The sequence below is a fragment of the Pantoea sp. E2023-21 genome, assembly GCF_051302795.1.
Lineage (GTDB): Bacteria > Pseudomonadota > Gammaproteobacteria > Enterobacterales > Enterobacteriaceae > Pantoea > Pantoea ludwigii_A.
Genome location: NZ_CP195345.1, coordinates 57,672 through 115,342 on the forward strand (window position 1 = coordinate 57,672; position 57,671 = coordinate 115,342).

General features: G+C 56.5%; 47 protein-coding genes and 1 riboswitch (2 of these 48 cut by a window edge). Of the genes, 37 read left to right on the plus strand and 10 right to left on the minus strand.

The genetic code is table 11. The features are described from left to right. Both ACRQ84_RS19305 and ACRQ84_RS19310 read right to left on the minus strand, forming a co-directional pair. Window positions 1-753: the 5' portion of a M81 family metallopeptidase gene (locus ACRQ84_RS19305; RefSeq protein ID WP_483818262.1), read on the minus strand. The gene continues 690 nt to the left of window position 1, outside the view; 753 of the gene's 1,443 nt are visible here — the first part of the coding sequence; its start codon is at window positions 751-753; the stop codon falls past the left edge of the window. Between the two features lie 11 nt (window positions 754-764). Beyond that, window positions 765-1,898, minus strand: coding sequence for an ROK family protein (locus ACRQ84_RS19310; protein WP_483818263.1), 1,134 nt, complete (start codon window positions 1,896-1,898; stop codon window positions 765-767). Window positions 1,899-2,202: 304 nt separating this feature from the next. Between ACRQ84_RS19310 and ACRQ84_RS19315 the strand changes: the two genes are divergently transcribed. The 5 genes from ACRQ84_RS19315 (at window position 2,203) to ACRQ84_RS19335 (ending at window position 7,908) form a co-directional block, all read left to right on the plus strand. Then, window positions 2,203-3,738, plus strand: a complete 1,536-nt coding sequence (locus ACRQ84_RS19315) for an ABC transporter substrate-binding protein (RefSeq protein ID WP_483818264.1) — start codon at window positions 2,203-2,205, stop codon at window positions 3,736-3,738. A gap of 18 nt (window positions 3,739-3,756) precedes the next feature. After that, window positions 3,757-4,677, plus strand: a complete 921-nt coding sequence (locus ACRQ84_RS19320) for an ABC transporter permease (protein ID WP_483818265.1) — start codon at window positions 3,757-3,759, stop codon at window positions 4,675-4,677. Next, window positions 4,677-5,543, plus strand: a complete 867-nt coding sequence (locus ACRQ84_RS19325) for an ABC transporter permease (RefSeq protein ID WP_483818266.1) — start codon at window positions 4,677-4,679, stop codon at window positions 5,541-5,543. Before ACRQ84_RS19320 ends, ACRQ84_RS19325 begins: the two co-directional genes overlap by 1 nt. After that, complete coding sequence (locus ACRQ84_RS19330) at window positions 5,540-6,478, plus strand: ROK family protein (protein ID WP_483818267.1); 939 nt, start codon at window positions 5,540-5,542, stop codon at window positions 6,476-6,478. Before ACRQ84_RS19325 ends, ACRQ84_RS19330 begins: the two co-directional genes overlap by 4 nt. Window positions 6,479-6,675: 197 nt before the next feature. Next, entirely contained in the window at window positions 6,676-7,908 is a 1,233-nt protein-coding gene (locus ACRQ84_RS19335; RefSeq protein WP_483818268.1) for an MFS transporter, read from the plus strand. A 109-nt stretch (window positions 7,909-8,017) separates the two neighbouring features. On the opposite strand, the gene ACRQ84_RS19340 is transcribed toward ACRQ84_RS19335, so the two are convergent. Further along, window positions 8,018-8,893, minus strand: coding sequence for a LysR family transcriptional regulator (locus tag ACRQ84_RS19340; protein ID WP_483818269.1), 876 nt, complete (start codon window positions 8,891-8,893; stop codon window positions 8,018-8,020). Window positions 8,894-9,016: 123 nt separating this feature from the next. On the opposite strand from ACRQ84_RS19340, the gene ACRQ84_RS19345 reads away from it, so the two are divergent. Both ACRQ84_RS19345 and ACRQ84_RS19350 read left to right on the plus strand, forming a co-directional pair. After that, a complete protein-coding gene (locus ACRQ84_RS19345; protein ID WP_483818270.1) occupies window positions 9,017-9,742 on the plus strand; it encodes a pirin family protein in 726 nt (241 codons plus the stop codon). 187 nt (window positions 9,743-9,929) lie between these two features. Further along, window positions 9,930-11,243: an MFS transporter gene (locus tag ACRQ84_RS19350; RefSeq protein WP_483818271.1), complete on the plus strand. Its 1,314-nt coding sequence runs from the start codon at window positions 9,930-9,932 to the stop codon at window positions 11,241-11,243. Between the two features lie 94 nt (window positions 11,244-11,337). On the opposite strand, the gene ACRQ84_RS19355 is transcribed toward ACRQ84_RS19350, so the two are convergent. Beyond that, entirely contained in the window at window positions 11,338-11,775 is a 438-nt protein-coding gene (locus ACRQ84_RS19355; RefSeq protein WP_064739838.1) for a 6,7-dimethyl-8-ribityllumazine synthase, read from the minus strand. A 252-nt stretch (window positions 11,776-12,027) separates the two neighbouring features. Continuing rightward, window positions 12,028-12,147: riboswitch (TPP riboswitch) on the plus strand. Between the two features lie 129 nt (window positions 12,148-12,276). Between ACRQ84_RS19355 and ACRQ84_RS19360 the strand changes: the two genes are divergently transcribed. The 8 genes from ACRQ84_RS19360 (at window position 12,277) to fepB (ending at window position 18,603) form a co-directional block, all read left to right on the plus strand. After that, the gene (locus ACRQ84_RS19360; protein WP_483818272.1) at window positions 12,277-13,221 is read left to right on the plus strand and encodes an FAD-dependent oxidoreductase; all 945 of its coding nucleotides are present in this window, start codon (window positions 12,277-12,279) and stop codon (window positions 13,219-13,221) included. Then, complete coding sequence (thiS, locus tag ACRQ84_RS19365) at window positions 13,205-13,402, plus strand: sulfur carrier protein ThiS (RefSeq protein WP_483818273.1); 198 nt, start codon at window positions 13,205-13,207, stop codon at window positions 13,400-13,402. The genes ACRQ84_RS19360 and thiS overlap by 17 nt, the downstream gene beginning before the upstream one ends. Before the next feature lie 3 nt (window positions 13,403-13,405). Then, complete coding sequence (locus ACRQ84_RS19370) at window positions 13,406-14,164, plus strand: thiazole synthase (protein WP_064739841.1); 759 nt, start codon at window positions 13,406-13,408, stop codon at window positions 14,162-14,164. A gap of 11 nt (window positions 14,165-14,175) precedes the next feature. Continuing rightward, window positions 14,176-15,141, plus strand: coding sequence for a HesA/MoeB/ThiF family protein (locus tag ACRQ84_RS19375; protein WP_483818274.1), 966 nt, complete (start codon window positions 14,176-14,178; stop codon window positions 15,139-15,141). After that, window positions 15,138-15,854, plus strand: coding sequence for an ABC transporter ATP-binding protein (locus tag ACRQ84_RS19380; protein ID WP_483818275.1), 717 nt, complete (start codon window positions 15,138-15,140; stop codon window positions 15,852-15,854). The genes ACRQ84_RS19375 and ACRQ84_RS19380 overlap by 4 nt, the downstream gene beginning before the upstream one ends. Next, window positions 15,838-16,572, plus strand: coding sequence for an ABC transporter permease (locus ACRQ84_RS19385; RefSeq protein ID WP_483818276.1), 735 nt, complete (start codon window positions 15,838-15,840; stop codon window positions 16,570-16,572). The genes ACRQ84_RS19380 and ACRQ84_RS19385 overlap by 17 nt, the downstream gene beginning before the upstream one ends. Window positions 16,573-16,581: 9 nt before the next feature. After that, on the plus strand, window positions 16,582-17,514 hold the full coding sequence (locus ACRQ84_RS19390) for an ABC transporter substrate-binding protein (RefSeq protein WP_483818277.1): 933 nt from the start codon (window positions 16,582-16,584) through the stop codon (window positions 17,512-17,514). 126 nt (window positions 17,515-17,640) lie between these two features. Beyond that, window positions 17,641-18,603, plus strand: a complete 963-nt coding sequence (fepB, locus tag ACRQ84_RS19395; protein WP_064739846.1) for a Fe2+-enterobactin ABC transporter substrate-binding protein — start codon at window positions 17,641-17,643, stop codon at window positions 18,601-18,603. Here the strand turns inward: fepB and entS are convergent. The 4 genes from entS to fes all read right to left on the minus strand — a co-directional run bounded on the left by entS (window position 18,600) and on the right by fes (window position 30,055). After that, on the minus strand, window positions 18,600-19,862 hold the full coding sequence (gene entS / locus ACRQ84_RS19400) for an enterobactin transporter EntS (protein WP_483818278.1): 1,263 nt from the start codon (window positions 19,860-19,862) through the stop codon (window positions 18,600-18,602). The two genes, fepB and entS, sit on opposite strands and share 4 nt — an antisense overlap. A gap of 100 nt (window positions 19,863-19,962) precedes the next feature. After that, complete coding sequence (locus ACRQ84_RS19405) at window positions 19,963-28,377, minus strand: amino acid adenylation domain-containing protein (protein WP_483818279.1); 8,415 nt, start codon at window positions 28,375-28,377, stop codon at window positions 19,963-19,965. A 105-nt stretch (window positions 28,378-28,482) separates the two neighbouring features. Then, window positions 28,483-28,704 carry an MbtH family protein gene (locus ACRQ84_RS19410; RefSeq protein WP_064739849.1) on the minus strand — a complete coding sequence of 74 codons (222 nt, stop codon included), beginning with the start codon at window positions 28,702-28,704 and terminating at the stop codon, window positions 28,483-28,485. Beyond that, the gene (gene fes, locus ACRQ84_RS19415) at window positions 28,697-30,055 is read right to left on the minus strand and encodes an enterochelin esterase (RefSeq protein WP_483818280.1); all 1,359 of its coding nucleotides are present in this window, start codon (window positions 30,053-30,055) and stop codon (window positions 28,697-28,699) included. Before fes ends, ACRQ84_RS19410 begins: the two co-directional genes overlap by 8 nt. A gap of 371 nt (window positions 30,056-30,426) precedes the next feature. On the opposite strand from fes, the gene ACRQ84_RS19420 reads away from it, so the two are divergent. Continuing rightward, window positions 30,427-32,520, plus strand: coding sequence for a TonB-dependent siderophore receptor (locus ACRQ84_RS19420; protein ID WP_483818281.1), 2,094 nt, complete (start codon window positions 30,427-30,429; stop codon window positions 32,518-32,520). Window positions 32,521-32,692: 172 nt separating this feature from the next. Then, window positions 32,693-33,178, plus strand: coding sequence for a hypothetical protein (locus tag ACRQ84_RS19425; protein WP_483818497.1), 486 nt, complete (start codon window positions 32,693-32,695; stop codon window positions 33,176-33,178). A gap of 293 nt (window positions 33,179-33,471) precedes the next feature. Here the strand turns inward: ACRQ84_RS19425 and ACRQ84_RS19430 are convergent, their stop codons facing one another. After that, window positions 33,472-33,783, minus strand: coding sequence for a PTS lactose/cellobiose transporter subunit IIA (locus ACRQ84_RS19430; RefSeq protein WP_064739852.1), 312 nt, complete (start codon window positions 33,781-33,783; stop codon window positions 33,472-33,474). Between the two features lie 168 nt (window positions 33,784-33,951). Between ACRQ84_RS19430 and ACRQ84_RS19435 the strand changes: the two genes are divergently transcribed. The 12 genes from ACRQ84_RS19435 (at window position 33,952) to ACRQ84_RS19490 (ending at window position 48,242) form a co-directional block, all read left to right on the plus strand. Beyond that, complete coding sequence (locus ACRQ84_RS19435) at window positions 33,952-35,286, plus strand: PTS sugar transporter subunit IIC (protein WP_064739853.1); 1,335 nt, start codon at window positions 33,952-33,954, stop codon at window positions 35,284-35,286. A 9-nt stretch (window positions 35,287-35,295) separates the two neighbouring features. Next, window positions 35,296-36,723: a glycoside hydrolase family 1 protein gene (locus tag ACRQ84_RS19440; RefSeq protein ID WP_483818282.1), complete on the plus strand. Its 1,428-nt coding sequence runs from the start codon at window positions 35,296-35,298 to the stop codon at window positions 36,721-36,723. Between the two features lie 9 nt (window positions 36,724-36,732). Continuing rightward, a complete protein-coding gene (locus tag ACRQ84_RS19445) occupies window positions 36,733-37,050 on the plus strand; it encodes a PTS sugar transporter subunit IIB (RefSeq protein WP_064739855.1) in 318 nt (105 codons plus the stop codon). Window positions 37,051-37,128: 78 nt separating this feature from the next. Beyond that, the gene (locus ACRQ84_RS19450; RefSeq protein ID WP_064739856.1) at window positions 37,129-37,902 is read left to right on the plus strand and encodes an FCD domain-containing protein; all 774 of its coding nucleotides are present in this window, start codon (window positions 37,129-37,131) and stop codon (window positions 37,900-37,902) included. 506 nt (window positions 37,903-38,408) lie between these two features. Further along, entirely contained in the window at window positions 38,409-39,041 is a 633-nt protein-coding gene (locus ACRQ84_RS19455) for an RraA family protein (protein WP_483818283.1), read from the plus strand. A gap of 55 nt (window positions 39,042-39,096) precedes the next feature. Continuing rightward, window positions 39,097-40,437: an MFS transporter gene (locus ACRQ84_RS19460; protein ID WP_064739858.1), complete on the plus strand. Its 1,341-nt coding sequence runs from the start codon at window positions 39,097-39,099 to the stop codon at window positions 40,435-40,437. A gap of 42 nt (window positions 40,438-40,479) precedes the next feature. Continuing rightward, on the plus strand, window positions 40,480-42,567 hold the full coding sequence (locus ACRQ84_RS19465; RefSeq protein WP_483818284.1) for a hydantoinase/oxoprolinase family protein: 2,088 nt from the start codon (window positions 40,480-40,482) through the stop codon (window positions 42,565-42,567). Next, entirely contained in the window at window positions 42,567-44,249 is a 1,683-nt protein-coding gene (locus ACRQ84_RS19470) for a hydantoinase B/oxoprolinase family protein (RefSeq protein ID WP_483818285.1), read from the plus strand. The genes ACRQ84_RS19465 and ACRQ84_RS19470 overlap by 1 nt, the downstream gene beginning before the upstream one ends. 3 nt (window positions 44,250-44,252) lie before the next feature. After that, window positions 44,253-45,062, plus strand: coding sequence for an SDR family oxidoreductase (locus ACRQ84_RS19475; protein WP_483818286.1), 810 nt, complete (start codon window positions 44,253-44,255; stop codon window positions 45,060-45,062). Between the two features lie 8 nt (window positions 45,063-45,070). Continuing rightward, the gene (locus ACRQ84_RS19480; protein WP_483818287.1) at window positions 45,071-46,222 is read left to right on the plus strand and encodes a pyridoxal phosphate-dependent aminotransferase; all 1,152 of its coding nucleotides are present in this window, start codon (window positions 45,071-45,073) and stop codon (window positions 46,220-46,222) included. Between the two features lie 30 nt (window positions 46,223-46,252). Continuing rightward, the gene (locus tag ACRQ84_RS19485) at window positions 46,253-46,873 is read left to right on the plus strand and encodes a TetR/AcrR family transcriptional regulator (RefSeq protein WP_081112565.1); all 621 of its coding nucleotides are present in this window, start codon (window positions 46,253-46,255) and stop codon (window positions 46,871-46,873) included. Between the two features lie 97 nt (window positions 46,874-46,970). Then, window positions 46,971-48,242 (plus strand): Glu/Leu/Phe/Val family dehydrogenase, encoded by a 1,272-nt coding sequence (locus tag ACRQ84_RS19490; protein ID WP_483818498.1) that lies wholly within the window; start codon window positions 46,971-46,973, stop codon window positions 48,240-48,242. A 122-nt stretch (window positions 48,243-48,364) separates the two neighbouring features. Here ACRQ84_RS19490 and ACRQ84_RS19495 read toward each other — a convergent pair whose 3' ends face one another. Beyond that, on the minus strand, window positions 48,365-49,279 hold the full coding sequence (locus ACRQ84_RS19495) for a LysR family transcriptional regulator (protein ID WP_064739869.1): 915 nt from the start codon (window positions 49,277-49,279) through the stop codon (window positions 48,365-48,367). A 142-nt stretch (window positions 49,280-49,421) separates the two neighbouring features. Between ACRQ84_RS19495 and ACRQ84_RS19500 the strand changes: the two genes are divergently transcribed. The 8 genes from ACRQ84_RS19500 to ACRQ84_RS19535 all read left to right on the plus strand — a co-directional run. Then, the gene (locus ACRQ84_RS19500) at window positions 49,422-50,423 is read left to right on the plus strand and encodes a zinc-binding alcohol dehydrogenase family protein (protein WP_483818288.1); all 1,002 of its coding nucleotides are present in this window, start codon (window positions 49,422-49,424) and stop codon (window positions 50,421-50,423) included. Between the two features lie 115 nt (window positions 50,424-50,538). Next, a complete protein-coding gene (gene nfsB / locus ACRQ84_RS19505; protein ID WP_064739871.1) occupies window positions 50,539-51,192 on the plus strand; it encodes an oxygen-insensitive NAD(P)H nitroreductase in 654 nt (217 codons plus the stop codon). Window positions 51,193-51,508: 316 nt separating this feature from the next. Next, entirely contained in the window at window positions 51,509-52,489 is a 981-nt protein-coding gene (locus ACRQ84_RS19510) for a TIM barrel protein (RefSeq protein WP_483818289.1), read from the plus strand. 50 nt (window positions 52,490-52,539) lie between these two features. Beyond that, window positions 52,540-53,580, plus strand: coding sequence for a sugar ABC transporter substrate-binding protein (locus tag ACRQ84_RS19515; RefSeq protein WP_064739873.1), 1,041 nt, complete (start codon window positions 52,540-52,542; stop codon window positions 53,578-53,580). A gap of 16 nt (window positions 53,581-53,596) precedes the next feature. Beyond that, window positions 53,597-55,099 (plus strand): sugar ABC transporter ATP-binding protein, encoded by a 1,503-nt coding sequence (locus ACRQ84_RS19520; RefSeq protein WP_483818290.1) that lies wholly within the window; start codon window positions 53,597-53,599, stop codon window positions 55,097-55,099. A 24-nt stretch (window positions 55,100-55,123) separates the two neighbouring features. Continuing rightward, window positions 55,124-56,095, plus strand: a complete 972-nt coding sequence (locus ACRQ84_RS19525) for an ABC transporter permease (protein ID WP_483818291.1) — start codon at window positions 55,124-55,126, stop codon at window positions 56,093-56,095. Then, window positions 56,095-56,952, plus strand: coding sequence for a MurR/RpiR family transcriptional regulator (locus ACRQ84_RS19530; protein WP_483818292.1), 858 nt, complete (start codon window positions 56,095-56,097; stop codon window positions 56,950-56,952). The genes ACRQ84_RS19525 and ACRQ84_RS19530 overlap by 1 nt, the downstream gene beginning before the upstream one ends. 2 nt (window positions 56,953-56,954) lie before the next feature. Next, on the plus strand, window positions 56,955-57,671 hold the 5' portion of the coding sequence (locus ACRQ84_RS19535; protein WP_483818293.1) for a PfkB family carbohydrate kinase. 147 nt of this gene lie beyond the right edge of the window; 717 of the gene's 864 nt are visible here — the first part of the coding sequence; the start codon lies at window positions 56,955-56,957; its stop codon lies off the right edge, out of view.

The window sequence follows — 57,671 nt, forward strand, 5'->3', positions numbered from 1 at the left end:
TTTTGCGGCCTGTTCCGCCAGTACATCAGCATCGGTGCCGGTCATGATCGCGGCGGCGGTGGCGCGCGGTTCGTCAGCCCAGACGTAACCGACCATCAGTGAGGCATCCCAAATATGTTCTAGCGCATTAATGCCGGGCAAACGGGCATACAAACTTTTGGCGGGTTCATCTTCGGTGCTGGTGCGCTCACCGGGCAGCACCACCGGAATCGGTGCCCACACCACGCCAGGTTTAACGCCGGTTTGCAGACTTTTCACCAGCATCGATACCGAGCGGCGCATGGTCTCTTCCACATCAATGTGCGGCGCGGTGCGATAAGTCGAGAACATATCAATGGCATCAATGATGCGCTGTGTGACATTGCCGTGCAGATCGTAGCTTACGCTGATCGGGCAATCCGGGCCGACTAACGCGCGGGTAGCGCTGATCCAGTCGCCTTCGGCATCTTCCATGCCTTCGACATACACCGCGCCGTGCATGGCGAGATAAACGCCATCCACCGGCAACTGTGCCGCGAGGCGCGTCAGGAAATCCTGCTTAAAATCGTCGTAAGTGATGCGCGCCACTGGACCACCGGCAATGGCGCGCGCGTGGAAGGTGGGCAGAAATTCGGCATCATAATCCTGCAGGAAAGCAAAGTAGGGATTGGTGGTCAGTTCATCCCCGCGCACGATGCGAAAGTCGTCGGCATAATTCAGCACCGGATTGTAAGTACTGCACTCAGTATGAATTCCACCAAAAGCAATGCGCATAGCAGCCTCCGCTAGTCGGGTAAATGAATGATAAAACGATACGCCGCCACACTGGCTGCGGCTCTGGCCCAGCTCTCTTCGTTGATGACCATACTGGAGATCGGCGTTTTGCCGATAATCGACGGCAGCACATGGCTATCGATTGCCTGCATCACCACGGTTTTCAGCAATCCATCAAACGCATCGGGCTGATGCGCAATAACAATTAATTCGGGGTCATTCATCTGGATGATATTGGCGATCGATAAACCCAGCGCATGACCGGCCTGATGCAGAATGGCAATCGCTGCGCTGTTACCCTTCACCGCCAGCGCTTCCAGTTCGGCAATCGATTCAGTCTCCAGCGCTTTATCGCGCATGCTTTCGCGGATAGCGGTTAACGATGCCAGCGTATCGAGGCAGCCGCGCTTGCCGCAGCGACAGGGACGTCCGCCAGGCTCGATGGTGCAGTGGGCGATTTCACCGGCAGCGCCGTGTGCACCACGGTGCAGTTGGCCCTGAAAGAAGTGCGCCGAGCCAATGCCGTCACCGTGCGAAATCAGGGTAAAGTTGCGCGCTTTTTTGGCCACGCCGAAAATCTTCTCGCTGACCGCCAGCGCTTTGGCATCGTTTTCTAACGACACTTCCAGCCCGGTTTGCTGTTTCAGCAGTTCTGCCAGCGGCACGTTTTTCCAGCCCAGCAGGGCAGACTGTACGCAAATGGCTTGATTTTCATCGACAACCCCGGAAAGGGTTACGCCAAGGCCAATCAACTGATCTTGCGAAATCGATTTCTGTGCAATCAGGTCCGGGATCGCCGCCGCTATCATTTTTGCCAGCTGTGACGGGTCGAGGCTCAACGGCATGTGGGTGGCAGCCAGCGTATGGCCGTGCATATCAATCAGCACTAATACCACGCGTTCGCCGAGCAGCGAGGCACCGAGAAAATAGGCGCTGTCAGCTCGCATTTTTAATAACACCGATGGACGGCCCTGGCCGCTGGATTCAGGAATACTCTCTTCCAGCAATCCGGCCTGCAACATCTCTTTTACCAGCGTACTAATGGCGGCTTTGCTTAATTTCATTTTTTCCGCAATGGCGGTGCGGCTCATGCCATGCGACGCAATAAGCAAACGCAGAATTTGTTGCTGATGGGCATTGAGCATTAGGTTCTCACGGCGTTAGCACTAATGTGCTGACAATAATAAGGACGGAAAACAAATACAACGATATTTAGTTAAATTTCTGAATGCAGATCTAATTATAAGTAAATTATATGAACCAACCTATTGGCTTTTGTTCAGTGAGTGTGGCTTATATAGCGCAATGTTTATTAGCAAAGCGCTAGATATCGTCTCGTAGCCCGTACATTTCGTAGCGGCGCAGTAAATTGCGCTGCTACAAATTTTGCGTGGTGTTAAGGACGTTCATTCATTCACCGATCGTTTCAATGATTCATTGAGGGCCTTCATGGAAAGCAAACATAAGCATTTCAAGGTACTGACGCTGGCCGGCTGTTTATGGGCGTCGATGGCGAGCGCCTCCGTTTTTGCCAGCCAGCTGGTGATCATGCAGAACGAACCGCCGCGCAGCATGGATCCCGGTAACCAAACCGCCACCTTTACTGGCACGGTGCTGGACCCGATGTACGAAGGCCTGACGCGCCTCGGTGATGACGGCAAAATCATTCCGGCACTGGCATTATCCTGGACAGCCGATGAGAGCGGACTTAACTGGACTTTTACCCTGCGGCCAAATGTGAAATTCCACGACGGCACGCCCTTTAATGCCGATGCAGTAGTGGCAAACTTCCAGCGTCATTTAAATACGCAACGCGGTTTAGCCGGCAGCGGAAAAATTCGCACCTTTATTCAGGATGTGAAGAAAAAAGACGATCTTACTGTCACGTTTCAGCTGAAAAAAATTAATCCGGCCTTTTTAACTGTTTTAGCGTCCGGTCCGGGATTAATGGTCAGCCCGCAAGCGGATAAGGCAGGCAGCATTAACAATAAAGCCGACGGCACCGGACCTTATAAACTGGTGCAATACAAATCCGGCGAATATGTGCTTGAACAAAAGAATCCCGACTACTGGGGGAAATCGTCCGGTCCAGATGAAATTAAATGGACGTGGAGCAGTGAACCGTCGGTAATGAATATGGCGCTGCAATCGGGGCAGGTCGATATTATTAACCCGGTGCCGCCGCAGTTCGCGGGTATGTTAAAAAACAACGCCAACGTTAATCTCAAACAATCGCCAGGTGCCGCCGTATTCTGGGTAGACCTCAATACCCAAAGCAAAGCCCTGAGCGATGTGCGCGTGCGTCAGGCGCTCAATCTCGCCACCGACCAGCAGGCGTTGGTGAAAGCCATCATGTTTGGTTATGCACAACCGGCCAATTCGGCACTGGCACCGGTCGATCCCAACTACGACAAAAGTTTGCATGACTATCCGTATGATCTGCAAAAGGCCAAAGATCTGCTGAAAGCGGCGGGCTACGCCGACGGTTTCCCGATGTCGATTGCGGTACAGGCACCCGATGCGCGTACGGCGCAAGTGTTGCAGGGCATGTGGAGCAAAATCGGCGTGAAGCTCAACGTGCGGCAGATGGAGAGCGGCGTGTGGACTAAAGCGGCGTTTGCCGATGGCAAAGAGAAGGCCGCGCAGGGCACCGATGCGGTGCTGGCCTCCTGGTCTTCTGGTTTATATGGCTCGGATCTGCAGCTTCGCCCGCTCTATCACACCAGCAGCTTTGCGCCGGGCGGGGCGAATCTGGGCTTCTTTAGCGACAAGCAAACCGATGATCTGATCGACACCGCCGCATCCACCCTCGACGATGCTAAACGCAAAGATCTTTACTTCCAGGCGCAAAAGCAGATCAGCGGATTAGCGCCGCAAGTGCTGCTGTTCTATCAGGACGATCTCTATGCCGCCCGTAAGAATATTAGCGGCGTAGTTATGCAGCCGGGCGGACAAATCGTCGTGCGCGACGCGGTGAAGCAATAACCTCATGGCTGATGTGATATGAAAGCGTACGTCGCAAAAAAGGTGTTTTCGCTGCCGTTAATCATTTTCGGCGTGTCGATCATCGTGTTTATCGCCATCCGCGCGCTGCCGGGCGATCCCGCGCGCTTGATGGCGGGACCGGAAGCGCCGCAGGAAGCGGTGGACAGTATGCGCGTGCGGCTGGGGCTCGATCAGCCTTTGCCGCTGCAATATGTCAAATTCGCGGCTGAAGCCTTGCACGGCAATCTTGGCTTATCGTTGCAGTCGCAGCGTCCGGTGATGACGGAGATCAGCGAGCGGTTGCCCTACACCTTGTCGCTGGCGGCGCTGGCGTATCTGCTGGCGATTGCGATCGGTGTTCCGGCGGGCATGACCGGGGCGATCTATCGTCAGCGCATTCCGGATCAAATTGTGATGGTGCTGACCATTGCCGGTGCGTCGATCGCCAACTTCTGGCTGGCGCTGCTGGCAATGAATTACTTCGCCGTTGAGCTAGGCTGGTTACCGCTGCTGGGCGCGGATTCGTGGAAAAATTACATTATGCCGACCGTCACGCTAGCGATCTTGCCGATGGCAATGATTGCGCGCATGACGCGTTCCAGCATGTTGGATGTATTGAGCCAGGATTATATTCGCACCGCCAAAGCCAAGGGATTATCGTCCGCCAGCATTAACTGGAAGCACGCGCTGCGTAATGCGCTGATCCCGATTGTCACCATCGTAGCGCTCAACTTCGGCAGTCTGATTGGTGGCGCGGTGGTGACTGAATCGGTGTTCAACTGGCCGGGCATTGGGCGCTTACTGGTGGATTCTGTGCGCTACCGCGACTATCCGGTGATTCAGGGCGTTACGCTGGTAGCCGTTACGGGCGTGGTGTTGATGAATCTGCTGGGCGAAGTCCTGATTGGTTTGCTCAATCCAAAAATAAGGTTCGACTGATGAACAGCAATGAAACTTTCGTGCTGCCGCCGCGTTCGCGCAGCCGACACGTCGTGCGCATGCTGATCGCTAATCCGTCGATTGCTATTGGCGGCGCGCTGGTCATGCTGGTGGTGCTCGCCGCCGCGCTGGCCCCGCTGATTACACATTGGGATCCGGTGGAGCAGGATTTACTCAATACCTTGCAAGCACCGTCATCCGCACACTGGTTTGGCACCGATGATTATGGGCGCGACATTTTCTCGCGCGTGATTTACGGGGCGCGCATCTCGCTGTTTGAAGTGAGTCTCAGCGTAGCGATCTCGATGGTGATTGGCATTCCGCTCGGCATCATTTCGGGGTTAGCCGGCCGTAAAATTGATGCGCTAATCATGTGGGTGATGGATATCATCTTCGCTTTTCCCGGCATTGTACTGGCGATTTTGATTGTCAGCGTACTGGGCGAAGGGCTGATAAATATGCTGATCGCCATCTCGCTGTTCTCCATTCCGGTGTATGCACGCCTGAGCCGCAACTTAACGCTGGGCTTGAAGAATATGGAATACATCGAAGCGGCGCACATGCTGGGCGTACGCTATCCGCGCATCATCACGCACTACATTCTGCGCAACTCGATTGGTCCGCTGATTGTGCAATCAACGCTGACGGCGGGCGCGGTGGTGCTGTCTGCCGCCAGTCTGTCATTCCTCGGTTTAGGTGTGCAACCGCCGATGCCAGAGTGGGGCACCATGATGAGCGATGGGCGCAACTTTCTCGGCCTGAATATCTATGTGTCACTCTTTCCCGGATTGGCGATTTTGATTACCGTGCTGGGCTTCAATGTGCTGGGCGACGGTTTACGTGATGTGATGGACAAACGTTTATGAGTGAACAATCCGCGGTGATTTGCCTCGATCTGGGCGGCTCATTTATCAAGTTAGGCGTGATGAATGCGCAGGACGAATTAACGATACTCGATCAGCAAACAATACCGGCGAAAAGCTGGGGCGATTTCACCGCGCTGGTGAAGAGTATGATTGCCCAACATCAGTCACATTTTGCCGCCTGCAGCCCGGTGGCTATCTCCACCGCAGGCATTGTTGCCCCGGATTCCGGCGAAATGTTTGCCAGCAATATTCCCGCTTTTCATCAGCGCAGTCTGGCCAAAGAACTGGGTGCGATCCTGCAACGTAAGGTGATTGTACATAACGATGCAGACTGCTTCACGCTGGCCGAAGCGCTGGCGGGGGCGGGGAAAGGGCATAAAGTGGTGTTTGGCGCGATTCTTGGTTCGGGCGTTGGCGGCGGTTTGGTGGCGGATGGCCGTATCATCACCGGACAGAACGGTCTCACCGGCGAATGGGGGCATGGGCCGATCACGCTAACGGAAGTGGAGATCGAAGGCGTCACGCTGCGGCTGCCGCGCAAGGCGTGTCCGTGCGGCCAAAAAGGCTGTCTTGATAGCTACGGAGGTGCGCGCGGGCTGGAAAACCTGCATCAGACGTTGCATCACCGCCCGGCGAATAGCCTCGAAATAATCGAACGTTGGCAGCAGCAAGATGCGCAAGCGCAGCAAACCCTTCAGGCATGGCTGCAAATTGTCGGTCAGCCGCTGGCGTACAGCATCAATATCACTGGCGCTTCACGCGTGGCAGTCGGTGGCGGGCTGGCCTCGGTTGTTCCGCTGATTGATGCGTTAGATGAGGTGGTGCAAGGCTACGTGCTACGCCGCACCTCACATCGTTTAGTGGTGCCTGGCGAGTTCGCGCATCACGGCGGCATGATGGGCGCCGCGCTGCTGGCCCGGCAAAGTCAGGGATAATGTTACCCGGTGCGCATAAATGCGCACCCTACGACGTAGGGTCGCCCTTCATGGCGACCGATGCCTCAGCGTCACCCCAGCCATTAACACATAATTGCGCTATCATATGCCGCTTACTTAACTCAGTTGCGACGATGGTTGCTGTTTAATGCGTCCACGATCCTGACTGAGTTCTTCACTTGCGGTTCGGAAAACACATGTCATCAGTACAACCCCAACTCACTCAGCTGCCGGATGAGGCATCGCTGCCGCGTCAGAGCGTGCTGAAAGCTCTGTTCGCGCTCGGCACCGGCGGCTTTGCCATCGGTACTGGCGAATTCGTCATCATGGGCCTGCTGCCCGACGCAGCCAAAGGCCTTAACGTATCAATCCCTTCCGCTGGGCATCTCATCAGTATTTACGCGCTCGGTGTGGTACTGGGTGCGCCACTGCTTGCGGTGCTAGGCGCGCGTGCCTCACGTCGTAACTTCCTGATGACGCTGATGGGCCTGTTTGCCGCCGGTAATTTGTTAAGCGCCATTGCGCCAGGTTATTACTCAATGCTGCTAGCGCGATTTCTTGCCGGTTTCCCCCACGGCACCTTCTTTGGTGTGGCGGCGCTGGTCGCGGCAGGTTTGGTTGAGCGCCGCAAACGCGCGCAGGCGGTGTCGATGGTGCTGTTTGGCCTGACCATCGCCAACTTACTCGGCGTGCCTGCCGTTACCGCTATCGGCCAATGGTTTGGCTGGCGCGATGCCTTTGCCATTGTCGGCGGCCTGGCGCTGGTGACCTTGCTGTTAGTTTGGCTGTGGGTGCCGAACGTGGCGGGCGACAAACATGCCAGTCCGCTGCGCGAGCTGTCAGCCCTGACGCGTAAACAGGTGCTATTGACGCTGGCGATTGGCGCGGTGGGCAGCGGCGGATTGTTCTCAGTGTTTAGCTACGTCAAACCGACCATGACCGAACTGGCGCATATGCCGGTAAGCTGGATCCCGGCGGTGCTGGCGCTGTTTGGCTTGGGCATGATTATCGGTAATATCGCGGGGGGACGTCTGGCCGATCGCGGCATTGAAAAGACCATTCGCATTTTGCTGGTGTGGTCGTTCCTGGTGCTCAGCGCTTTCGTGTTTGCCGCGCACTATGCGCTGGCGGGTGCCATCAACATAATGCTGGTGGGCACCATGGTGGCGCTGGCAGCCGTGTTGCAAATCCGGTTGATGGATGTGGCCGGTGATGCGCAAACCATGGCGGCGGCGATGAACCACTCAGCGTTTAATCTGGCCAATGCGCTCGGCGCGTGGCTGGGCGGCGTCACCATATCGGCAGGTCTTGGATGGCAATCCACCGGATGGGTGGGGGCGATTCTGGCGGTATTTGGCCTGCTGATTCATGCCGTAGCGATGCGCGATGCCCGCCGCAAATCGATTACCTTTGCGCACGAGAGTCATTAAACCGTGGTGGTCGCCATTAATGGCGACCCTACGAATAGTGAAAGCGCATAAACGGCGATTCTGTGGTTTTAGGTTTTGTAGGGTGCGCATTCATGCGCACCTGGTCAAATCACGCCAATTTCTGCTGCAAAAACGCCATAAATACCCGATGAATTTCACTGCGCTGGCGATGCTGTGGGTAGAGCGCATTCAGATTCAGCGTTGCCGGTTGCCACTCTTCAAGCACGGTAATCAGCTCGCCACTGGCTAACGCCGGCGCCACAATAAACTCCGGCAACATAATCAACCCCAGCCCGGCAATCGCCGCATCGCGTAACATTTCCCCGTTATTACTGACCATCGGTCCCTGCACGCTGATCACTTTGCGTTGCTCGCCGTTAAACAATTCCCAGCCAGTCTGGCTTTCCCGTCCATAGCGCAGGCACAAATGGTCACTTAACTCTTCCGGCGTGCGCGGTGCGCCAGCACCCTGCAGATAGGCCGGGCTGGCACAGATGACACGGCGAAACTCGCCCAACCGCTTAGCGATCAAACTGGAATCGGGCAGCGTGCCAATGCGAATCGCCATATCAAAACCTTCGCCCACCATATCAACGTGACGGTCTGCCAGTTCGACCTGAAACTGCAAGCCCGGATGCAGGCTGAGAAACTCGGCAACAAACGGCGACAAATGACTGATGCCAAACGACATCGGTACGCTCAAACGAAAGCTGCCTTGCAGCACCTGACGACGACCGGATACTGCCAGCTCGGCTTCCTGCACATCATCCAGAATACGCTGAGCATGCTGCGCAAACAGCTGGCCATTATCGGTCACCGACAACTTCCGCGTGTTGCGATTCAGCAGCCGCGCGCCGAGTGACTCCTCCAGTGCGGCAATGCGGCGACTGACATATTGCTTAGACAGCAGCAGCTGTTCGGCGGCGGCGGTGAAGTTACCCGCTTTGATTACAGCTACATAGATACGGAGATCTTCAATCTGCATATTGTCCACTTATCGGTGACAGTCATTGTCATGATGACGCATTGTTAGGCAAATCAGTTTACGTATACTTATCTGCAACGGGAAGGGCAATCGCCCCCCAACAGCACATTTGAGGAGCAGACCATGATTGAACAACGCCTATCAGAACAACGCGGAGTGGGTGACCACGGTTGGTTGAATTCGCATCATACCTTCTCTTTCGCCAGTTACTGGGATCCCAAGCAGACCGGTTTCTCTGATTTGCTGGTGATCAATGATGACCGCGTTGCCGCGGGACGTGGATTTGGGGCGCACCCGCACAACAATATGGAAATCATCTCCTATGTGCTGGAAGGCGCGCTGGAGCATAAAGATTCAATGGGCACCGGTTCGGTGATTGTGCCGGGCGACGTACAGTTGATGAGCGCCGGTAGCGGCGTCACGCACAGCGAGTTTAACCACTCGAAAACGGATAAGGTCCACTTCCTGCAGATCTGGATTGTGCCCGGCGAACGTAACACGCAACCGGGTTATCAGCAGGTTTCCGTGCCAGAGAGTGACAAGCGTGGCCAGCTGCGTTTAATCATTTCGCCAAATGGCGATAACGGTTCACTGAGCGTGCATCAGGATATTCGTATTTATGCCGGACTGTTCGACGGTGTGGAGCAGCAGACCTTAACGCTGGATGCCGATCGCTACGCCTATATCCATGTGGCACGCGGCAGCATTGAAGTCAACGGTGTGGCGTTCAAAGAAGGTGACGGCGCCCGTGTTCGCAACGAAAGCGCGCTGCAGTTCGCTAATGGTAATGATGCGGAAGTGCTGGTGTTTGATTTGCGTCCACTGGAAGTGAATCATCCACAGCGTTAATGATTAAAAATAGTACAAAGAGCAGTGCGAGCCATCGCGCTGCTTTTTTTTATGCGCGATCACAGCGTATGTAACACTTTTTCTTAACATTAATTGCAGTGATTACGATCGCAATAATTATTTCCATACTCTCTTTAATAGTTAGCCAATGAACCTAAGCATCACGGCTTAACATGGAGAGGGCAGCATGCAAGAAAAAATTCCCGGAACGCGCTGGTATCGCGTCATCGCCCCAATTCTTATCACCTGCATTGTCTCATTCATGGATCGCGTCAATATCAGCTTTGCGCTGCCTGGCGGCATGGATCAGGATTTGGCAATCACCAGCCAAATGGCTGGCGTGGTGAGCGGCATCTTCTTTATTGGCTATCTGTTTTTACAGGTGCCGGGCGGACGTATCGCGGTCAATGGCAGCGGTAAACGCTTTATCGCCTGGTCGCTGGCCGCGTGGATGGTCGTCTCCATCGCCACCGGTTTTGTCACTAACCATTATCAGCTGCTGGCGCTGCGTTTCGTGCTGGGGATTTCCGAAGGCGGCATGCTGCCAGTGGTGTTAACCATGGTCAGCAACTGGTTCCCGGAAAAAGAGCTGGGGCGCGCCAACGCCTTTGTCATGATGTTCGCGCCGTTAGGCGGCATGTTCACCGCACCGATTTCCGGTTACATCATCAATGTGCTGGACTGGCGCTGGCTGTTTATTATTGAAGGCCTGCTTTCTGCCGTGGTGCTGCTGGTGTGGTGGCTGGTGATCGCCGATCGTCCAGAAGAGGCGCGCTGGTTACCGGCCCGTGAAAAAGAATATTTGTTGCGCGAACTGGCGCGCGAAAAAGCACTGCACCTGCAAAAGGAACCGGTTAGCAAAGCGCCGTTGAAAGCGGTGTTCCGCAACTCGGGCCTGATGAAGTTAGTGGCGCTCAACTTCTTTTATCAAACCGGTGATTACGGTTACACACTGTGGCTGCCAAGTATCCTGAAAAATCTCACCGGCACCAATATGGCGGGCGTCGGTCTGCTGGCGGCGATCCCCTTTGTCGCCACCGTGCTCGGCATCTACGCCATTTCATGGTTAAGCGATCGCACCGGTAAGCGCCGATTGTGGGTGATGGTGTCGCTGTTCTGCTTTGCCGCGGCATTGCTGGCTTCGGTGGTACTGCATGACAATGTGGTGGCGGCCTATATTGCGCTGGTGGTGTGCGGCTTCTTCCTCAAAGCGGCAACCAGCCCGTTCTGGTCGATTCCCGGACGAATTGCTGCGCCTGAAGTCGCGGGTAGCGCGCGTGGTGTCATCAATGGTTTGGGTAATCTGGGCGGATTCTGCGGACCGTATTTAGTCGGGATCATGACGCTGCTGTACAGCCAAAACGTGGCGATTTGCTGGCTGGCGGGGTCGCTGGTGATTGCCGGTATCTTTACGCTGTTACTGCCTAAAGCGTGCGATATCAATCCGTCTGAAACGCGCCGACAATTGAAGCGTAATCATTTGATGAGTGTGAAACATTGAGTGAGGCGAGGCTGGCACTATTCTGAATATTAACCAAAGAAAGTCATCATAAATAAAAAGGGAGCGCCTGATGAGGTGCTCCCTTTTTAATGATTCAGTCAATCGACAAATGGTGAATAGCCAGCACTGCGCGCGCCGCTTCTTTGCCTTTCTTAATGAAATGCTCGGTATAGAAGTTTTCGATAACATCAACCGGCTGGAAATTATGTGGCGTTAATGAAACGGAAAACACCGGCACATTGGTGGTCAGCTGCACATTCATCAGGCCATCAACCACCGCAGCGGCAACAAAATCATGGCGATAGATACCGCCGTCAACCACCAGCGCGGCGCAGACAATCGCATCATACTTGCCGGTTTCGGCCAGACGCTTAGCCAGCAATGGCATTTCAAATGCGCCAGGCACTTCCAGCACTTTTAATTCCGCTTCAACGGATTGATCGGCTAATTCTTTTTCAAAACCTACCAGGGCGTTATGGACAATTTCTTTGTGCCAGCCGGCTTTAATAAATGCAATTTTAATATTGTTCATGGTTATTCCGACATCACCTGTATTTGTTCTTGCGCATAAAATAATGTGTTTGTATACCATATGTTACGCTGGTGATCCACCAAGTCCAGGTAGCGATAAATGCCTTCACGCTCGCCTGTGAGGATGTAAAAACCGCTGTCAAAGCTGGCACATTCCGTAGCGGCGCGATTTATCGCGCAATAAATTACGCCGCTACGGAATGTGCGGTGACTGAATAGCGCACTTGACGGCGGCCAACGCCTGCAATACAAATAGACGCGTCGGGGGAGTCTCGCCAAAGAGACTGAGAGGCTAATTGCGCATTGCGCGGCTTAGCGACCCTTTGAACCTGACCCAGTTGATACTGGCGTAGGAAGACTGACAGTCTTTTTCATCGGGCTGTCTGGCGCTCAGGCAAGCTCGATGGTTGCGCCATTTCCCTTCTCCTGTATCTGCGGGTCTCAGCTAACACTGAGAGGCCGATGTGAATTCCCCCTTTTTGAACATCCTGGAACCGGCGCTGTGAGCCGCTGGAGCGTGCTCGGCTGCGGCGTGGCGGGCTTGTGCGTGGCAACCTTGCTGGCGGAACGCGGCGAAGACGTCGAGGTCATTGGCGATGAATCACGCCAACCGGCATCGTGGTTTGCTGGCGGCATGCTGGCGCCCTGGTGTGAAGCCGAAAGCGCGCCGCGCGACGTTATCACCCTTGGACAACATGCCGCCGCATGGTGGCAATCGCGCATCAGCAGCATTGAGCATCAGGGCACGTTAGTGGTTGCGCCACCGCGCGATAGCCAGGAACTCAACCGTTTCGCCCGCATGACCGAGCAGCATCACTGGATCGATCCTGCAGACATCGAACCGGCGCTGGAAGGACGCTTTGCGCGCGGACTGTTTTTCGCCCAGGAAGCGCACCTCGATCCGCGGCTGGCGCTGCAGGAGATGCGTGACACGCTGATCGCGCGCGGTGTGCCCTTCAACCGCACTGCACCGAGTGGACAGATTATCGATTGTCGCGGCATCCACGCCGCGCCTGAACTGCCGCGCCTGCGTGCGGTGCGCGGCGAGATGCTGATCCTGCACAGCGATGAAGTGCAGTTTTCCCGCCCGATTCGTCTGCTGCATCCGCGTTTTCCCTGCTATCTGGTGCCGCGTCGCGGCGGCCATTTTATGCTCGGCGCCACCATGATCGAAAGCGACGATGCCAGCGCCATCAGTGCGCGCGCCATGATGGAGCTGCTCAGCGCCGCATACGCGATCCATCCGGCCTTAGCCGAAGCGCGCGTGATTGAGAGCGGCAGCGGACTGCGTCCGGCCTATCCGGCAAATCTGCCGGAAATTCACTATCACAATCAAACCTTTTATCTCAACGGCCTGTATCGCCACGGTTTTCTGCTGGCACCGATGCTGGCTGAGCAGCTAATGCAGCGCCTTTTCGGGGAGCACTTAAATGAATATTCAGCTTAACGGCCGCGCCATCAGCACCCAGGCTAAGAGCCTGAGCGAATTGCTAATCGAGCAGCAAATTGATGTAGCCTGCGTCGCCACTGCCTTGAACGGGGCTTTTGTGCCAAAAAGCCAGTACGACACACAGCTGCTGGACGAAGGTTGTCAGCTCGAAGTGCTGTCACCGATGCAGGGAGGTTAAACGATGTTCTACGATTTTGATCCGCAATCTCGCTTCCTGCTCGGCACCGCCGGCTATCCTTCGCCCGCCATTTTGCAGCAGGCGGTTGCCGCCTCCGGCACCGACATCATTACCGTCAGTTTGCGGCGCGAAGGCGCGGCGGGGGCGGCTTTCCGCGAGTTATTGACCGGCCTCAACATCCGCGTGTTACCGAATACCGCCGGTTGTCACACGGTGAAAGAAGCCGTCACCACCGCCCATATGGCGCGGGAACTGTTCAACACGGCGTGGATCAAACTGGAAGTCATTGGCCATGCCGACACGCTGCAGCCCGATCCTTTTGCGCTAGTAGAAGCAGCGCGCATCCTCACAGAAGACGGCTTTCAGGTGTTCCCGTATACCACCGAAGATCTGATCGTTGGCGAAAAGCTGCTGGCGGCCGGATGTGAATTGTTGATGCCGTGGGGCGCGCCGATCGGTTCCGGCCAGGGTTTGCGTAACATTGACGGCCTGCGCGCGATGCGTGCGTGGTTCAGCGATGTTCCGCTGATTATTGATGCGGGAATTGGCGCGCCGTCGCAGGCCGCGCAGGCGATGGAAATGGGTTTCGATGGCATCCTGCTCAATACCGCCGTCGCCAAAGCGGGCGACCCGATCGGCATGGCCAACGCCTTCCGCCTGGCGATTGAAGCCGGACAGGCCGCACGCCGCGCCGGATTGATGGAGAAGCGTGATATGGCGAGCGCGTCCACGCCGATCTTTGGCCTGGCCAACTTAAGTTGAGGCCGCTAAATATGCAACGTTATCAACGTCAGATGATGCTGCCGGAAATCGGTGAGGCAGGGCAACAGAGGCTGCTAAACGCGCGCGTGCTGGTGGCGGGCGCGGGTGGATTAAGCGCCACGCTGTTGCCGCAGCTGGTGGGCGCGGGTGTCGGTCATATTCGTCTGTATGACGACGATATCGTGGCGCTGCATAACCTGCATCGGCAAACACTCTTTACTCTGCAGGATATCGACCAGCCCAAAGTGCTGCGGGCGCAGCAGGCTTTGCAGCAGCGCAATCCAGAAGTGCAGGTCGAGGCGCTGCAGCAGTCGCTAAGCGCCAGCAATGTGCAGCAGGCACTGGTGGGATGCGATCTGGTGATCGACGCGGCAGATAATTTTGCCGTGACTTACCAACTTTCCGATGCTTGCCTGCTGGCAGGCATTCCGCTGATCAGCGCCTCGGTGCTGGGTCGGCAAGGTTACGTCGGCGGATTCTGTGGCGGATCGCCGAGCTATCGCGCGGTGTTCCCGCGCTTGCCATCATCGGCTGCGAACTGTAATACCGCGGGGGTGATGGGCCCGGCAGTCGCGACGCTCGGCGCGATGCAGGCGCAGATGGCGCTCAGCGTGCTGCTGCAGTTGCCGCCATCGCCGCTCGGTTGTCTGGTGAATTGCGACTTCGTGAACTGGCACTTCCGCCAGTTCCGCTTTGATGGCGCGGAAGAGCCGGAACATACGGTGCCGTTTATCGATCTGCCACTGCTGGCCGCCGACGACTGCATTGTCGAACTGCGCAGCTGTGAAGAAGCACCGATCAGCGTGGCAGAGCGTGTTGAGCGCATTTTGCCGCAGGAGATCGCGGCGTGGCGGCCGCCCACGCAGCAGCGCATCGTACTGGTGTGCGCCAGCGGCATTCGCGCCGCGCAGGCCGCGACCACGCTGGCGCAGCGCGGATTTCACCAGCTTGCGATTCTGGCGGCCAATCGCCCATGAATCAGGACATTCTTTTCAACGATGTCAGCTTTAGCTGGGGCGATAAGCCGCTGTGCCAGCAGCTGAATCTGCAACTGCGCGGCGGCAAGACCACCGTCATGCTGGGACGCAGCGGCATCGGCAAAAGTACGCTACTGCGGCTGGTCGCCGGTTTACTCAAGCCGCAGCAGGGCGCGGTGCAGGGCTTCACCGGCAATGTGGCGTGGATGGGCCAGCAGGATCTGCTTTATCCGTGGCTAACGGTGCTGGACAACGTGATGCTGTCGGCAAGGCTGAGCGGCGAAAAGCCGGATTGCGCGCGTGCGCTGGCGTTGCTGGAGCAGGTGAAACTCAGCGACGTGGCGCATGCGCCGCCGCATCAACTCTCCGGCGGCATGCGGCAACGCGTAGCGCTGGCACGCACGCTCTATGCGCAGCGCGAAGTGGTGCTGATGGATGAACCCTTCGCCACGCTGGATGTGATGACCAAACTCAGTTTGCAAACCCTGACCGCCAATTTACTGCGCGGCAAAACCGTGCTGCTGGTCACCCACGATCCGCTGGAAGCGTGCCGCATGGCCGATGATATTCTGCTGCTGCAAGGCCAGCCGCTGAACATCGAAAGCTGGCCGGTTCCCACCGGTGATGTGCCGCGTCCGTTTGACCATCCCGCGGTGCTGCAGGCGCAGGCTCAACTCTTCACACGATTGAATACACATGAAAACACTGTTTAGCGCGATCTATCTGATCGTGGTGCTGCTAGGTGGTTGGTTGCTGGCACGTCACAGCGGCGTACCCACTTTCCTGCTGCCCGCGCCACAGGCGGTGCTCGAAGCGCTGTGGCTGCATCGCCAACTGCTGTGGCATCACACGCTCTATACGCTGGCGGAAATTGTGCTGGCGCTGCTGCTGGGGGTCGGCGCAGGCGTCACGCTGGCGGTGCTGATGGCGGCCAGCCCGCTGCTGCGCCGCGTGCTGTTTCCGCTGGTCACCGCCAGCCAGGCGATTCCGGTGTTTGCCCTGGCACCACTGCTGGTGCTGTGGCTCGGCTTTGGCATCGCATCAAAAGTGGTGGTAGCCGCATTAATTCTCTTTTTCCCGCTGTGCTTATCGCTGTTCGATGGACTGTGCCGCACGCCGGGCGGCTGGCTGGAGCTGGCGCAAACCACCACGCACTCGCGCTTTCGTATCTTCTGGCGCGTGCGCTGGCCCGCCGCGTTACCGCAATTTTTCTCCGGCCTGCAGATGGCGGTGGTGCTGGCACCCATTGGGGTGGTGATTGGCGAATGGGTCGGCGCCAGCGAAGGACTCGGCTACCTGATGATGCAATCCAACGCGCGGCTGGAAACCGCCACCAGCTTCGCGGCGCTGCTGCTGTTACTGATTCTGGCGCTGCTGCTTTCGGGCAGCGTGGCGCTGATTCGCAAGAAAATCCTCTGGCAAACCACATAAGGACACACCTTGAACACTCTACGAATCGCATTGACCGCGTTGCTGCTGCTGGCGACCGCTAACGTCCAGGCTGCGGAGAAAGTTCGCCTGCTGCTCGACTGGTTTATTAACCCGAACCACGCGGCGATTTTCGCTGCTCAATACAGCGGCGCGTTTAAGAAAGAGGGGCTGGATGTGGAGATGATCGCGCCCGCCGATTCAGCTTCCGTTCCGCTGCTACTGGCGGCGGGCAAAGTCGACCTCGCCATAAGCTACCAGCCGCAGCTCTATACGCTGGTGGAAAAAGAGGTGCCGGTGATTCGTGTCGGGACGTTGATCAATCAGCCGCTGAATACGCTGACCACCGTGTCGAGCGATATCCACACCCTCAAGGATTTCGCCGGCAAAACCATCGGCTATGCGGTGCCGGGCACCGAAGATGTGGCGATCCGCAATATGCTGAAATCGCAGGGCGTCGATGCTGACTCGGTGAAGTTCATCAACCTGAATATGGATGGCACCTCTGCGTTGCTGACGCACAAGATTGATGGCGCGATGACGATATTCCGCAACTATGAGCTGCTGGATCTGAAAGACAAAGGTGCTACGCCAACGGTATTCAAGCCGGAAGATTACGGCGTGCCCGCCTATGACGAGCTGATCATTCTGGCGAACCAAAAAACCGCTGCACAGGATAAGCGTATTCCCGCGTTTTTACGTGGACTGGATGCTGGTGTGGTGTGGCTGCGTGCGCATCCGCAGGACGCGTGGCAGGCGTTTATCAAGCACTATCCCGAGCTGAACACGCCGCTCAATCACCAGGCGTGGCAGGCGACGCTGCCGTACTTCGCCGCGCACAGCGCGGAGTTTGATAAGGCGCGCTACCAGGCGTTTGGCGAATATATGAAAGCCAATGGCGTGATTAAAACTGTGGCGCCGCTGGGGCGTTATTCCCTTCAGTAATCTCCTCCCGGTGCGCATGAATGCGCACCCTACACATTCGTAGGGTCGTCATTCATGGCGACCTGCTAATATCCCTTGCACCCACACTTATTTTTGATAATGATATTTATTCTCAATAATCAAGTCATGGATAACCTGATGCGTTTCCCCGCGTTTACTCTGCTGCTTACCCTATTTTTCATCTGCACTACGACACAAGCCAACGCTAGCTGGCCGCGCACCCTCGCCACACCGAAAGGCCCTTTCACGCTGCAACAGCCGCCGCAGCGCATTGTCTCCACCAGCGTCACCTTGAGTGGCACCTTGCTGGCGATTAACGCGCCGCTGGTCGCTTCCGGCGCCACCAGTCGCAGCAGCAGCGTGTCGGATGCGCAGGGCTTTTTCACCCAATGGAGCGCGGTGGCCAAAGCGCGTCAGGTGAAATCGCTCTATATATCGCAGCCGAACGCTGAAGCGATTGCCGCTGAAGCGCCAGATTTGATCGTGATGGCCGCCACCGGCGGGGATTCGGCGCTGCGTCTTTACGATCAACTGCAAACCATCGCACCGGTGTTAGTGATCGACTACGGCGATAAGCGCTGGCAGGCATTGGCCTTGCAACTGGGTGAGATTACCGGCCATGAAGCCGATGCCCAAAAGGTGATTGCAGCGTTCGACCAACGGGTGGCAGCGGTGCGTCATACCATCACGCTGCCGCCGCAGCCGACCTCTGCGCTGGTCTATTACGAAGATGGACGCGGAATGAATTTGTGGACGCCAGCATCAGCGCAGGGCGCGTTGTTGCAGGATTTGGGCTTCACGCTGGCCGCGCCGCCCGCCAGTTTTCAAGGCAGCACCAGCATGGGTAAACGCAATGACATTATTCAGCTGAATGGGGAAAACATGGCCGATGGCATCACCGGCAACACACTCTTGTTGTTTGCCGCCGATGAAAAAACCGTGCCGCAAGTGGCGAAGAATCCGTTCCTCGCCCATCTGCCTGCGGTGCAGCAGCACCACATCTTTGCCGTAGGTAATGACACCTTTCGCCTCGATTACTACAGCGCCAGCAACATGCTGAGCAGCATCGAGCGGCAGTTTACTCGTTAAGCCTCTGCGGTGGCGGGCTGCGGCGCGTCAGGTTGTTCACTGAGACGCGCCGTGCGCAGGCCGCGCGCCGCCAGCGACAGCAGCAGCAATAATCCTGCTGCCAATCCACCAAACCACAGCACGCTGCTCAGCGGTGCCAGCGCCCGTGCCAGCGCTCCTAATCCCAATGCACCAACCGAATCGCCGGTCACATCCTGTGCGTTGCCAAGACTGTTGACGCGTCCCAGCAGCGCATCCGGCGTGTGATGCTGCGTCAGCATAAACTGCAGCAGCGAGGCAATGGCGTTGCTATAGCCGTAACACACCAGCGCCAGCAGCGCGGGCAGCAGATGGTTGTAAAGGCCAAGTGAGGCGATGCAGGTAAACGCCAGCAGCGCACAGCCAATCAGCACCAATCCGGGACGCGCTAACTGCCGCACCCATCCGCTGGTAAAGGCACCGATCATTGCCCCCAGCGGTACCGCCGAGTACATCAATCCCAATGCGGATGCATCGGCGTGAAACGTTAACGCCAGCGCCGGGAACAGAATACGCACCGCGCCGACCATGCTGAGTAGCAAACCGACCAGCACCACCGCACCGACCACTTTATGCTGGCAGACAAACTGAATGCCGCTCGCCAGCGCGCGCAGCGGATGCTCGGGTTCCTGCTGGTCGGGTTTCATCGCCGGTAAGCGCACCAGCGGAATCAGCGTAGCCAGCGTGCCGATAGCGGCGACCGCAAATGCCCAACCGACACCCGCAGCAACGATGATCATGCCGCCGAGCGCGGGGGATAAAATCGCGCCGAGGCGCACCGTTAGCATGCTGAGCGCACCGGCTTCTGCCAGATGCTCACGTCCGACAATCAGCGGGATCACTGCCATCAGCGCGGTCATACCGAGTGCGCCAAAGAAGCCATCCCAGAAGGCGAGGAAGTAGAGCGCCAGCAACGAAGGCGCCGGGCTAAAGGCGTTGAGGCTGAGCAACACAAAGCCGATGCCGCAGGTGCCGCGCGCGAACAGGATCAACGTGCGGCGATCGTAGCGATCGGCCAGCACACCGCCGAGCAGCAGTCCGATGAACATGCCGATGCCGTCGAGCATTACCGCCACGCCGACTTGCAGCGTGGATCCGGTCATCGCCTGAATCTGCACCGGCACGCCAACCGCCAACATGCCAAGGGCGAACACCGATAGCATGCGCGCACAGAATATCGCGCGGAACGACGCGTTGTTTTTCAGCAAACTAAAATCTAAAAATATCGAGGGCTTAGCCATAAGTCTCCAACAGTGAATCATCTTTGCATCACCCGTAGCGGCGCGATTTATCGCGCGGTTTTAACGGCGCGCAATGAATTGCGCCGCTACGATGAGTGCTTTATTTGATCTCGGTAAACAAACGATTGATCAACGGACCCAGCACCTTCAGCGAATCGGCCGAGAGAATATCGGCGTGTTCACAGTCCAGCGGGAAAATCGTTAATTCATCAACAAACGGTGCCCAACTGGCGCGCACATCCATACCCTGCGGCAGCGTTCTCTCGGCCATGAACAGTGTGGCTTTGCCGGCATAACGCGGGGTACGTGCTTCGGCGAGGCGCGCGACGGCGTCTTTGTAGTTGGCGACGATGGTGCTAAACATCACCGCCTTCTCTTCACGCAGCAGCGGATCGCGCTCATCTTCAGTGGCGGCCATAAATTCGGCCTGCTCGCGCGCCACTTCCTGTTCCGCCTCGTCGGCATCTGGCGTGCGCCAATCCTGACCTTCTGCCGGATAGGTATCCAGCAGGCCAAGAAATGCCACCGTTTCACCCTGCGCCTGCAAACGTGCCGCAATCCCGTGTGCCAGCGTGCCGCCGAGTGAATAGCCCAGCAGGAAATAAGGACCGCTCGGCTGCTGCTGGCGAATCGCCTGCAGATGGTGGTCACACATCGCCTCAACGCTATGACACGCGGCAATCACGCCGTTGGGACGCGGCGATTGCAGGCCGACAATCGGGAAATCGCCGTCGAGATAGTGCAGCAGGGCGCTGTACTGCCAGGCGAAACCGGATGCCGGATGGATACAGAACAGTGTTGGGCCGTGACCGGCGCGCAGCGGCAGCAGTTCGCCGTTGCCACCGCTTTCATTGTTCGCACCGCCGTCAAGCAGCGCCGCCAGTTTCTCCACGCTGCGCGCGGCAATGATCTGGCCAACGCTGAGCGGCGGCACTTTACGCCGACGCAGTTCCGCTGCCAGACGCATCGCCAGCAGCGAATGACCACCGAGCGCGAAGAAATCGTCATCGGCAAATACGCTGTCGCAACCGAGCAACTGCTGGAACAGATCCGCCAGCAAACGTTCGTTGGCGCTGTCCGGCAGGCGGCCGCTGCGCGCACTGAGCTGCGGCATCGGCAGCGCTTTGCGATCCAGTTTCCCGTTGGCGCTGAGCGGCAGATCATCGAGCAGCAGATAGCTAACCGGCTGCATATGTGCCGGCAGACGTTCGCTCAGCTGCTGCTTCACCGTTTCGATATCCAGCGTGACACCTGCTTTGGCCACCAGCCAGCCCAGCAGCTGACGGTTATCGACGCCCGGCGTTGACTGCTGCGTCAAGGTGCGAGCCGCCACCACCGCCTGTGCAACGCCCGGTAGCGCCACTAAAGCCTGTTCGATCTCGCCGGGCTCAATACGCTGCCCGCGCATCTTCAGTTGGTCGTCGCTGCGGCCGAGATACTCCACCGCACCGTCAGCGCGCCAGCTGGCGATATCGCCGGTGCGATACATGCGCTCGCCTTCGGCAAACGGCGCGGCGACAAAGCGCTGCGCAGTGAGGTCAGCGCGATGCAAATAGCCATCGGCCAACTGCACGCCGCTGAGATAGAGATCGCCCGGCACGCCAACCGGCACCGGTCGCAGCAGACTATCGAGGATGTGCAACTGGGTGTTCCACACCGGACGACCAATCGGCACGCCCAGCCCGTTGAGGCCTTCCAGCGCGCTGCCGCTGGCCGGTTGCCAGGTGACATCGACGGCGGCTTCGGTGGGGCCGTAGAGGTTGTGCAGCGGCGCGGCGATCACATCCTGATAGCTGCGCGCCAGGTCGCACGCCAGCGCTTCACCGCTGCAGAACACGCGGCGCAACGTTGGGCAAGCCCGCTCGGTTTGCGCGGATAGATGACCGACAAAAGCCGCCAGCATGGATGGCACGAAGTGCAGGGTCGTGACGCGGTAGTCGTCAATCAGCTGCCACAGCGCCTGCGGATCGCGATGCGCCTCCGGTGGGGCCATCATCAGCTGCGCACCGGCCATCAGCGGCCAGAAGAACTCCCATACCGAGACATCGAAGCTGCATGGCGTCTTCTGCAACACCACGTCGTCGGCGCGCAGCGGGTAGCTGGCCTGCATCCAGCGCAGGCGGTTGACGATGGCGTGTTGATTCACCACCACGCCTTTTGGTTTGCCGGTCGATCCCGAGGTGTAGAGCACGTAAGCTGGGCGGTTTGCATCCGCTTTCGGCAAGCTGTGGCGCGACTGAATATGTTCACCTGCTAAGGCATCAAACATCATCAGCGTGCCGAAGGGGGCAAAGCGGGTTTCCAGTGAGGATTCGGTGATGAGCACCCACGGTCGCGCGTCTTCCACCATATATGCCAGACGCTCATCCGGATAACCGATATCCAGCGGCAAATACGCCGCGCCCGCCTGCAGGATGGCGCTGAGCGCGATGCTGAGACGCACCGAGCGCGGCAGTGCCACGGCAACGATATCGCCCGGCATCACGCCCGCTTCAATCAAACGATCCGCCAGCAGCGTGGCTTGACGCTGCATTTCGCCGTAACTCAGACGATGCTCGCTATCCATCAGCGCGAGCGCGTCCGGTGTGCGCGCCGCCTGCTGGGCAATCGCCTGCTGCAGGGTTTCGCTTTCCAGCTGCACGCCGGTGTTGTTGACCCAGGCAAGCAGCGATTGCTCGGCCAGCGTTTGTAGCTTCCACTGTGTTAACGGCAGATCCGGCGTGCTGACCAGCTGTTGCAGCAGCAGTAACAGTCGCTCGGCAAGACGTTGCGGCTCGCTAACGCAATCGCGATACTCCATCAGCAGCGTCAGCTGTTCGCCCGGCAGCACCAGTAACGTCAGGGGATAATGCGTATACCCGCGGTTATGAATCGCTTCGCAGCGCACGAGGGCGTTGGCCTCCAGCAGCGTTTGATTGTCCGGATAGTTCTCCACCACCAGCAAAGTGTCGAACAGCGTACCGGCGCCAATCCCCTGTTGAATCTCGGCGAGACCGAGGCAATCCTGCTCAATCAGCTGGATGTGCTGCGCCTGATGATCGGCGAGTTGCACCAGTAATGGACGCTGATGATCGAAGCACACGCGTACCGGCAGCGTGTTGCTGAACAGGCCAACGTGCTGATCGATGCCGTCAATCTGACCGAATCGGCCCGAAACCGGCGCACCAAACACCACGTCTTGCTGGCCGCTGGCGACGGACAGCATCAACCCCCACAATCCTTGCATCACGGTGTTAAGGGTTAAGCCGCGCGCCCGGCACAGCGCGAAGAGCTCACGTTCCAGCGTGGCATCCAGCGTAATGCGCTTTTCGTGGACCGGGCTGTCAGCGGCTTGCGGATAGAGCAAGGTTGGACGAACCCCTTTCAGATAGGCTTGCCACTGCTGACGCGCTTCATTGCTGTCGCGCTGGCTGAGCTGACGCACAATGTCGGCGTAGCTGCTGCTGTGCGCTGGCAACGTTTGCTGGCGCAGCGCCCTGAGCAGATCGTTGAGGATCACCGGCGTTGACCAGCCATCCACCACCAGATGATGCGCGTTAAGCAGCAACGTCCAGCGCACCCCATCGCGATGAGCGATTAACGTGGCTTGCAGCATGATCGGCTGGCTAAACAGATCCTCCGTCAGCGCCTGATGCTCCAGCGCCAGCAGCGCCAGATTTTCGTCGTCGTCGCCCAGTTGATGCAGCGCGAGTGGCCAGTGTAATTCACCCTCTGGTAACAGCTGCAGCGGTTGCAGGCTGATTTCGGCGTCGAAGCGTGCTGCCAACTGGGGATGACGCTGTAACACCGTGTTTAGTGCGGTTTGTACCGCCGCGGCGTTGATGTCGCCGCTGAGCGTCAGCCGCGTTAGTGAGTTATAGCTGCCACGCTGCGCGGTGGTTTGCGCGTGGAACAGCAGACCTTTCTGCAGCGGCAACAGTGGCAGCGCATGGCTAAAGGTGCCGTGACGCGCATGCAGCTGTTGCAGCACGGCATCATCGACGCCTTCCAGCGCCACGTCAGCGGCAACCAGCGTATTGGCAGCTTGCAGCGGCTGTTGCTGTGCCAGCGCTATCAGCGCTTGCGCGGCGCTGGCCATTGCCTGATGTAACGCCGCAATCGCCTCGGCGTCCAGCACGCCCTCCGCCCAGCTCCAGTTCAGCGCCAGCTGCGCCGCGTTCAGCTGCTCCTCAACGAAGACGTTGAGTTCCAGCGCGTGCTGCAGCGGCAGCGCCTCATCCTGTACCACTGCGAAGGTGTCGCGGAACTGCTGTGCGGTACGCTGTGGCGACCAGTTACCGCTGCGTTGTGAGAAGCGTCCCAGATAGTTAAACAGCACCTGCGGCGCCTGTTGTGCCGCCAGTTTGGCTAACGTCACGCCGCGATGCGCATCGAGCCAGCGCAGTTGCCCGTAGCCAATGCCGCGATCCGGCACCGCACGCAGTGCCGCTTTCACTGCGCGTACGCAGTCATTGAGCGGCGCGTGTGGATTGTCTGGCAACGACAGCAGCACCGGGAATTCCGCCGTCAGCCAGCCGACGGTGCGCGCCAGATCCTGCTGCTCATGCAGTTCGGCACGGCCGTGTGACTCGAGTGTGACGCGTTGCCGCGCGCTGCCGTTGAGGTGGCGCAGAGCGAGAGTCAGCAACGTCAGCAGCAGCTCTTCGCTGGTGGACCGATAGTGCTGCGGCAGCGTGTTGAGCAGCGCGTGCGTGGTCGATGCATCCAACAGCGTGCGTTGATGCTGTTGGCGATCGTTGTGCTGAATCGCACGTTGGCCGATAAGTGGCAACGGTTCGGCCAGCATCTGCTGCCAGAACGGTAATTCGGTGGCGCGCGTCGAGAGGTTCGCCAGTAGCGCCGCTGACCAGTCGTGCAGCGAGGTTTCCTCAGCGGGGATCACCCGCGGCGTATTTTCGATCAACGCATCACCGGCCTGTTGCAGTTCATCCAGCAATACACGCCAGGAGACGCCATCAACAATCAGGTGATGCAACGTCAACACCATCCCGCAGCTCGCGCCCTCCTGCTGCAGCAGCGTGGCGCGAAGCAGCGCGCCGTTAGCCGGATCGAGCGCCGCAGCATCTTCGGTAAACGCCTGTTCCGCTGCGCTGTCGCGATCCTGCACGTTAAGCACACGCACGCGGGCAGGGCGCGACGCCAGCGCTTCGCCAATAATCAGCTGATCGCCGCGCGTGAAGGCGTTGAGCGCCGGATGTGCCTGCGCCAGCTGATCAATCAGTTGTTCTAACTGTGCGCGCTGTAACGGCGGTGGCACCGACAGCAGCACGCCGTGAGCAAAGCGCGCATTGATGCCCGCCTGCGCGTTGAACCAGTGCAGAATCGGCAATCCGCCAATCGCGCCCTGTTGCACCACGCGTGCGCCGGTGTTGTGCTGCGCCAGCGGTTGCAATCCCCGCGCCATGCGTGCGGCGGTACGTTCGGCGAAGATGTCGCGTGGACGCAACAGATAGCCGGCGCGACGAGCGGCGGTGCTGAGTCCCATCGCTGAGATGCTGTCGCCGCCGAGCGCGAAGAAATCATCTTCAGCGCCAACGCTATCCAGCCCCAGCAGGCTGGCAATCGCCTGGCAAATCAGCTGCTCCTGCGGCGTGCTGGCGGCGCGACTCTGGCTCTGCTGCGCCTGTTGTGGTGTAGGCAGCGCCTGGCGATCAATCTTGCCGTTTACGTTGAGTGGCAACTCATCCATCACCATCAGAATCGCAGGCACCATGTAATCCGGCAGTTGCGTGGCAAGCTGTGTCAGTAAACGGGCGTTGAGATCGGCATCAGCGCGTAGCGCGTCATCCTGCACCGAGCAGTAACCAATCAGGCGATGCGTGGCGCCTATCACCTCGGCGATCACTACGGCGGTGCTGACTTCTGGTAGCGCCACCAGCGCGTTTTCTACTTCACCCAGTTCGACACGGAAGCCGCGTACTTTAATCTGGTGATCGGTACGCCCAATAAACGCCAGCTGTCCATCCTGACGCCAGCGCATCAGGTCGCCGCTGCGGTACATCACATCGCCGTCGCGGAATGGGTTGGCGACAAAACGTGCGCTGGTGAGATCGGGACGACGCAGATAACCGCGCGCGATGCCAGTTCCGGCGATATACAGCTCGCCCACAGAACCGATCGGCACCTGACGCAGTTGGTTATCCAGCAGATAGACTTCGCTGTTACCCACCGGACGACCAATCACCGGCTGCGGTGAGGCCATGACGCTGGCTCCGAGCGTATCGATGGTGTATTCCGATGGGCCGTAATAGTTGTGGATCGCCATCTGCTGCTGTTGCTGCATCAGCTTCCAGAGTGTTGGCGTGGCCGCTTCACCGCCAATCATCACAAATGATGGACGATGGTTATCGGCGTCCAGCAGACCGCTGTCGATCATCTGCGAGAAGAACGACGGCGTGATATCCAGTAAATCGACCGGCACCGCATTCATCTGTTGAATCAAGCCCCACGCATCGCGGCGCAGCTCTTCGTCGAAGATATTCAGCTCGCAGCCCATCAGCATGCAAAACAGCGGTTCCCACGAGGAATCAAACGAGAAGGAGGCGGTGTGACCGGCACGCATACGCCGCGGGCTGTTGGCGCTGAAGCGCGCAATGGCCGGGCCGAACAGATGCTCGCGGTGCGAAAGGAACAGATTGAGCAAACCTTGATGAGTGCTCATTACGCCTTTCGGACGGCCGGTCGATCCCGAGGTGTAAATCATGTAGGCCAGATCGTCGCCGCACAGAAGGGTGTCAGGTCGTGCGGTAGAAAGCGTTTTCAACGTCATCTGGTCAATCAGCAGATGCGGCAGCTCCGGCATTTGCGCCAGCGTGCTGGAGTGCGTCAGCAGCAGCGTAGGCTGGGCGTCATCGCACATCAGCGCTAAGCGTTCACGCGGGTAGTCGAGATCGAGCGGCATATAGGCCGCGCCGCTCGCCAGCACGCCGAACATCGCCACCAGTGAATCCACCGAACGCGGGATGCCAATCGCTACCACGTCGTCAGCCTGCAGGCCGCGTGACAGCAGCAGATGTGCAAGTTGCATGGCGCGATCGGCTAACTGGCGATAACTCAGGCTGCGATCGCCGCACACCACCGCCGTTTGCTCGCCATATTGCTTAGCGGCTTGCAGCAGAATATCGACGATGGTGTGGGTTTCGGCGGGCGGCACGAGGGTCGGTCCGGTTGACCAGCGTTGCAGGTCAATCTGTTCCTGTGGTGCCAGCAACGACAGCGCACCCACTGTGATAGTCGCATCCGTCGCGAACTGGCTAAGCAGATGGCTGATACGCTCAGCGTGACGTTGTAGCGTTTGCGCATCGTAGCGGCGCGGGTTAGCCACCAGCGTTAGCTGCAATGCGCCATCGCGGAAGCCGACTTCAAACTCCAGATCGTCCACCGGGCCCATCGCCAGCGTGTGGGTGGGCGCAGGATGGCCGTCGAATTGCAAATCGTCGTGGTAAACCTTGACGTTAATTACCGGACCATACAGCGACTGGCTGCTACCGACCAGACCGAGGTCGCGGCGCAGCTGTTCCGCTTCATAACGCTGATGACGACGCGCCTGGCGAATTTCGTTCTGCACCTGCTGCACCAGCGCAGGCAACGTCATCTCATCGCTGACGCTGAAGATCAGCGGTAACACGTTGACCACCGGACCGAGGGTGGAAATCGCGGCTGAACCCATGCGGCGCATAAATGGGAAGCCGATCGACAATCGTTGGCTGTTACTGAAGCGGGCAAGATAGGCCACTAACAGCGCGCTGACGATGTCGCCTTCGCTGCTGTCGGCGAGCTGTTGCTGCTGACGCAGCGAAGCCAGTTGCGGCAGCGTCACCTGACAACTGATCGGGCGCTCGCCGGGATGACTTATGTTTTCGCTGCCGAGCGTCACGGCTTCCGGCAGCGTAGCCGCGTAGCGTTGCCAGTGACGGGCGGAGCGCGTATAGGCAGGCGAATCCTGCCACTGCTGAATCTCTTCAATGACCGTGGTGAAAGGCGTAAACGGCGAGGGCGCTGGGGGTTTACCGGCGCAAAGGGCGGCGTAAATCGTCGCGACGCGTTGTGTAAGCGCTTCAAAACTGAAGCCATCCACCAGCAAATGGTGATAGCGCTGATACCACAACCAGCTGCCGTCGCCGATACGCATAAGCGCATGGCGATAGAGCGGTTTGTCGCCGTCGGCAGGCAGTTCTGCGATGAGATCCGCCTGCATCAGTTTGTGTGCCTGGCTGCTGGCATCGGCGCGCTGGCTGAAATCGTGCCATTCCGGCGCGACCGGCGCTTGCGCACCTAACCACTGCGCCGGATTGCCGTGATCGTCGAGGCCAAAGCGCGCCTGCACGGTATCGGCTTCAGCCATGGCCTGTTGAATGGCGCTATCGAGCGCCGCGCGATTGATGCTGCCGTGCAGCACGCTGTAGTGCGCCACGGTAAATTGATTGCGCTGCTGCGCAATGCTGTCAGCGATCCAGATGCCGGGCTGTGCCGCGACTAAAGGATAGGCTGGAGAGTGATTGTTTGACGATGCCAAAGGACCATTCCTGTCTAATTCCCGTCATCCTGCACGCTGCAGCCGCGTTGGCTGCAGCGTGAATGATTTCGGGAATAACTTGTTGAAAGAAAACGAAAAAGAAAATTAAGCTGCGGTAGACGACGTCTGTTGCGTCGCTGGCCGCATGTCGTGCCAGTTTGCTTCGATAAACGTAATGGCGGCGCTACGCGTCAGCGGTCCCGCCACGTTGTGCCAACCAGCCGGAACCGGGGCAAAAGCGGGCCACAAGCTGTACTGCTGACGCGCATTAAGCAGCACCAGAAAATCGAGATCGTCGTTATCAAACGGATTTTGTTGTTCAGACATGGTGTTTACCTTCAGAGGTTGATGTAGGGGAGAGAAAATCGGCCAGTAGCCAGCGGCAACCGTCGATCAGACCGCCGCGCCAGCACAACGCATCGTGCCCTCCGGCGTAGCGGCGAAAATGGACTTCATGGCCTGCAGCCTGCAGCGCCGGGACGATCTGCTGGTTGACGTACACCATGTCCGCCTCGCGATTGCCCACTTCCTGGAAAATCTTCAGCTTGCCCGGCGGTAAGTCGCCCTGTTGCAGCCGCTCCAGTAGCAAACCGGGCGCGTGCTGCTGACGATTGGCGTAGTCGCGGATGTATTGCAGATTGGGCCACCAGAAGGAGCCCGATTGCGTGAGGATGCGGCCAAAACGCTGCGGCCAGTGCAAACCGGCATAAAGCGCGGCGAGCCCGCCGTAGCTTTGCCCGGCTACCAGCGTGCGGTCGGCATCGCTGCTGAATACCGCGTGTTGACGTGCCAGCGGTAACAGTTCCTGCTGCACTGCTTGCCAGAAGGTTTCATTGCACGGCAATTCAGCTTCGCGATGCTGGCTGTCGATAACATCGAGAAACAGCCAACAGGCGGGCGGCAATTCGCCATCGGCGGTGACCTGATCCAGCGCGCTGAAAATCGGTTGGCCGTACACCCAGTTTTGCCCGTCGAGCAGAATTGCCAGCGGACGCTGTTCAGGCCGAGCCGTGTTGCCGGTGCTGTAAAGCCAGACGTTGCGCGTCACGTTGAGCAACGCGCTGTGCCATTGCAGGGTTTGCAGCGTATCCGGCCAGGTTTCCGCCATGCCAGCATCCAGGGCGCGCCAGGCAGATTGATCCGGTGCATCCGGCATGTGCGCGTTGCTCAGGGCAAAACGGCGGCTGCTGAGAAACGGCGGCGTGGGATTGAATTTGTCGGGAATTGCCAGCGGCATCAACGAGATCCACCACTTGCGCTGCAGGGCGCGACAGGCGGCATCATCGCCACAAAAGAGCGGCGGTAACTGCTGCGCGGTGGCGGGGATTAGGCTGTAACTGCCGCGCCAGTCAGACTCAATGGCGGTTGACCAATGCCAGACATTGCTGTCGCCCACGCGCACCAGACTTTCTGGCGCTTGGCTGTGGTGATCGGTGACGCCGTTAATATCGACATAAACCCGTTGGGTGGAAGAAAGTGCGGAATGCCCTTCGGGATCGCGCCAGAAGAAGTGCATGCGTGTTTGACCGGCTTTATCACGCTCAATCAGCGGCGTACCGACCGCAAACAGCCGCTGCCACCAGCCTTCGCTGCCCACATCGTCCTGTTGCAACCACTGCGCCACAGTGCCAGCAGGCATCCACGTTTGTGTCGTTTTGTCTGCGCTTATTAGAAACATTCTGCAACCCATCTCCACATTTTGTTCACTGTCTTTACTTAATCAAAGCTAATGCAAATGCTATTGATAACGATTTACATTTGCAATATGATTTTTCGCACCTAATAAACCTTCGGATTTTCAGTGGATTATTTTGTGAAGGATGTCACGCAGGGAGATTAGGACCGTTAATAACGCAAGAAAGTAATATTTCAATCCGTTACAGCCATTGACGTTTGGCAAGGGCGAATGCACGGATTATTTCATCTACAAGGCAGTTTGAAATAGAGATGGCAACTATGTCCGTTAAAGCAAGAAATTCAGCAATACCTGCTGTGGCACGTCACTTCAGATTCAATCCTCTGACTCTTTCTCTGGCCTCAACATTGCTGATGGCGCCGGCCGCTTTCAGCGTGGCCGCTGAAGAGACCCTTACCGTCAACGCCGACACGCGTGAAAGCGTGACCTCGCCGCTGCAGGGTTATGTGGCGAAAGAGAGCGCGGCAGGCACCAAAATTGCTACGCCGCTGCGCAAAACCCCGCAATCCATTTCGGTGATTACGCGCGAACAGATGGACGATCAAGCTGCGGCATCGGTGGCGGATGCATTGAGCTACACCAGCGGCGTGCTCACCAACTATCGCGGTAACTCCAATCGTAACGATGAAATCATTGCGCGCGGTTTCCGCTATGCGCCGAAATTCCTGGATGGTTTGAGCTATGGCTTATCTGGTCAGGCGGGTGCGGCGGGGCAGATCGATCCCTGGTTGCTGGAACGCGTAGAGATGATCCACGGCCCAGCTTCAGTGCTGTACGGGCAGGTCAATCCGGGTGGCATTGTTGCCATGACCAGTAAGCGTCCTACCGCGCAGAGCATTCACAAAGTGCAGCTCAGCACGGGCAACCAGCATTTGGGTGAAGCGGCGTTTGATTTCGGCGGCAAGCTGAACGATGACAACACGCTGTTTTACCGTCTGAATGGGATTGCCAGCACCAAACATGAGTTCGTGAAGGACAACAAACAGCAGCGCATGGCGATTGCGCCAGCGATTACCTGGCTGCCGAACGCCGACACTAGCTTTACGCTGCTGACCCTGTACCAAAACGAGCCGAAAGCGGGATACCGTAACTTCCTGCCGGCCAGCGGTACGCTGAAAGAGAGCAGCCAAGGCTTCATTCCTTACGATTTCAACGTCAGCGATCCGAGCTTTAACCAAGCCAAGCGCGAACAGACGTCGATTGGCTATATCTTCGAGCACAATTTAAGCGACAACGTCAGCTTTACGCAGAATCTGCGCTACAGCAATATGGACGAATCGTACAAATATCTGGTGTATACCTTTGATGCGGATAACGATCACTCGATCAACCGCCGTCCGCAACACGACAAAATCAAGTCGAAAGAGTTGGGCCTCGATAACCAGCTAAAAGCCACGTTTGACACCGGCAACATCGCGCATACCGTGCTCGGCGGCCTGGATTACAAGTGGAGCGACGTGGATAACCAGCTGTGGCGCGACAGCGGCGATCAATACATCCTCGATTGGGCCAATCCGACGCGTATCAGCATCAACGAGAGCGATCTGACGTTGACCACCAGCACGCGTAAAAAGCTCGATCAGGTGGGCGTTTATCTGCAGGATCAGCTGGAGTGGAATCAATGGAACCTGCTGCTGTCGGGTCGTCAGGACTGGAGCGAAATTCGCACCCAGGATCGCACCGACGACAGCGAAACCCAGCAGAATGACAATAAATTCACCGGCCGCGCCGGTCTGCTGTATGCGTTCGATAACGGCATTTCGCCGTACGTCAGTTACAGCACCTCCTTTGAACCTAACCTGAGCAGCGGCGCGCCGGGCACCGATCCGTTCAAACCGACCACCGGCGAACAGACCGAAGTGGGTGTTAAGTATCAGCCGCTGGGTTGGGATGCGGTATTCACCGTATCGGCGTTTGATATAACGCAGAAAAACATTACCGCCTACAACAGTCAAACCGGTTACAACGAGCAGATCGGTAAAGTGCGTTCGAAAGGGATTGAAACCGAAGCGCATGCGCAGATTACCCCAGAAATCAAACTGTTGGCTGCGTATACCTACACGGATGCCGTAACCAAAGAGAGCAGCATCACCGATCGCATCGGCCATTCACCGTCCAGCATTCCGCGTCATGCGGCGTCAGCGTGGGGCAGTTATACCTTCCTCGATGGCATGCTGAGCGGCTTTACGCTGGGCAGCGGCGTGCGTTACACCGGCACCACACCGGCGGACGAAACCGGCACCGACAAAGTGCCGCATTACACGCTGTATGACGCGATGGCGAAATATGAACTGGGCAACGCGGTGAGTTCACTGCGCGGCACCACGCTGCAATTTAACGTCAACAATATCGCGGATAAGCACTACGTGGCTTCGTGCAGTAACGAGAGCGCCTGTTTCTACGGCAGCGGTCGTACCATCGTCGCGTCAGTGAATTACAGCTGGTAATCTCCCTCGGCGGCCTTTATGGCCGCCGTTTCAATTCGCATTCCGTGCGACACGCTTAGCACCCAGACAAATCTTCGCCGGTTTTCGGAAAATACTGTATTTGTGTGACTGTCATCACTCTGCAAGGCGCGTTAAAATGAACGCTTCTCATTTAGCAGGGGTTTTCGTCACGATGTTATCGCGTTTTACTTTGGCCACTTTGATGGCAACAATTATGCTTACCGGCTGCGCACGCCTTGCCGCCGTTACGGGTACCTCTCCTGACAGCACTGCAACTGCAGATTCTTCAGCCGCTCAGCCTGCCACTGGCGCGCCTATCGATAACAACGATTCACCTTCTCCGTTTGAGACGGGCCCAACGGTGATCAACGTTTCACATCTGGTCACGCGTACCGATGACGGTTCTTCCGTCTACGTGACGGTGGATGGTCAGGATGCGGGCCTGCTGAAGAAGGGTGAGAAACGAGAAATTCGTGTCGCGCCAGGTAAACACCAGATTGGTGGTTATGTACAGACGCTATTTGGTTTTGGCAAAGTGACTATCGCAGCTGTGGATGTCACCACCGATCCAAACAGCCCGAAAAACGTGGTTTACTCTGTGACTCGCCAGAAGCCAGCGTTTAGCGAAACCGACGCCACGCCACCGAACAATTCCTGATTTTGGTTGGGGCGCGAATGCGGCATTGGGTTTAATACGGTTGCCATAAATGGCGTAATGCTCGTCATTTATGAGATGAAACCCCTCATTACCGAGTGCACACAGTGTAGCGGCGCAATGCATTGCGTGATAAATCGCGCCGCTACGAAATGTGCGGTGATGAGTACGGCGCTTAACTGATCGGCATTACGCCATAAAAAGGCGACCTTCCAGCTTCAACTCCGGCTAAACCTCCATTTCAAGCCCATGTTAGCGAAGCAGCATGTCAGCAGCGCATCCCATTGTCTAAGCCATCATTTAGCGTGCAACGCCTTGCGTAACAGCACCAACTCGCCAGCCAGATCGCGGCACAGCATCGCGGTCATCAAATGATCCTGCGCATGCACCAAAATCAGCGTAACCGGCACTTTGCCGCTGCCTTCATCTTCGCCAATCAACGCGGTCTGGATTTTATGTGCCGCTTTTGCAGCCTCATCTGACGCCGCTAACGCGTCATCCGCCCCTTGCCAGTCACCTTTGCGGGCTTGCTGGATCGCCATCATTGCTTGCGATCGCGCCTCACCGGCATTGATCAGCAACTCCATCATCGTTTGTTCAAAATCCATATCCGCCTCACTTATTGGTATGCCAAATTGACGTTATCGATGCTACCGGAATACCAAAAAGAAGTTCCTCGAGCATGATCACAGAAATTAATGGCGATAATCGTCATTTTGGTATGCCACGAACCATCAAGCAGATGCATAACACTTAAAACCGCTGAGGGTTGACCAATGTCTCTACAGGAACGTCTTATCGATTCACTGGGTAGCTTTGCCACGCGATTCAACAGCTACCGCTATATCATGGCGATCAAAGCCTCATTTATTACCTTGATGCCGGTAATCATTGTTGGCGCGTTTTCGGTGCTGATTTCTAACATGGTGCTGGATCCGAAAAATGGCCTCGCCAGTTTTGCGTCACTGTCGTTTCTCGCCGATTTAAAACCGATTACCAGTAGCATTAACTACGCCACGCTGAGCTTTCTGAATATTGGCGCAGTGTTCCTGATTGGTATCGAACTCGGGCGCATCAATGGCATAAAAACCCTGTTCCCCGGTCTACTGGCGATCATCTGTTTTATCTCTGTGACGCCCACCACGCTGCAAATGCTGGTGGACGGGCAGATGCACGTGGTCACCGATGTTTTGGCAAAACAGTTCTCGGATACCAAAAGTCTCTTTCTCGGCATGTTTATCGCCATTCTGTCGGTGGAGATTTACTGCCGACTGGAGCAGGTTGAACGGCTGAAAATCAAAATGCCGGATACCGTGCCGCCAAACGTTGCCGCGTCATTTTCGGCACTGATTCCCTCAATCATCACCGTCACGCTGGTCGCCACTTTTGGCTTTATCTTCCACCAAATCACCGGCATGTACCTGTACGACGCGGTGTACAAAGTGGTGCAGCAGCCGCTGGAATCGGTGGTGCAAAGCCTGTGGGGCATTCTGCTGCTGATGTTTGTTGCCCAACTGTTTTGGGTGATTGGTATTCACGGCAACCAGATGGTGAAACCGATTCGCGAGCCGCTGCTGTTGGGGGCGATTCTGGTCAACATGAACGCCTTCGAGCAGGGCAAAGAAGCACCAAACATCATCACCATGCCGTTCTGGGATGTGTACATGAGCATTGGCGGTTCCGGCCTGACGATCGGTTTGTTAACGGCGGTGATGATTGCCACCAAACGTAAAGAGATGCGGGAAATCGCCAAACTGTCGTTCGGACCCGGAATATTCAACATTAATGAGCCGGTGATTTTTGGTATGCCGATCATGCTCAACCCCATTCTCGCCATTCCTTTCATCATCACGCCGCTGGTAACCGGTTCGATTGGCTATTTCGCCACGGTGATGGGTTTTGCCGGTAAAGCGGTCGTGATGGTTCCCTGGACCACGCCGCCGATCATTAATGCGTGGCTTTCAACCGCGGGCTCGATGGGCGCGGTGGTGACACAAATTATCTGCATCGTGGTTTCTGTATTGATTTATCTGCCTTTTGTCAAAGTGGCTGCGCGTCGTGCCGAAGCGGCGGAAGCGAAAAATCTGCAGGCCGAACTGGCACAACAATAAGGAGGAGAGATGAGTAAGCACACCATTACCTTACCGGAGGGCTTCATTCTCGGTGCTGCGGCGTCGGCCTGGCAAACCGAAGGCTGGAGTGGCAAAAAAGTCGGGCAGGATTCTTATCTGGATGCCTGGTATCAGCAGGATCGTCATGTCTGGCATAACGGTTACGGACCCGCAGTGGCGACGGATTTTATCAACCGTTTCCACGAAGACGTGGCATTAATGAAAGCAGCAGGGCTGACGCATTATCGCACCTCTATCAACTGGTCACGTTTTCTCACCGATTATGAGAATGCGGTGGTTGATGAAGAGTACGCGGCCTATTACGACCAGTTGATTGATGAGATGCAGCGGCAAGGCATTGAACTGATGTTGTGCCTCGAACATTACGAACTGCCATTGCAGCTGCTGGAGGAGTATGGCGGCTGGCAGTCAAAGCATGTGGTGGAATTGTTTATCCGCTATGTCGAAAAGGTGTTTGCCCGCTACGCCGGAAAAGTGACGCGCTGGTTTGTCTTCAACGAGCCGATTGTGGTGCAGACGCGCGTCTATCTTGATGCGCTACGCTGGCCGTATGAGCAGAACACCCATAAATGGATGCAGTGGAATCACCATAAAAATCTCGCCACGGCGAAGGTGGTCAAACTGTTTCGCCAGCAGGGTTACGCCGGCACGATTGGCACCATTCTTAATCCGGAAGTGACTTATCCGCGCTCGTCGGCCGCGCACGATGTTAAAGCCGCGCAACGCTACGATCTGTTCTACAACCGGGTATTTCTCGATCCGGCGATCAAAGGTGTCTATCCGGCTGAATTGCTGCAGCTGCTGGCTAAACATGACGTGCAGTGGGACGTCACTGAGGATGAGCTGGCAATCATTGCGGCGAATACCGTCGATGAAGTGGGGCTGAATCTTTACTATCCGCATCGCGTAAAAGCGCCGTCACGCGCCTGGCATCCGGAGACGCCATTTCATCCCGCCTATTACTACGAACATTTTGAGTTGCCGGGCCGCCGCATGAACAGCTCACGCGGCTGGGAGATTCAGCCGCGCATCGTCTTTGACATGGCGCAGCGCATGAAAGACGAGTACGGCAATTTACCGTGGTTCGTGGCAGAGAGCGGTATGGGCATCGAGAACGAAGCGCAATTCAAAGATGCGCAGGGAGAAATTCAGGACGACTACCGCATCAACTTTATTGCTGAACATCTTTACCAGGCTGTGCGCGCGCGTGAAGCGGGCAGTAACTGTCAGGGCTATATGCTGTGGGCATTCACTGACAACGTATCGCCAATGAACGCTTTCAAAAACCGCTACGGACTGATCGAGATTGACCTCGACAACCAGCGTCAGCGGCGGATGAAAAAATCGGCGCACTGGTTCCGTCAGTTGCGTGACACTCAGCAATTGACCCTCAACATTGACGATGAAGCCAAATAAGGACGACCTATGAAACGCATTATTCTGGCCTGCGCGGCAGGCATGTCGACGTCGCTGTTAGTGACCCGCATCGAAAAAGAAGCGGTAGCACGCGGGCTTGAGTATCAAATCTACGCCATCCCCGAACAAAACTTACGTGAAGAGTTACAAAATTACGGTCAGGACGTGGTGGTGGTCCTGCTGGGGCCGCAGGTACGCTTTAAGCTTGAGGAGAATAAAAAGCTGACCGACAGCTATCAGCTGCCGATTGCGGTCATTGATAGCGTGGCTTACGGCACGTTGAATGGTGCAAAGGTACTCGATCAGGCGCTGGCTTTGGTACACTAGCGCCCAGATAGCAGTAAGGTTCCGACTCGCAGAGGACGCGGTCGGACCTGTTGCACCATGATACAAAAGGGTGAGAGCGTGGAAAAAGCCGAAGCGCCACAAGAGAAAAAGCAGTATCAGGAAATTGGTCAGCATCTGCGTCAGCAAATCCTTGATGGCAATTATCCGGTAGGCTCACGACTGCCGCCAGAGCGCCAGTTGGCCGAAACCTGGGGCGTGAGCCGCACCATCGTGCGTGAAGCGTTGCTGATGCTGGAGCTGGAAGGCACGGTGGATATCCGCCAGAGCTCCGGCGTTTACGTGATGCGGATTCCTTCAGCAAGCGAAGACGCGGAAGAGGCATTTTTCCGCAGCGATGTCGGCCCGTTTGAGATGTTACAGGCACGTCAGTTGCTGGAGAGCAACATCGCGGCCTTCGCCGCTAAAATGGCCACCAAAGCCGATATTGAAAACCTGCGCCGTACGCTGGAGCAGGAGCAGCGCGCCATCGCCCTCAATGACAGCAGTCAGGACAACGATAAGTTATTTCATTTGCTGCTGGCGGGTGCGACGCAAAATCAGATGCTGCTCGACACGGTCACCAGCGTCTGGCGTCATCACGAAGCCAGCCCGCTGTGGCAGCAACTACGACCGCAATATGAAACCCGCGCATATCGCCTGAAGTGGTTGGGCGATCATCAAACCATTCTGGCGGCGCTGCGACGTCGTGATGTGATGGGTTCCTGGCAGGCGATGTGGCAGCACCTGGAAAACGTCAAGAACACGCTGCTGGAGTTATCCGATGCCGATGCGCCCGACTTCGACGGCTATCTGTTCGAATCGGTGCCGATTTTTCAGGGTAAGTTGATGTGATGAAGGTGAGATAATCCAGCAAAACCGACATAGTCATTCGTAGGGTCGCCATTCATGGCGACCCGTTATCTCTCTCCGCGCACCGCAACAGTGCAATTTAACAATACCCGCAGATAATTAACCGCTGAAAACTTCAGGGATTATTTATTTGCTTATGACGATTTATTAATCCCTGCACTAATATGTGACGCTCATCTCTCTAATTAATAAATAATGCACGGAATTTGTGCTGCGCTTCATGAAATTGACATAAGAAAACAATATATCTGCGGGTAATTCGCTTGATGTCGAAATGTGCCAGCGGCAGGCAATCAATGCATTACTAAAAATATCGTTATTAATCATGCTTTTATTTGTAATTCCGCCGAGAAAATCCTCCATCCCTTCGTTAATTTAAAACCTCGCATCTGTCATATTCGTGTAAAAAATACGTTGCGCACCCAGTTTTTAAAGTGATAAAAGTTTCTCACTTGATAATGATTTTTCATTTTAAAAGGTGACCAACAATGGCTCTTGAAACGGCTGAAGTGCGTATTACGACATCATGGCAACGTCCGGAAAATAAATGGCTGGCGGCTTTTGCCGAATTTCCTGTCGCCAACATTGGTGATGCAATGGAAAGGCTAAATATGTGCGATGGCGGCCTTGTTCCGGTCTCTTCGAACACGGCGTTTGTTGGCTTTGCCTTTCCGGTTCAGGTCACGGCTGGTGATAACGCTGCGGTCATTCGCGCCCTGGATTATATCCAGCCTGGCGATGTAATGATGATTAACGGCCAGGGCCATATTGATCGTGCGCTGGTCGGTGAGCAACTGACGCAGCGTTTTCAGCATGCCGGCGCAGTGGCGCAGGTTATCGACGGCGCAATACGCGATCGCAGCGTGATCGAGTCTACCGGTTTACCCACGTTCAGCCGCGGTATCACGCCTGCAGGCCCGTTCAAAAACGGTCCTGGCGTAATCGGTGAACCGGTGGCGATTGGCGGCGTGGTGTGCTGCGCCGGTGACATTGTGGTCGGCGATGAAGACGGCATCATCATTATTCCATTCTGGCGTGCCGAATCAGTGCTAGCCGCGGTGCAGGAAGTGGCGCGTCGTGAAGCAGAAATGACGGCAGAGGTGACGCGTCATTACCAATAAGCCGCTGGCTTAGCGAATTCCGGGGATGTTTTAAACACACTTTCAGGGCAAACCAATGACGAAATCACATGCAGTAACAATGGATTACGCTTTGCCGAAGGATGGAACAACCAAAAATAACGTCGTGCGCCGCGCTTCTCTCGCGGGAGGCGTCGGTTCATTTGTTGAGTGGTACGACTACGGCATCTACGGCCTGTTAGTCAGTTCGCTGGTCATCGTTTTTTCCGCCAGTGACATGAGCACTACCGACTCAGGCCTGATGCTGACTTACCTCGGCTTCACGGTGAGCTTCTTCGTACGACCGTTTGGCGGGGTGATCTGCGGCTATCTCGGCGACAAAATGGGTCGCCAGAAGCTGCTGGCGATTTTACTGCTGATGATCTCGCTGGCAACAGCAGCAATTGGCTTGCTACCCAGCTACGCCAGCATCGGCTGGGCGGCACCGGCGCTACTGATTTTACTGCGCATCGTGCAGGGATTCTCAGCCGGTGGTGAAGTCTCGGGCGCTGGGTCGTTTGTAGCAGAATATGCAGAAGATCATCGCCGCGCGGTCGTGATGTCGCCGTTGGTGATGGGTTCATTTATCGCTTTGCTGTTCGGTAGCTTGCTGATCAGTGGATTGATTAACGTGTTCGGCAGCGAGGCGATGACCGCCTGGGTGTGGCGCGTGCCGTTCCTGCTAGCTATTCCGATGGCCATGATTGGCGTCTACATTCGTACCCGCATCGAGGACACGCCTCATTTTCAGATGGTAAAAGCCAATAAGCGCGTGGTGCGCAATCCACTACGTGAAGTGCTTTCCTCTAAGCGCCATCTGAAAGCGATTGGGCTGGCGATCACGCTGCCGGCGGTGAACGGCCCGGGTTATTACATCCTGTTTGTCTACATGCCAACTTACCTGAATAAAGTGATGCACTTTCAGCAGATCCAAAGCTTGATGGTTACCGCGTGTGGATTGGTCACCATTATCGGCGCGATTCCGATGATGGCGTGGCTGTCAGATCGTTTAGGACGCAAGCCGCTGCTGGTCACCTCTGCTATCGCCATGGCGGTGCTGGCGTGGCCTTGTTTCTGGCTGCTGACGCTCGGCATGTTCCCACTGGCCTGTATGGCGGCAATTTTGCTGGCCTTTGCCTTTGCAGGACATGCAGGTGTGATTCAGGCGACGCTGGCCGAAATGTTCCCCACCAACGTGCGTTACAGCGCCTACAGCATCGGGTTCAACCTCTCAACGGTGATCTTTGGCGGGTCGGCACCGTTATTAATGACGTGGCTGATCGGCCTGACCGGCATCGCCAGTATTCCCAGTTATATGGTGATTTTCACCGCCGCGCTGACGCTCATCAGCACGCTGTATCTGAAAGAAACCGCCGGTAAGCCGCTCGCTGACGAGTGACCGCCGTTGCAATCAGCCCACATTCTGGATTTCGAGGTCATTATGAAAAACGCGTCACCCTGGCGGATAGGGTTTGATATTGGTGGCACCTTTACCGATCTGGTGTTGCTGAATGACATTTCTGGCGAGGCGATTCGGCACAAAACACTGACCACGCCGGATGACCCTTCGGAAGGTGCGTATACCGGGTTAACTCAATTGGTGGAGATGGCCGATCTCAAGGCCAGCGACATTCACACCATTACGCATGGCACCACGCTGGCGATTAACGCGCTGCTGGAGCGTCGGGGCGCGAAAACCGCGTTCGTGGTGACGCGCGGCTTCCGTGACGTGCTGGTGCTGGGCCGCGAATACCGTTATGACATCTACGATCTGAATGGCGCACCGGCCCAGCCGCTACTGCCGCGTTCGCAGTCCTATGAGATCGGCGAACGCGTGACGGCGCGCGGCGAGGTAATTACGCCACTCGACGAAGCCGAAGTGGTTCGGCTGGCGGCTGAACTGCGTGATAAAGGCTATGAAGCTGTTGCCGTGTTGTGCATGCATGCCTATGCCTGGCCAGAACATGAAAATAAGATCGAAGCGATTTTCAGCCGCGAGCTGCCCGGCGTGTCGATCTCGGTTTCGCACAAAGTGTCGCGCGAAATCCGCGAATACGATCGCGGCGTGTTAACCGCCATGAATGCTTTCGTTCAACCCAAAGCGCGCCGTTACGTGGCGCGGCTGGAAAGCAAATTGCGCGAAGGCGGCTTCACCTGCGACTGGTTGGTGATGGGATCGAACGGTGGCCTGATGGCACCGCAGGTGGCGGCTGATTATCCTACGCGCATCATTGAATCCGGCCCGGCAGGCGGCATCGTCGCCACCGCTGCTTTTGCGCGTAAAAACGCCGAGCGTCAGGTGCTGGCATTTGATATGGGCGGTACCACCGCTAAGGCGTGCGTAGTGCGCGATGGTGAACCCTCAATCACCATTGATTACGAAGTGGGCCGCGCCGACCGCCTGCTTAAGGGCAGCGGTTTGCCGGTTAAGTTGCCGGTAGTGGACATGATAGAGATTGGTGCAGGCGGCGGTAGTATCGCGCGCGTTGATTCACTGGGTCTGCTGGAAATCGGCCCGGAAAGTGCCAGCGCCTGGCCAGGTCCGGCCTGTTATGCGCGCGGCGGCGAGCAGCCCACCGTCACCGATGCCAACCTGGTGCTGGGTTTGCTCGATCCCGACGCCTTCCTCGGTGGGCGCATGCCGCTCGACGTGGAAGCCGCGCGTCAGGCCATTCGCCGTATCGCCGAGCCGTTGGGGCTGAGCATCGAAGATGCCGCATGGGGCATTCACGAAGTTGCCAACAGCAAAATGTCCGAGGCGCTGCGCACCCATTCAGTGGAGAAAAACGTCAGCCCATCGCAAATGACCATGCTGGCGTTTGGTGGCGCGGGCCCGAGCCATGCGTGGTCGCTGGCGAAGCAGTTGAGTGTAAAGCGCGTCTACTTCCCGAATGGGGCGGGCGTTTACTCCGCCTTCGGCTTGCTGACCGCGCCACCGAGCGCTGATTTCGTACGCAGCGATCGTTGCCGCTTGCAGAAGGGCATCGATGTCAAACGCATCGCGGCGTTATTTGCCGAAGGCTTTGACGAAGCGATCACCACATTGGCGGCGGCCAATGCCGATCCCAACAGCGCCATCCATCAGAAACTCGCGGGCGTGCGCTATGTCGGGCAGGGCTCGGAGCTCACCGTCACGCTGCCGGAAGCCTTCCTTGCGCAAGGCGATATTCAGGCCCTGATCGATACCTTTGAAGCCGCTCACCTGGCGCGCTTTGGTCGCACCTTGTCGGGACAGGGCGTGGAAGTGGTTAACTGGCGCGGTCGCGTGCAGACCACGCCGCCTACGCTGAATACCAGCGATCAGATCAGCCATCCTGAACCCGACGCGCGCGAGAAGCGTTTGCAGGTATATCTGGGCCGTGAACAGGGCTTCAGCGTTTGCCGCGTCATCCCCCGCAGCTTGCTGATCACTGGCGAAGCCATTCACGGTCCCGCACTGCTGCAAGAAAAAGAGTGCGCGATTTATGTCGGTCCCGGCGCATCCGCGCAGCTGGACCCGCAAGGCAATATTTTGATGGAGCTGAACTGATGAGTGCGACAACCCCCGATCATCTGCGTTTTCTCGACGATCCGATCAGCCTGCGCATTACCTGGGATCGCCTGGTGAGCATTTCGGAAGAAGCAGCGGCCACACTGGTTAACATGGCGTTCTCCAGCATTATCCGCGAAGTCGGTGATTACTCATGCCTGCTGATGGATGCCAGCGGTAGCTCGCTGGCACAACCGAAGACCAGCGTTCCGGTGTTTATCGGGACGTTGCCCGCTACGGTGCGGCATCTGCTGGCTAAATTCCCAGCGGACACGCTGAAACCCGGCGATGCGTTGATCACCAACGATCCCTGGCTCGGCACCGGCCACCTCAATGACGTGACGGTGGTGACGCCGGTGTTCCGCGCGGGCAAGCTGGTGGCGTTTACCGGCGCGGCGGCACACATGTCCGATATCGGTGGTTCGTTGAATATGGGCTCATCGCGCGACATGTTCGAAGAGGGAATCCTTATCCCGCCAAGTAAATTAATGATTGCGGGCGAGGTGAATCAGCAACTGCTGGATCTATTCCTGGCCAACGTGCGTTCACCGGATCAGGTGGAAGGTGATCTGCACGCCATGCTGGCAGCAAACCAGATTGGCGCCAACGGGCTACTTGGCCTAATGGATGATTTGCAACTGAAATCCGTCACCCCGCTGGCAGAGAAAATTCACTCGCTGACTGAAATCGCCATGCGCAAAGCGATTGAGGCGGTGCCGGATGGTCGCTATGAAGCGGCGGTTGATATTGGCGACTACGAAGGAGATATCCATCTCAACGTAGCGGTGATTGTTGATGGCAGCAACATCACCATTGACTATGCCGGTTCCTCGGCGGAATCGCTGTTTGGCAGCAACTGCCCAATGTCATTCACCTATGCCTACAGCGTCTATCCACTGAAATGTCTGCTTGAGCCGCATCTGCCAAATAACGAAGGTTGCTTCAAATCTATCACTGTCACCGCGCCGGAAGGCTCAATTGCCAATGCGCGTCCGCCTTGTGCGGTAGAGATGCGAAACCGCGTCGGTCACATGGCTCACGCCGCTATTTTCACCGCGCTGGCCGGCATCATGCCGGACCGCGTGATGGGCCACTCGGGCAGCGCACCGGTCACTTGCGACGTATTCGCCGGCCAGTTTGATGACGGACGCCGCTTTGTCGAAAGCCTGTGCGTTAACGGCGGCACCGGCGCGCGTCCCGCTGCAGACGGCATTGTTACCGGTTTCCCTGGCAATATGTCCTCCACGCCGGTTGAGCTGATTGAATCCGCCACGCCGCTGCTCTTTCTGCAGAAATCAATTGTGCCCGATTCGGGCGGTGCCGGGCGCTACCGTGGCGGCGTGGCGCAGCGCATGGTGATTCGCAACACCAGCAAATATCCGCTCTCGCACAGCATGTTTTATTCGCGGCAAAAACATGCGGCAGAAGGCGTATTGGGTGCGGCGGCGGGGGCGCCGAACTTTGTGGCGATTAACGGCGAATCACTGGCGAAACCGGTTGGACGGCATGATGTGTTGCCCGGCGACGAAGTCACCATTCAAATGCCGGGTGGCGGCGGCAAGATGCCGGTGGCCGAGCGCGATCTCAAGGCCATCCTGTGGGATGTGCAGGAAGGTTACATCACTGAAGCGGGTGCGTTACGTGATTATGGCGTGAACCTGCACGACGTTAAAAGGGGCTAAAACATGGATAGATTGACGGGAAAAGTGGTGCTAATCACCGGTGCGGGCAGCGGGATTGGTAAAGCGGCTGCGGCCGGTTTCGCCGCACGCGGTGCGCATGTTGTTCTGGTGGGACGTCGTCAGGTGGTGCTGGAGGAAGTGGCGGCTAACTTGATCGCGCAGGGCGGCAAGGTCTCGGCTTATGCGGCGGATATCGCGCAAAAAACCGAGGTTGAGGCGCTGGTGGCGTGGGCGATTGCCGAGCGGGGGCACGTAGATATTTTGGTCAACAACGCCGGCAGCGCCAGCAAGACGCTCAATGCGCGCTGGATTGCCGAAGAGGAATGGGATCAGGTGCAGGATGTCAACATGAAAGCGGTGTTTCTGCTAACGCAGGCGCTGTTGCCGGACATGCTGGCACGTAAAAATGGCACCATCATCACCGTCTCCTCATTGGCGGCGCTGCGACCAAACCTGCTGGGCGGCGCGGCCTACGGCGCAGCGAAAGCGGCGGTGCGCAACTTTATGACCTATCTGCACAACACCTTTCGCAATGACGGCATCCGCTCTACCTGCATTTTACCGGGTGAAGTGAACACGCCGATCATGGATAACCGCGCCAGTCCGCCGGATCAGGCGATTCGTGATGGCATGGTGCAACCGGAAGATGTGGCCGAAGCCATTCTGCTGTGCGCCAGCTTACCGGCGCGCACGGTGGTGGAAGAACTGATTGTTGCGCCGACTTTTCTGCGCGATCTCTCCGGCGATCTGGAGATCAGTCGCTGGAAAAATGCCCCGGCAGCGTGCCAGGCCGAACGTGAAAACCTCTCATAGGACACCTTATGTCGAGCCAACTTTTTAAAGCCGCCGAGGCGGTATTACGTGTAGAGCGCACCTCGCTGCGTGTGCAGCAACCCGCATCGAGCGGCGATATGGTTTCTTTAGCGATGGGCGAACCGGATTTCGACACCCCGCCGCGCATCGTGCAGGCGTCCGTGGACGCGCTGCAAGCGGGTTACACCCATTACGCGCCGCTACTTGGTGACAAAGCCTTGTGCAGTGCGCTGGCGGACGATGTGTCAGCGCAGAGCGGCAAAGCGGTGAAGGCCGGTGAAATCCTGGTCACGCACGGCGGCACCGCCGGTCTCGCGGCGGCGATTCTCTCCATCGTGAATCCAGGCGATCGCGTAGTGATCCCCGATCCGACTTATTCGCTGTATGCAGATTTAGTCAATATGGCCGGCGGCATCTGCGTACCGATGCCGTGCCGGGCAGATTTGCACTGGGATCTGGCGCGTCTGGATAATGCGCTTGAGGGCGCCAAACTCTTCGTATTCTGTAATCCCGGCAATCCGACTGGCATTGTGCACAGCCGCGCAGAAATTGAAGCACTCGGCCAAATGGTGAACAAGCACAATACGCGAGTGATTGCCGATGAAGCCTATAGCGATCTGGTCTTTACCGATCGTCCTTTTACCTCGGTGCTGCACATTCCCGCTTTTGCTGGACGCACGCTATTCTGTCAGACTTTCTCTAAAAGTTACGCCATGACCGGCTGGCGCGTAGGTTATCTGGCTGGACCGGCGGAGATGATCGCCGCAGCGGCACGCGTGCACAATACGCTGAACGGTTCGGTGAACAGTGCGGTGCAGCGTGCGGCGCTGGTCGCGCTCACACAGTGCAAAGATGACGTCAAACGTATGTATGATGTCTACCGCCAGCGTCGCGTGCTGATGATGGAAGGATTATCAGCTATTCCAGAGCTGAAACTGAATGAACCCGAAGGCGCGTTTTACTGCTTCCCAGCCTATTCGTTGCCGATTCCGGCGATTGATATGGTGTCTCTGCTGCGTGAACAAGGCATCGCGGTGCGGCCCGGCAGTGAATTTGGCGCGGCTGGCGAAGGGCATTTACGCCTCTCTTACGCTGCCAGCAGTGAAGCCATCACTGAAGGTGTGCGCCGTTTGAAACGCGGCCTGGCCAGTTTAAAGTAACATCAGCCTGTTTAAGGAAGCATACCCACAATGACGGGAAAACCGATGCGCAGTGATACCGAAAGAAACCGCAAGAACCTGATTCAGGCTGCCGCCCGCTTGTTCGAGCGCTCCGAAACCCCGATAAGCATGACGGAAATTGCGGCGGAAGCTGGCGTCTCCGTTGCCACCGCCTATCGTCAGTTTACGTCGGTAGAAGAGGTGCTGAATGCTTATCGTCAGGACGTGGGGCAATTACTGTTGGATTACAGTGTGGAGCAGTCCTGCAGCGGCTTGCTGAAGCTGGAAAAAGTGAGCCGTTATTGGATCAAGCTGGTGCGCGAGCGTGGCGCGGCGATGGTGCCGATGCGTAACCGCCGCGGCTATCTGGAACGTTTATGGGAAGGTGCCGAATACCTGTTAGTGCAGGCTGATGCACTTCGTCCGGCTTTACGCGAAGCGATGGAGGAGATGGAACTGCCGGATATTGGCGATAAGGCGGTGTTTCTGTGGAATATCCTCTTCGATCCGCGTGAAATTTTTGATTTGCTCGACACGGTAGGGCTGACGGAGAAACAGGTCGGCACGCAGCTGATGTCCGTTCTGGTTGGCGGTTTGCGCGGTTTCGCTACCGCGAACGAATTCACCGTCGAAGCCAGCCGCACGAAATAACACAGGCCGCCTCGGGCGGCCATTTCTCTGCAACATCTAACAATCACAAAACATTGTGAGGCCTTCCTGCGCCCCGCATCCGGCAAAAGGTGAAATGATGAGTGTACTTTCGTATGTTTCAGCAGATAAAAACTCCCCGTGGGCGACTTATCTGGCGCAGGTTGAGCGTGTGTTACCGCATCTCGGCGATCTCTCGCGTTGGGCAGACACCTTGCGCCATCCCAAACGCGCACTAATTGTGGATATTCCGCTGGAGATGGATGACGGCAGCGTGCGTCATTTCGAAGGTTATCGCGTACAGCACAACCTCTCACGCGGACCGGGCAAAGGCGGCGTGCGCTACCATCCGGACGTCACGCTGGAAGAGGTGATGGCGCTGTCGGCGTGGATGACGGTGAAATGTGCCGCGCTTAATCTTCCGTTTGGTGGCGCGAAAGGCGGTATTCGCGTCGATCCGCGTGAATTATCGCAAAAAGAGCTGGAACGGCTGACACGGCGCTATACCAGTGAAATTGGCATTATCATTGGGCCGCAGCAAGATATTCCTGCGCCTGACGTCGGGACTAACCCACAAGTGATGGCGTGGATGATGGATACCTGGTCAATGAATGTCGGCGCAACCAGCACCGGTGTGGTGACCGGCAAACCGATTCATTTGGGGGGATCGCTCGGGCGTGTGAAAGCCACCGGTCGCGGCGTTTTCGTTACAGGCAGAGCGATGGCGCAGCGCATTGGGCTGGCACTGGATAACAGCCGCGTAGCGGTACAGGGATTTGGTAATGTCGGCAGCGTCGCTGCCGAACTGTTTCATGCCGCCGGATCGAAAGTCGTCAGCGTACAGGATCACAGTGCGACGCTTTATAACGCTAACGGCATCAATATTCCTGTACTGATCGCCTGGCAGCAGCAGAAGGGCAGCATTGCCGGCTTCAGCGGCGCGACTGCAATTAGCCATGAAGCGTTTTGGGAGCAGGGTTACGACATTTTGATACCGGCCGCGCTGGAGGGACAAATCACCGCTGAGCGTGCCAGAAAATTAGTGAGTCGTTTGGTGCTTGAAGGAGCGAATGGACCCACTTTGCCCGCGGCAGATGACATTCTGCGGGAGCGAAACATCACCGTAGTACCTGATGTAATTTGTAATGCGGGCGGCGTCACCGTGAGTTATTTCGAGTGGGTGCAGGATTTCTCCAGCTTCTTCTGGACGGAAGATGAAATCAACGCCCGGTTGGATCGCATCATGGAACAAGCACTGCTGGCAGTATGGCAAAAATCACAGGAGATTGGCGCCACGCTTAGAACCGCCGCTTACGCGGTGGCGTGCGAACGGATTCTGACGGCGCGTAAGGAGCGTGGTTTGTATCCGTGAGAATATGTTGGGGCATTCGTGGGGTGCCCCTAAATTGTGAGGGATGAAATCAAACAATCAAATCAATGTGCTCGCCGTCCGGCATTTTTATACCCAGCGCCAGTTCGCCGCCTAATGCGCCATTATGCATTAAGCTTCGCGGTTAACGCGCGCAGCGGCGTGCGTAAGGTCTCATGCAGCGCGCGGATCGCCGGGGAAAACTGTTTGCGATGCGGGCAGATAAGGTGCAGCGGCGTACTTTCGCCCGGCATCTCCGGCATGACGCGTTCCAGCCTGCCGGCCAGCACATCGTCACACACATCAATCCACGATTTATAGGCGATGCCCATACCGGCAATGGCCCAGCGCCGCGCGACTTCGGCGTCATCGCACAGCATGCGGCTTTTCACCGTGATCTGGCGGCGCATGCCATCTTGTGGAAAAGTCCATTTGTCGTAAACGTGGCCGCCCATCATAAACAGCAGGCCATGATGGTGCTGCGCGATCTCCTCCAGCTTTTGCGGGCGGCCATGACGATTGAGATAATCCGGCGACGCCACCATCACGCGGCGATTGTCCTCCGCCAGCGGCAACGCCACGTAGCTGCTGTCTTCCAGCTTGCCGTAACGAATGGCGATATCCACCGGATCGCGAAACACATCGCTGATCTGATCGGAAAAAGAGAGTCGCACCGCCAGCGCCGGGTGCGCGCGGCAAAAATCGGTGATCAGCGGTAGCAGGATGTTGCGGCCAATATCCGAGGGCAGCGCGATTTTCAGCTCACCGCTCAGCGCATCTTCATCGCTCTGCAAGCTGTCGGCACCGGCATGCATCAGCGCCAGCATCTCTTGCGCATAGGGCAGATATTTTTCTCCTTCGGCGGTTAAGCGCAGGCTGCGCGTGGAGCGGGCGAACAAGCGCCGATCCAGTTCGCGCTCCAGCCGCTGAATGGCCGCGCTGACCTGACCGGGCAGCAAATTCACTTCGCGTGCCGCGCGTGAAAAACTGCCGAGTGCGGCGGAACGCACAAACAGGGTGACATCTTCCAGTCGGATCATCTTCTTATTCATTGTGGTAGTCAGCAGGGATTTTCACTCTAAGAGTGAAAGTGTTCACCTGCAACTGGCATTTTTCATTGCGCTGCAGCCCGCTATGCTGAATTCACTTCACCAAACCTGCTGATGAATAAGGATCTGCCTGATGAAAGCTATAGTCTATAGCCAAAACGGTTTACCGATTTCCGATGAAAATGCGCTGTATGAACTCGAGGTCGATAAGCCGACGCCGGGCGCGCGCGATCTGTTGGTAAAAATTCACGCCATTGCGGTGAATCCAGTGGACACCAAAGTACGCGCCGGTGCGCCAACCGATAAGCCGCGCATTCTCGGTTGGGATGCGGTGGGCGTGGTGGAAGCGGTGGGCGCGGATGTCACGCTGTTCCAGCCGGGCGATGAGGTGTTCTACGCCGGAGATATCACCCGCGCCGGCAGCTATGCCGAATATGGGCTGGTGGATGAGCGCATCGCCGGCCATAAACCGCGTTCGCTGAACGACGCCGATGCCGCCGCGTTGCCGCTCACCTCGCTGACGGCGTGGGAACTGCTGTTTGATCGTCTGGAGGTGCAGGCCGATGACAACGCCGCGTTGCTGATTATTGGCGCAGGCGGCGGCGTCGGTTCCATGTTGACGCAACTCGCCAGCAAGCTAACCAAATTGACGGTGATCGGCACCGCTTCCCGTCCGGAAACCGCGGAGTGGGTGCGTTCACTCGGCGCGCACCATGTGATTGATCATTCTCAACCGCTGGGCGAACAGCTGGCGGCGATTGGACATAAAGAGGTGCGCTATGTCGCCTCGCTGACGCACACCGACAGCTATTACGATCAGCTGATTGATGCGCTCGCGCCGCAGGGCAAGCTGGCGTTGATTGACGATCCGGAAACGCTGGATGCGGTGCCACTGAAGCGCAAAGCGATTTCGCTGCACTGGGAATTGATGTTTACCCGCTCGCTGTTCCAAACCGCCGATATGCAGCGCCAGCATGAGATTCTACAGCGCGTGAGCCAGTTAATTGATGACCAAACCTTGCAAACCACCGCCGGCGAACATCACGGCACCATTAACGCTGCCAATTTGCGCAAGGCGCATGCGCTGATCGAGAGTGGTCGCGCACGCGGTAAGATCGTGTTGAGCGAGTTTTAAGCAAACAAGTGCAATAAATAACTCAAAACACGCGCAATAAATTGCGCCGCTACGGATATCCGCACGCTTCTGTAGCGGCGCGATTTATCGCGCTTAATGCAATAAGGAATAAGCAATGACTCTTAATGATGCAGTCGCGCGTCGTCACACCGTCAAAGCGTTTGAGGGCGGTAAAAGCTTGCCGCAGGAAGAGATCGAAACGTTATTAAACGTGCTGCGCAACAGCCCGTCCTCGGTCAATTCGCAGCCCTGGCACTTTGTGGTCGCGTCAACCGCCGCAGGCCGCGAGCAGATGGCTAAATCCACCGACGGTGCATTTGTCTACAACAGCCCGAAGGTGCTGAATGCATCACACGTCATCGCACTGTGCATGCGCACCGATCTGGATGAAGCGCATCTGCAAAACGTGTTGGCGCAGGAAGAAGCGGACGGACGTTTCGCTAAGCCGGAAGGCAAAACGGGCCAGGATAACAGCCGTCGCAGCTACGTTGATATGCACCGTTACGAGCAACGTGATGTGCCCCAGTGGATGGAAAAACAGGTTTATCTGGCGCTGGGCGGATTGCTGCTGGGCGCGGCAATGTTAGGTATTGATGCCACTCCGATGGAAGGTTTTGATCAACGCGCGTTGGATCAGGCGCTGGGCCTGCGCGAGAAAGGTTTTACCAGCGTGGTGCTGGTGTCGCTCGGCTATCGCAGTGACGCAGATTTCAATGCCGCGCTGCCAAAATCACGTTTGCCGCGCGATGAAATTTTTACTTTTATTTAAGCACGTTGTGCAATAAATAGCGCCGCTACGAATAGGTACAGGCCTTTGTAGCGGCGCGATTTATCGCGCACTGTTTATCCGGGAAATCGTCGCGTAAAACGGTTTCGCCATCCTCGATATGTCCCTCTCTGTGTCAGAAAACGCCTGTCTATCCGCTGCAACAGCTTAAAAATTTCGTGAACATCCTCGCAATTCGAATAGTTCCTGAGCGTCACTACTTGCCAAAATTCCAGCTGTATGTAATTTATTCCATAACTTCACAAATAATCGTGAAGAAGGAAAGTACATTACAACTTGTCTCATAGGATCCTTCCTCATGTCGGAATTAAAGTTTGCTACACGTTTGAACTCTTTTGCCTCTGGGGCGCATCTTTACTGGCCCGATCAGCAGGGAAAACCCTCTGTTTTACAGATGATTGCGCGTGCAGGAAACGTGCAAGGATTAACGCATCTTGACCTCAACTATCCGCAGCACATCACCACCGATATCACAACGATGCGCCAGGCGATTGCCGATGCCGGTTTAGCGGTCAACGGTATGCAGATGCGTTGGGATGCGCCACAGTTCAAAATTGGGGCTTTTACCAATCCGGATGCCAAAATTCGTCGTGAAGCCATTGAACTAACCAAACGCGGTATCGATGCCGGTCGTGAATTTGGTTCAAGCCTGATGACGTTGTGGATGGGGCAGGACGGTTTCGATTACTGCTTCCAGGCTGACTATAAAAAAATGTGGGAAGACGCGGTCAGCGCAGTGCGCGAAGTGGCTGAATATGCGCCAGAGATCGACGTTAGCATCGAATACAAACCCAACGAGCCGCGTGCCTACAGCATCTTCCCCAATGCGACAACCTGCCTGCTCGCGGTCGAAGAGGCGGGCTGCAAAAATCTCGGTATCACGCTGGACTTTGCGCATGTGCTGTTTGCCAACGAAATTCCGGCTTTTGCCGCCGCGATGGTCGCGCGTCGCTCACGTCTGCTGGGTCTGGATTTGAATGATGGCTGGGGCAAACGTGATGACGGGTTGATGGCGGGATCGGTCAATCCACGTGCCACGCTGGAATTCCTCTGGCAGATGCAGCGTGATGGCTATAAAGGCGCTTATTACTTCGATACCTTCCCGGACGCCAGCGGCCTCGACCCTATCCGTGAAGCGGAAATCAATATCGCGACGGTGACCCGCCTGCTGAATTTGTGCGAGAAACTCAATAATAATCCAGCGCTGGAAGAAGCCATCAGCCGTCAGGATGCCGTCGCCTCTCAGCAAATTGTGAATGACATCATGCTTGCGCGTTAAGCAAGCGAACCACACCCACGTCCAGCTACAACTATAAAAAGGCTAACACCATGAAAAAGCTTTTACTCTCTGCCCTTACCTCCGCGTTGCTCTGCTCCAGCGTTTACGCTGCAACCTTGCCACCGTTGAAATCCGATTCTGAGCCCGATCGTACCGACTGGACGCAATTGGAAAGCAAATACGGCCCAATGCCAAAAGTCGATGCCAAGCTGAAAATTGGTGGCGTGTCAAAAACGCTAACCAATGAATACTGGCGCTCACTGGGCGAGGGCTATCAAAACATCGCGAAGAAATACGGTTTCACCGTGGCGTACCAGGCTGCGGCAAATGAAGACGATCAACTTGGTCAGTTGTCGATTGCTGAAACGCTGATTGCGCAGGGCTTCAATGGCCTGCTGGTATCGCCGCAAACCGACATCAACCTCGAACCTGCGCTGGAAAGTGCCAATAGTAAAGGCATTCCGGTGGTAAACGTGAACGATGCGGTGGTGCCGAGCGCACAGCATTATGTCGGGAATGTGCAAAAAGATAATGGCGTGCGCGTGGCGAAATGGTTTATCCAGCATCATCCACAAGGCGGCAAAGTGGCAGTGATCGAAGGCCAGCCGGGCGTGTACGCAGCGGGCCAGCGTACCGCTGGCTTCAAAGAGACGCTGCAGGCCAACGGCAAATTCAACATCGTCGCGAGTGTGCCAGCGAACTGGAGTCGCGAGCAGGCATTCAACGCTGCCTCCACCATTCTCCAGCAACACCCTGACTTGATCGGTTTCTACGCCAACAATGACACCATGGCATTGGGCGTGGTGGAAGCAGTGAGTTCGCAGAATAAAGCCAAACAGACCGCGGTATTTGGCACTGACGGCATTTCAGATGCGTATGCATCAATCAAGCGCGGTGAATTGACCGGCACGGTGGATAGCTTCCCGGTGCTGACTGGCGAAGTGGCGACAGAAGTGATTCTGCGTTTAATCGGCGGACAGAAACTGTCGCGCGTGGTGACCACGCCGCAGGCGTTGATTACCAAAGATAACGCCGAGGCTTTCTCCACCAAAGACAATAACAAACTGCGTCAGTTGCTGGCACAGCAGTAAAACAGGCGGAGAGCGTATGGAACAGTATCGCTTAATGATGCGCGGCATCACAAAAACCTACGGCAGCGCTGCGGCGCTGCAAGAGGTGGATTTTATGGTGCGGCCAGGTGAAGTACACGCGCTCATCGGTGAGAACGGGGCGGGCAAATCAACGCTGCTCAACATTCTTTCTGGTGTGCGCCCGGCCGACAGTGGCGAGATTCACGTCAACGGACAACGGGTGCAGATGAAGAACCCGTTGAGCGCACGCCATGCCGGCATCGCGATGATTCACCAGGAATTACAGCATGTTCCAGAGCTCTCCGTAGCCCAGAATATGTTTCTCGGCCGTCCACTTACCACCATGAACGGCTTATTCGTGGACAAGCGTGCGCAACTGGCGCGTGCGGTGCACATTCTTAAGCAGCTGGATCCCAGCATTAATCCGGCCGAGCCGATTAAGAATCTTAAGGTATCGCAGCAGCAGATCGTGGAAATAGCGCGTGCGCTGTTGGATGAAGCCAAGATCATCGCCATGGATGAACCCACCTCAAGTCTGACGCCACGTGAGTTTGAGCGCCTGGCTGAGTTGATCGCTGATTTGAAGTCGACCGGGGTATCACTGATCTACGTGTCGCACAAGATGAATGAGATTTTCCAGGTATGCGATCGCGCCACCATCATGCGCGACGGCCGCCAGGTTGGCGTCGTGAATATTTGTGACGAAACCGAAGAGAGTATCGTCGCCAAAATGGTCGGGCGTAAAATCGAGAAGCTGGAACATCACTCGTGGGCCACCGATCGTCAGGTGCTGCAGGTAGAAAATGTGGCGCGCGGCAACGAGATTAAACCTGCCAGTTTCACCGTCTGCGCCGGGGAAGTGCTTGGCATTGCCGGATTAGTCGGCGCCGGTCGTACCGAATTGCTCAAGTTGATTGCCGGTATCGATAAACGCAGCGCCGGTGAAGTCCGCGTCAACGGCAAAGCAGTACGCAATCATAATGTCAGTGCCGCTATTCGCGCTGGCATCGGTTTGGTGCCGGAAGATCGCAAGAAAGAGGGCATCATCAAGGCGCGCGCGGTGAAAATGAACATGGCGCTTCCCTCAATGCGTAACTTCACGCTGGGTGGTGTGATCCGTAAAGCGAAGCTGAATCACGTCGCACAAGAGGTGATGTCTGACCTGAAACTGCGTCCGCTGAATATCGAAAAACCGATCGGTACACTGAGCGGCGGTAATCAACAAAAGGTGATTATTGGTCGCTGGGTGGCGGCGGATGCAGAAGTATTTTTATTTGATGAACCAACCCGGGGAATTGATATCGGTGCCAAATCAGAAATTTATAATCTGATTGAGAAACTGGCACAGCAAGGCAAAGCCATTGTGGTGGTCTCTTCGGAAATGACCGAGATATTGCGGGTATCCGATCGCGTTTTAGTTATGCGTGAAGGAAAAATTACCCGCGAACTGCAGGGCGCAGAGATTACCGAAGAGAATATCGCTAGCTTTGCGATAAAAGAAATTAAAGAAGCCGTTTAACGCTTATTCTATCAAGGCTAAATTATGATGACGCAAAGTTCCACTCAGTCTACAGCTGTGCCGTCGGCGCTGCTCAAATTTAATCTGCGCGACGCGGGCACGTTAATCGGTCTGATTATTATCGTCGTGACCTTTTCATTTTTATCGCCGGTGTTTTTTACCGTGCCAAACTTGCTGAATATTCTGCAGCAGTCTTCAATCAACGCCTTAATTGCGTTGGGTATGACGCTGGTGATTATTTCGGGCGGTATTGACCTCTCTGTTGGACCGACGGCAGCGTTGTCCGCGGTATTAGGTGCCACCATGATGGTGGCGGGTGTTCCGGTGCCAGTCGCCATTATGGCAACGTTAGGGATTGGCGCGCTGTGTGGCGTATTTAGCGGATCTCTCATTGCGTATGCGGGGTTACAGCCTTTTATTGTCACGCTCGGCGGATTATCACTCTTCCGTGCTATCGCACTGATTTATACCGGCGGTAATCCAGTATTTGGTATTCCAATGGAATTCCGCAGTATCATCAACAGTGCGGTATTTGGCGTACCTACGCCAATCGTCATTGTCGCGGTTATCGCACTGATATTATGGGTGGTCATGAATAAAACCCCGCTGGGTGAATATATCCTTGCGGTAGGCGGTAACGAAGAAGCGGCGCGCGTGGCCGGTGTGCCGGTAAAACGCACCAAAGTGACCGTGTATATTATTTCTGGCACGCTAGCGTCACTGGCTTCGTTAATTCTGATTGGTCGCTTAGGTGCCGCTGAACCCACGATCGGCAATTTATGGGAGCTGGACGCGATTGCCGCGGCGGCGATTGGCGGCGCATCGTTGATGGGCGGGAAAGGCAGCATCATCGGTACCCTGATCGGTGCGATTATTCTTGGCGCACTGCGTAATGGCTTGACTCTGCTAAATATTCAGGCCTTTTACCAATTGCTTGCTACCGGCCTAATCATTATTATAGCGATGTTGATTGACCGGGCGACAAGAGGCAGGTAATGAAGCAAGATCCGCGAGCCATTGGCGCTCAAATTCGCATGCGATTACCGCAACTGACGCCGTTAGAAAGACGTGTAGCAGAAGCGATTATTTCCAGAACCGACATTAATGAACAAACATCACTGCAAGAGATCGCTGAGGAAAATGGTGTCTCACAGGCGATGATTGTGAAAATTACCAAGAAGCTTAACTTTACTGGCTTTCGTAATTTTCGTACCGGATTGATTTATTATAATCAGTCTGAGGTGGCGGGTTTGCATGCGGAAATTGAGCCAGACGATTCGTCGGAGCAATTGCTAGCGAAAGTATTCAGAACCTCTATTCAGGCGATAGAAGAAACTTTATCTATTCTGGATATTTCGCAGTTTAACCGCGCGGCAGACATTTTATTTAAAGCGCGTCATATCGATCTTTATGCGGTGGGCGGTTCTGCCACGGTAGCACGCGATTTATCGCATAAGTTGCTAAAGATCGGTATTAAATCGACGACCTACGATGATGCCCATATTATGCTGATGTCGGCAGCGGTTTTGTCTGATGATGATGTGGTTATCGCCATCAGCCATTCCGGTGCGACGCGCGCGGTAAATGATCCTATTAAGCTGGCGGCACGTAACGGCGCAAAAATTATTGCGATTACGAATTATGCCGAGTCGCCTATTGCGCGTATTGCGCATGTGGTTCTTACATCAACTTCTCAGGGATCGCACCTGCTTGGCGAAAATGCCGCATCACGTATCGCGCAGTTAAATATTCTCGATGCGTTATTCGTCGCGATTGCCAAAAAAGATCTTAAGCGGGCAGAAACTAATCTGATGAAAACCCAGCGTGCGGTTCAGGACCTGCGAGACTTTTAGTCATGAACAAAATTATTGTTGCCGGCAGCTTGCATTACGACGTGATGCTGGCGGCTCATCATCGCCCGGAAAAAGGCGAAACGGTTATCGGTAGCGGCTGCAGTTATAAATTTGGCGGTAAAGGGGGTAATCAGGCCGTCGCTGCAGCGCGAGCCGGTGTGCCAGTGAGTTTTGTCGGTGCGGTGGGTGATGATGCGCAGGGGCGGTTTTTAATCGATGCACTGCATGAAGCGGGTGTTGATACACAGGCTGTGGCGGTGTTGCCAGGCGTGCCATCCGGCATGAGCGTGGCGATCAGCGATGCGCAAGGGGATTACGGCGCGGTAGTAGTGTCGAACGCTAATCTGCATATTGAAGCTGCAGCTTTATCCGCAGAATTATGGCGTGATGCAGGCTTGCTGGTGCTGCAAAATGAAGTGCCCGCAAGCGTGAATCTGCAACTGGCACAGCAGGCGAAACAGCGCGGCATTGCGGTATGCATTAATGCAGCACCGGCGCGTGAAATCGAACCGCAACTGGCCGCCTGCGTGCAACTGCTGATCGTCAACGCCGTCGAAGCGCGTGACATGTGCCAGCGTGTGGTCACTGACCTGGCCTCAGCTTGTGAAGCGGCGCAAACCCTGGCGCTGCGCTTCCCACAGGTGATTGTGACAGCGGGCGAACATGGGCTGGCGTTATGTGAACAAGGGCAGAACGCATTCAGCATAGCCGCCATTCCG

Bases quoted from the DNA above. Each gene is read 5' to 3' on its own strand.
- ACRQ84_RS19310 (WP_483818263.1), bottom strand. From the start codon at position 1,898: ATGCTCAATGCCCATCAGCAACAAATTCTGCGTTTGCTTATTGCGTCG.
- ACRQ84_RS19315 (WP_483818264.1), top strand. From the start codon at position 2,203: ATGGAAAGCAAACATAAGCATTTCAAGGTACTGACGCTGGCCGGCTGT.
- ACRQ84_RS19320 (WP_483818265.1), top strand. From the start codon at position 3,757: ATGAAAGCGTACGTCGCAAAAAAGGTGTTTTCGCTGCCGTTAATCATT.
- ACRQ84_RS19325 (WP_483818266.1), top strand. From the start codon at position 4,677: ATGAACAGCAATGAAACTTTCGTGCTGCCGCCGCGTTCGCGCAGCCGA.
- ACRQ84_RS19330 (WP_483818267.1), top strand. From the start codon at position 5,540: ATGAGTGAACAATCCGCGGTGATTTGCCTCGATCTGGGCGGCTCATTT.
- ACRQ84_RS19335 (WP_483818268.1), top strand. From the start codon at position 6,676: ATGTCATCAGTACAACCCCAACTCACTCAGCTGCCGGATGAGGCATCG.
- ACRQ84_RS19340 (WP_483818269.1), bottom strand. From the start codon at position 8,893: ATGCAGATTGAAGATCTCCGTATCTATGTAGCTGTAATCAAAGCGGGT.
- ACRQ84_RS19345 (WP_483818270.1), top strand. From the start codon at position 9,017: ATGATTGAACAACGCCTATCAGAACAACGCGGAGTGGGTGACCACGGT.
- ACRQ84_RS19350 (WP_483818271.1), top strand. From the start codon at position 9,930: ATGCAAGAAAAAATTCCCGGAACGCGCTGGTATCGCGTCATCGCCCCA.
- ACRQ84_RS19355 (WP_064739838.1), bottom strand. From the start codon at position 11,775: ATGAACAATATTAAAATTGCATTTATTAAAGCCGGCTGGCACAAAGAA.
- thiS (WP_483818273.1), top strand. From the start codon at position 13,205: ATGAATATTCAGCTTAACGGCCGCGCCATCAGCACCCAGGCTAAGAGC.
- ACRQ84_RS19370 (WP_064739841.1), top strand. From the start codon at position 13,406: ATGTTCTACGATTTTGATCCGCAATCTCGCTTCCTGCTCGGCACCGCC.
- ACRQ84_RS19375 (WP_483818274.1), top strand. From the start codon at position 14,176: ATGCAACGTTATCAACGTCAGATGATGCTGCCGGAAATCGGTGAGGCA.
- ACRQ84_RS19380 (WP_483818275.1), top strand. From the start codon at position 15,138: ATGAATCAGGACATTCTTTTCAACGATGTCAGCTTTAGCTGGGGCGAT.
- ACRQ84_RS19385 (WP_483818276.1), top strand. From the start codon at position 15,838: ATGAAAACACTGTTTAGCGCGATCTATCTGATCGTGGTGCTGCTAGGT.
- fepB (WP_064739846.1), top strand. From the start codon at position 17,641: ATGGATAACCTGATGCGTTTCCCCGCGTTTACTCTGCTGCTTACCCTA.
- entS (WP_483818278.1), bottom strand. From the start codon at position 19,862: ATGGCTAAGCCCTCGATATTTTTAGATTTTAGTTTGCTGAAAAACAAC.
- ACRQ84_RS19410 (WP_064739849.1), bottom strand. From the start codon at position 28,704: ATGTCTGAACAACAAAATCCGTTTGATAACGACGATCTCGATTTTCTG.
- fes (WP_483818280.1), bottom strand. From the start codon at position 30,055: ATGTTTCTAATAAGCGCAGACAAAACGACACAAACGTGGATGCCTGCT.
- ACRQ84_RS19420 (WP_483818281.1), top strand. From the start codon at position 30,427: ATGGCGCCGGCCGCTTTCAGCGTGGCCGCTGAAGAGACCCTTACCGTC.
- ACRQ84_RS19425 (WP_483818497.1), top strand. From the start codon at position 32,693: ATGTTATCGCGTTTTACTTTGGCCACTTTGATGGCAACAATTATGCTT.
- ACRQ84_RS19430 (WP_064739852.1), bottom strand. From the start codon at position 33,783: ATGGATTTTGAACAAACGATGATGGAGTTGCTGATCAATGCCGGTGAG.
- ACRQ84_RS19435 (WP_064739853.1), top strand. From the start codon at position 33,952: ATGTCTCTACAGGAACGTCTTATCGATTCACTGGGTAGCTTTGCCACG.
- ACRQ84_RS19440 (WP_483818282.1), top strand. From the start codon at position 35,296: ATGAGTAAGCACACCATTACCTTACCGGAGGGCTTCATTCTCGGTGCT.
- ACRQ84_RS19445 (WP_064739855.1), top strand. From the start codon at position 36,733: ATGAAACGCATTATTCTGGCCTGCGCGGCAGGCATGTCGACGTCGCTG.
- ACRQ84_RS19455 (WP_483818283.1), top strand. From the start codon at position 38,409: ATGGCTCTTGAAACGGCTGAAGTGCGTATTACGACATCATGGCAACGT.
- ACRQ84_RS19460 (WP_064739858.1), top strand. From the start codon at position 39,097: ATGACGAAATCACATGCAGTAACAATGGATTACGCTTTGCCGAAGGAT.
- ACRQ84_RS19465 (WP_483818284.1), top strand. From the start codon at position 40,480: ATGAAAAACGCGTCACCCTGGCGGATAGGGTTTGATATTGGTGGCACC.
- ACRQ84_RS19470 (WP_483818285.1), top strand. From the start codon at position 42,567: ATGAGTGCGACAACCCCCGATCATCTGCGTTTTCTCGACGATCCGATC.
- ACRQ84_RS19475 (WP_483818286.1), top strand. From the start codon at position 44,253: ATGGATAGATTGACGGGAAAAGTGGTGCTAATCACCGGTGCGGGCAGC.
- ACRQ84_RS19480 (WP_483818287.1), top strand. From the start codon at position 45,071: ATGTCGAGCCAACTTTTTAAAGCCGCCGAGGCGGTATTACGTGTAGAG.
- ACRQ84_RS19485 (WP_081112565.1), top strand. From the start codon at position 46,253: ATGACGGGAAAACCGATGCGCAGTGATACCGAAAGAAACCGCAAGAAC.
- ACRQ84_RS19490 (WP_483818498.1), top strand. From the start codon at position 46,971: ATGAGTGTACTTTCGTATGTTTCAGCAGATAAAAACTCCCCGTGGGCG.
- ACRQ84_RS19495 (WP_064739869.1), bottom strand. From the start codon at position 49,279: ATGATCCGACTGGAAGATGTCACCCTGTTTGTGCGTTCCGCCGCACTC.
- ACRQ84_RS19500 (WP_483818288.1), top strand. From the start codon at position 49,422: ATGAAAGCTATAGTCTATAGCCAAAACGGTTTACCGATTTCCGATGAA.
- nfsB (WP_064739871.1), top strand. From the start codon at position 50,539: ATGACTCTTAATGATGCAGTCGCGCGTCGTCACACCGTCAAAGCGTTT.
- ACRQ84_RS19510 (WP_483818289.1), top strand. From the start codon at position 51,509: ATGTCGGAATTAAAGTTTGCTACACGTTTGAACTCTTTTGCCTCTGGG.
- ACRQ84_RS19515 (WP_064739873.1), top strand. From the start codon at position 52,540: ATGAAAAAGCTTTTACTCTCTGCCCTTACCTCCGCGTTGCTCTGCTCC.
- ACRQ84_RS19520 (WP_483818290.1), top strand. From the start codon at position 53,597: ATGGAACAGTATCGCTTAATGATGCGCGGCATCACAAAAACCTACGGC.
- ACRQ84_RS19525 (WP_483818291.1), top strand. From the start codon at position 55,124: ATGATGACGCAAAGTTCCACTCAGTCTACAGCTGTGCCGTCGGCGCTG.
- ACRQ84_RS19530 (WP_483818292.1), top strand. From the start codon at position 56,095: ATGAAGCAAGATCCGCGAGCCATTGGCGCTCAAATTCGCATGCGATTA.